Below are 57,671 nucleotides of genomic sequence, written 5' to 3' on the forward strand. Positions count from 1 at the left end.
CATCATGGCGCCGTGTCCGGTGAGGTGGTGGGCGATGGTTTGGCTGCGGAGGGTGATGATTTTGGCGGCGGTGGGGAGGGTGAGGTGTCCGGCGACGTGGGCGGCGGCGATTTCGCCTTGGGAGTGGCCGATGACGGCGTCGGGGTGGATGCCGTTGGCTTGCCAGAGTGTGGCGAGGGAGACCATGAGGGCGAAGGTGGTGGGCTGGAGGACATCGACACGGTCGAGCGAGGGCGCGCCGGGTGCGCCGGTGATGACGTCGATCAGCGACCAGTCGGTGTACGGGGCCAGGGCCTCGGCGCATTCGTGGAGCCGGGCCGCGAAGACCGGCGAAGTGTCGAGGAGTTGAGCTCCCATCCCGGCCCATTGGGCGCCTTGGCCGGGGAAGACGAAGACAGTCTTGCCGTGGGTGGTGGCGTGGCCGGTGGTGAGCCGGGGGTGTGGCTGCCCGCTCGCGAGGGCGGTGAGTGCGGCCGTGGTCTCAGTGCTTTCGGTGGTGGTGTCGGTGAGGATAACGGCGCGGTGGTCGTGAAGGGTGCGGGTGGTCGCCAGGGACCAGCCGATGTCCACGGGGTGTGCGTCGGCGCCGGATTCCAGGTGGTCCAGGAGGCGTTGGGCCTGTGCCCGCAGGGCGGCGGGGGACTTGGCCGACAGCGTCCACGGCACGAATCCGCCGGTCGCCACGAGCCCAGGGGTGTCCGTGCCGTCGTCCGCCCGCGACATGTCTTCGGACTCGGGCTGAGGCGCCTGCTCCAGGATGAGATGGGCGTTCGTACCGCTGATACCGAAGGAGGAGATCCCGGCGCGGCGCGGGTGTCCGTTCACCGGCCAGGGCCGCGCCTCGGTGAGCAGCGACACCGCGCCCTGGGACCAATCCACTTCGGGGGTGGGCTCGTTCGCGTGCAGGGAGCGCGGAAGCGTGTCGTGCCGCATCGCCAGCACCATCTTGATGACGCTGGACACACCCGCCGCGGCCAGCGTGTGCCCGGTGTTCGACTTCAGCGATCCCAGCCACACCGGCTCGTCACCCTGCCGCTCCTGGCCGTAGGTGGCCAGGAGTGCCTGTGCCTCGATGGGGTCGCCGAGTGCGGTTCCGGTGCCGTGGGCCTCGACGGCGTCCACATCGGCCGCCGTCAGTCCGGCGTTCGCCAGTGCCTGTCGTATCACCCGTTGCTGGGAGGGCCCGTTGGGCGCGGTGAGGCCGTTGCTCGCGCCGTCCTGGTTGACCGCCGTGCCACGGATCACGGCCAGTACCTCATGGCCGTTGCGGCGGGCGTCCGAGAGCCGTTCCAGCAGCAGTACCCCGACACCCTCACTGAACGTGGTGCCGTCCGCGCCCGCGCCGAACGCCTTGCACAGACCGTCCGGCGCCAGACCGCGCTGGCGCGAGAACTCCACGAACGCCGACGGCCGCCCCATCACCGTGGAGCCTCCGGCCAGCGCCATCGAGCACTCGCCTTGCCGCAACGCCTGTACGGCCCAGTGCATGGCCACCAGTGAGGAGGAGCACGCCGTGTCCACCGTGACCGCCGGGCCCTCCAGGCCCAGCACATACGCCACCCGGCCGGAGGCGACACTCGTCGCCGAGCCGGTGAGCAGGTAGCCCTCCAGGTCCTCGGGGGCGGGTCCGCTGCGCACGCCGTAGTCCTGGTTGATGACACCGGCGAACACGCCGATGTCCCGGCCTCCCACAGCGGTCGGGTCCATGCCCGCCCGCTCGAACGTCTCCCAGCAGGCTTCCAGGAACAGCCGCTGCTGCGGGTCCATCGCCAGCGCCTCGCGCGGCGAGATGCCGAAGAAGTCCGCGTCGAAACCGGCGGCGTCCTCGAGGAACCCGCCACGCAGCACATAGGAGGTGCCACTGTGGTCCGGGTCGGCGTCGTACAGCGCCTCCAGGTCCCAGCCCCGGTCGCGGGGGAAGTCGGTGATGCCGTCGCGCTCCCCGAGCAGCAGATCCCACAGCCCGTCCGGGTCGGTCACCCCGCCCGGCAGTCGGCAACTCATCGCCACCACGGCGATCGGCTCGTCCGCGGCGGTGCGCACGGGCACCGGGGCCGCCTTGGCGGGCGCCGGATCGCCACCCAGCTCGGCGCGGAACAGCTCGGCGAGGAGTGCCGGAGTCGGGTGGTCGAAGAGCAGCGTCGCGGGCAGCCGCAGCCCGGTGGCCGAGTTGAGCCGGTTGCGCAGTTCGACCGCCGTCAGCGAGTCGAAGCCCATCTCCTTGAACGCCACCGTCGGCTCGATCGCCTCCGGACCGGTGTGGCCGAGGACCACCGCGGCCTCCGCCCGCACCAGGTTGAGCAGGAACTCCCGCTGCCCGGTGGGGGACAGCCCGGCCAGCTGCCCCGACAGACCACCGGCGGTCGGAGCCGCGGCCCGCGCGGTGCGCCGCGCCGGGCGAGCCAGCCCACGCAGCAGCGGTGACAGCTCGGCGTCCGGTGCGCGGAGGGCGGTGACGTCGACCTTCGCGGCTACGAGTGCGGGCAGCCCGGACCGCAGCCCGGTGTCGAACACCCGCAGCGCCTCGGCGTTGTCCATGCCGAGCACACCCGCCCGCCGGGTGCGGCGTACGTCGGCGGCGTCCATCGTCGCGGTGAGCGTGCTGGTGTCGCTCCACAGCCCCCACGCCAGCGAGGTGGCGGGCAGATGGCGGGCGTGGCGCCACTGGGTGAAGGCGTCGAGGAACGCGTTGGCGGCGGCGTAGTTGGCCTGGCCCGCGTTGCCGAGCGTTCCGGCGGCGGAGGAGTAGACGACGAACGCCGCGAGGTCGTGGTCGTGGGTGAGGTCGTGGAGGTGGGTGATGGCGTCGATTTTGGGGCGGAAGACGGTGTCGAGTCGTTGGGGGGTGAGGGTGGTGAGGGTGCCGTCGTCGAGGGTTCCGGCGGTGTGGATGACGGCGGTGAGGGGGTGGTCGGGTGGGATGTTGGTGAGGGTGGTGGTGAGGTGGTGGCGGTCGGCGGTGTCGCAGGCGGTGATGTGGATGTGTGCGCCGAGTTCGGTGAGTTCGGTGCTGAGGTCGGCGGCGCCGGGGGCGTCGGGGCCTTGGCGGCTGATGAGGAGCAGGTGGCGTGCGCCGTGGTGGGTGATGAGGTGGCGGGCGATGGTGGCGCCGAGGGTGCCGGTGCCGCCGGTGATCAGGACGGTGCCGTCGGGGTCGAGGGTGCGGGGGATGGTGAGCACGATCTTGCCGGTGTGCCGGCCCTGGCTCATCCAGCGGAACGCCGCCGGCGCCTGCGAAACGTCCCAGTGCCGTACCGGCAGCGGCTTGATCGGGCCCCGCCGGAACAGCTCCACCAGCTCCGCGAGCAACTCCCGGATACGGTCAGGCCCCGCGTCGCCTCCCAGGTCGAACGCCTGGTAGCCCACGCCGGGATGCGCTTCGGCGACCGTGGCGGGGTCGCGGATGTCGTTCTTGCCCATCTCCACGAACCGGCCACCGGAGCTGAGCAGCCCCAGCGAGGCGTCCACATACTCGCCGGTGAGGGAGTTCAGCACTACGTCCAGCGCGGGAAACGCCGAGGCGAAACCGAGGTCGCGGCTGGACGCCAGATGCCCCTCCGGCACCCCCAACGCGGTCAGCACATGGTGCTTGGACGGATGCGCGGTGGCGTACACGGTGGCGCCGAAGTGCCGTGCCAGCTGGACGGCGGCCATGCCCACACCACCGGCGGCGGCGTGCACCAGCACCGTCTCACCCGGCTGGACGTCGCCCAGGTCCCGCAGCCCGTACAGCGCCGTGAGATAGGCCACCGGCACCCCGGCGGCCGTGGCGTACGACCAGCCCTCGGGGATGGGCGCGACGGTTCGCGCGTCCGCGGTGGCCAGCGGGCCGAACGAGCGGGGAAACAGGCCCATCACCCGGTCGCCCACGGCCAGGCCCTCGACCCCCGGGCCGACCTCGGTCACCACACCGGCACCCTCGCCGCCCAGACCCTCCTGCCCCGCCACACCGCCGAGCGCCACGAGCACGTCCCGGAAGTTCTGACCGGCGGCGCGGACTTCGATCCGGACCTGACCGGGGGCCAGGGGCGCGGTGGCCTCCGGATCGGGCCGCAGCACCAGGTTCTCCAGGCTGCCCTTCTCCGAGACGTCGAGGTACCAGTGTTCATGCGCGGGTACGGCGAGACCCTGCGGCGAGCGCACCAGACGCGGCACCCACAGCAGCCCACGGCGCAGCGCCGACTGCGGTTCGCCGGACGCCACCGCCACGGGCAGGGCCTCATGCGACACATTGTCGGTGTCCACCAGGGCGATCCGGCCGGGGTGTTCGGACTGGGCGGAGCGGACCAGGCCCCAGATCGCGGCGGCGGCCGGATCGGTGACCTCGGCGGTGTCATGTACGGACACCGCACCACGGGTGAGCAACACCAGCCGGACGTCGGCGAGTTCGGGCTGGCCGACCCACCGCTGCACCAGGTCCAGCGCACGGGCGGCCAGGTCCCGGGCGCGCGCGGGCAGGCCCGTGTGCTCGGTGGCCCAGGCCGTAGTGTCGGCGACCACGGCCTCGGGCCGGTCCGGCCGGTCCTCCGCCGCGATGAGCGCGTCCAGGTCGTCCGCGTGGCCGTCGCCGAGGGTGGCCCAGGAGACCTCGCTCCCCGGGGCAGCGGGGTGTTCGGTCCAGTCCAGCGTGAAGAGCGAATCGGCGGACCGATCGGCGCCGCTGGAGGCGGCGGCGAGTTGCTCGGGGCTGATCGCCCGGAGCACCAGGGAGTCCACCGAGGCGACGGGCGAGCCGGTGGTGTCGAACAGGCTGATGGTGAACGAGTCCGGGCCGGTGGCGCGGGCGCGCACACGGACGGCCGTGGCTCCCGCCGCCAGCAGCCGTACGTCGTTCCACACGAAGGGGAGCAGCGTCTGGCCCGGGGCCGGGGGAACACAGAAGTTGCTCGCGTGTAGTGCGGCGTCCAGCAGTGTCGGGTGGATGCCGAACCGGCCGGCGGTCTCCGTCGGCTCCTCCGGCAGCGCGGCCTCCGCGTACACCTCGCCGTCGCGCTTCCAGACCGCCTTCAGCCCGCGGAACGCGGGGCCGTACTCATATCCGGCCTCTGCGAGGTTGTCGTAGAAGTCATCCAGGGCGACGGGTTCGACGCCGGGCGGCGGCCACTCGGCCAGGCCGTCCTCGGCCGCGCCGTCCGGCTGGGTGGCGAGTGTGCCCGAGGCGTGCTCCAGCCACTCCTGGGCCGAGTCGGCGCGGGAGTAGATCCGCACTCCCCGGCGCCCGCCCTCCTCGCCGCCGACCAGTACCTGGACATGCAGCGCCCCGTCGTCGGGCAGTGTCATCGGCTGGCCGATGACCAGCTCTTCCAGGGTGGGGGTGGCGGTCTCGTCTCCGGCGCGAATGGCGAGTTCGGCCATCGCGGCGCCGGGCAGCAGCACCGTTCCCGAGACGGCGTGGTCCGCCAGCCATGGGTGGGTGGCCACCGACAGCTGTCCGGTGAGCAGCACACCGCCGGTGTCGGGGACGCTCACCACGGCCCCGGTCAGCGGATGGCCGGTGTCCTGGAGACCCACGGCACTCACATCGCCCGCGTTGGTGTTGCGGGGGAGCCAGTAGTGGTGGTGTTGGAAGGGGTAGGTGGGGAGGTGTGTGGGGTGGGGGTTGGTGTGGGTGTAGAGGGTGGTCCAGTTGGGTGTGTGGCCGTGGGTGGTGAGGTGGGCGAGGTGGGTGAGGAATCGGGTGGGGGTGTCGTCGTTGCGGCGGAGGGTGCCGGTGATGGTGGTGTTGGGGGTGTTGGTGGTTTCGAGGGTTTCTTGGATGGCGGTGGTGAGGACGGGGTGGGGGCTGATTTCGATGAAGGTGCGGTAGCCGTCGTCGGCGAGGGTGCGGATGGTGCTGTCGAACTGGACGGTTTGGCGGAGGTTGCGGAACCAGTAGCCGCCGTCAGCCGTGTTGGGTCCGATCCACTCGCCGGTGACGGTGGAGAGCCAGGGGATGGTGCCGGTGGAGGTGTTGACACCGTTGAGTACGTGGTCCAGCTGGTCTTCGATGGTGTCGACGTGTCCGGTGTGGGAGGCGTAGTCGACGGGGATGATGCGGGCTCGGATGCCTTGGCCGGTGTAGTGGGTGTGGAGTTCGTGGAGGGCGTCGGTGTCGCCTGCGATGACGGTGGCGTTGGGGCTGTTGTGTGCGGCGATCCAGAGTTTGCCGTGCCAGTGGGTGAGGTCGATGGTGTCGGCGGGGGCGGCGAGGGACATCATGCCGCCGTGTCCGGCGAGGTGGTGGGCGATGGTTTGGCTGCGGAGGGTGATGATTTTGGCGGCGGTGGGGAGGGTGAGGTGTCCGGCGACGCAGGCGGCGGCGATTTCGCCTTGGGAGTGGCCGATGACGGCGTCGGGGTGGATGCCGCAGGACTGCCACAGTGCGGCGAGGGAGACGACGACGGCGAAGGTGGCGGGTTGTACGACATCGACGCGGTCGAGCGAGGGCGCGTCGGGTGCGCCGGTGATGACGTCGATGAGCGACCAGTCGGTGTACGGGGCCAGGGCCGCGGCGCATTCGTGGAGGCGTTCGGCGAAGACGGGCGAGGTGTCGAGGAGCTGTGCCCCCATCCCGGCCCATTGGGCGCCTTGGCCGGGGAAGACGAACACGGTCTTGCCGTCCGCCGCGGTCTGTCCGGTGACCAGAAGCGGGTCAGGCCGTCCCTCCGCCAGGGCACGGGCGGTCGCCACGCCGCCTTCGGTGTCCGTAGCGAGGATGACCGCTCGGTGTTCCAGAGCCGCGCGGGTGGTGGCCAGGGACCAGCCCACATCCACCGCACGCGGGGCATCGCCCAACTCCAGGCGCTTGACGAGACGTTCGGCCTGAGCGCGCAGCGTCGAGGGGCTCTTGGCGGACAGCACCCACGGCACCACACCGCCGGTGGCCACTAAGCCAGGCGTACCCACGTCGTCCGCCTCTGCCGCGGGCACGACCGCTTCCGGTGCCTGCTCCAGGACCACATGTGCGTTCGTCCCACTGACGCCGAAGGACGAGACTCCGGCGCGGCGGGGGTGCCCCGTCTCCGGCCAGGGCCGGGCCTCGGAGAGCAGGGACACCGCGCCCGAAGCCCAGTCGACCTTGCTGGTGGGCTCTTCCACATGCAGCGTCTTCGGCAGCACGCCGCCCCGCATCGCCAGCACCATCTTGATCACACCGGCCACGCCCGCCGCCGCCTGCGCATGCCCGATGTTCGACTTCAACGAACCGAGCCACAGCGGCCGATCCTCCGACCGCTCCTGCCCGTACGTGGCCAGCAGGGCCTGGGCCTCGATCGGGTCGCCGAGGGCGGTGCCGGTGCCATGGGCCTCCACCGCGTCCACATCGGCCACTGTCAGTCCGGCGTTTGCCAATGCCTGTCGGATCACTCGTTCCTGGGAGGGGCCGTTGGGCGCGGTCAGGCCGTTGGAGGCGCCGTCCTGGTTGACGGCGGTGCCACGGATGACCGCGAGTACCTCGTGGCCGTTGCGGCGGGCGTCGGACAGCCGTTCCAGCAGCAAGAGCCCTACGCCCTCGGACCAGTTGGTGCCGTCGGCGCCCTCCGCGAAGGACTTGCAGCGCCCGTCCGGGGCGAGGCCGCGCTGGCGGGAGAACTCGATGAACGACGTCGGCCTGCTCATCACCGCGACACCCCCGGCGAGCGCCAACGAGCACTCGCCGGTACGCACCGCCTGAACCGCCAGGTGCAGCGCCACCAGTGAGGACGAGCAGGCGGTGTCCACGGTCACCGCTGGCCCGGTCAGTCCCAGCGCGTATGCCACGCGCCCGGAGACGACGCTCCCCGCGCTGCCCACACCGAGGTGGCCCTCCAAGCCCTCCGCCGCACTCCCCGCGTCGGCCCCGTAGTCGTGGTACATCACTCCGCTGAACACACCGACGTCGGTGCCGTGCAGCGAACTCGGGTCGATCCCGGCGTTCTCGAAGGTCTCCCACGCGGTCTCCAGCAGCAGCCGCTGCTGCGGGTCCATGGCCAGCGCCTCACGTGGCGAGATGCCGAAGAAGGCGGCGTCGAACCCGCCCGCGTCGGTGAGGAATCCGCCCTCGCGCACGTAGGACTTGCCCACGGCGTCCGGGTCGGGGTCGAACAGCCCGGCCAGGTCCCACCCCCGGTCCTCCGGGAATCCCCCGATCGCGTCGCGGCCGTCGGACACCAACCGCCACAGGTCCTCGGGCGTGCGGACCTCGCCCGGGAGGTGGCAGCCCATCGCCACGATCGCCACCGGCCCGTCGGACACCCCGCGCGCCCGCACCGGAGCGTGCTCGCTCCGCCTTCCGGTGATCTCGCGCACCAGATGCCGCGCCAGCGCGGTCGGGGTCGGATGGTCGAAGACCACCGTGGCGGCGAGCCGTGCCCCGGTGGCCGCGTTCAGCCGGTTCCGCAGCGCGACCGCGGTGAGTGAGGTGAAGCCGAACGCGCTGAACGCCTGGCCGGGCTCGACCGGGTCGGCCGAGGCCAGCCCCAGCGCCGCCGCGGCGTGCTCCCGCACCAGCGCCAGCGCCGTGCGCTGGCGGCCGGACTCGCTCTCGGCGGCCAACCGCCGCCGGAGCTCCGCGGCGGCGGGCTCGTCCGACGTCGGTACGGCGGACGGCGCGTCCACCAGGTGGCGCAGCACCGCGGGCACGGGCTCGCCGCCCGGCAGCCCCTGGGTGCTTGGCCTGAGCAGCACCAGCGGGCCCTGGTCGGCGGTCAGCGCCGCGTCGAACAGGGCCAGCGCCTCGGGCAGCGGTACGGCACCGGCCACCGGCGCCGTACCGTGCTCGCCCGGCAGCGGGCCCCAGGCCAGGGCCAGCCCGGCCAGGCCCAGCGCCCGGCGTCGCCGCACCAGGGCTTCGCCGAACTGGTCGGCGGCCGCGCGGTCCGGGCGGCCCGGTGAGCCGAGCACCCCGGCGGCGGAGGTGACGACGACGAACAGCGCCGGGTCGGCCCGCCGGGTCCGCTCCTCCAGATGCGTCATGCCACGCAGCGAAGTGTCGAACGACCGCTCCGGGCCCGGCTCTTCGATATGCACCGCGGCGGTCACCGGCCGGTCCTGTGCGTCCAGCACCGCATCCAGCGCCGCCCGGTCGGCCGGGTCGCACACGGCCATCGAGACCTGGGCACCGTCGTGCGCCAACTCACTCCGCAACGCGGCCGCCGCCTCCTCCGGCAGACCATTCGCACTGAGCAGCAGCAGGTTCCGGGCGCCGTACCCGGCCACCAGGTGGCGGGCCAGCGCGGTGCCGCGGGCGGTGTCGCCACCGGTGATCACGACCAGTCCGTCCGGGTCCAGGGCCGGGGCGGGGCCCGGCTCCGCGGGGACCGAGACGCGCGTCAGGCGCGGCACCAGCAGCACTCCGGTACGGACCGCCGCCTGGTCGTGGCCGTTCTCGACGGCGCGCCGCAGCGCGGCCCCTCGGCGGTCCCCGTCCCCTTCTCCCGCGCGGACCCTCTCCACGTCCGTGTCCAGGTCAAGGTCCACGTCCACGTCCACGTCTGCGTCAACATCCACCAGGGTCAGCCGACCGGGACAGGCGGCCTGGAGCGACCGCACCACACCCCACAGCGCGGCCGACAGCGGCTCCGGTGCGTCCGCCTCGGTGCCGGTGGCCACCGCGCTCGTGGTGGCCACCACGAACTTCGTTCCGGCCAGCCGGTCGTCGGCCAGCCAGCCGCCCAGCCGGGCCGCCAACCCGTCGACCAGGTCCTGCCCCGCCTCGGGGAGGCCCGCCACCGGAGGCGCCACCACGACCACATCCGGAGCCGGACGACCGCCACCTCCGGCGGCGTCGGTCACGAGGCCATCCATCGAGTCGGCTACGAGGCCATCCACCGAGTCGGTCACGAGGTCGGCAACCGAGTCGGTCACGAGGCCATCCACCGAGTCGGCCACCAGACCGGCCACGGAACCACCCGCACCCTCGGCCACCACCCGCGCGTCCACTCCCGCGGCCCGCAGCCCCTCCGCGAGGCCGAGTGTGTCGCCGTCCAGCAGCGCCCAGGTGACCGCCCCGGCCGGGGCGTCCGGCAGCGCGGGCTGCGGAACCCAATCCAGCCTCAGCAGCGAGTCGTACTGGCCGTCCCCGGCGGCCCGCAGCCGTGCGGGCAGCTCAAGCAGCACATGCCGGGTGATCTTCCCCGAGGCGGTGCGCGGCACCCGCGCGATCTCGTAGATCTCCTCCGGCACCTTGAAGTACGACAGCCGCTCGCGGCACGTGGCCAGCAGCGCCGACGGGTCGAAGCCGTCCGGGCCGGGCACCACGAAGGCCACCGGGACCTCGCCGAGTACCGCGTGCGGCTTGCCCACCACGGCCACGTCCGCCACCCCGGGCACGGTGCGCAACACGGCCTCGACCTCGCCCGGGTGGATGTTCTCCCCGGCGCGGATGACGAGTTCCTTGATCCGGCCGGTCACCGTGCAGAATCCGGCCTTGTCGCGGCGGCCGAGGTCCCCGGTGCGGTACCAGCCGTCGCGCAGCGCCGCGGCCGTCGCCTCCGGCTGGTTGTGGTACCCGGCCATGATGTTCGGCCCGGACACCCAGAACTCGCCCTCCTGCCCGGCCGGAACGTCGGCTCCGGTGTCCGGGTCCACCAGCCGCACCGTCAGCCCCGGCACCGGCAGCCCGCACGACCCCTCGACCCGGGGGCCGGTGGGCCAGTTCACCGCGATGGCGCCACAGGTCTCGGTGCTGCCGTACGCGTCCACGAGCGGCACTCCGAAGGTGGACTCGAACGACCTGACCAGGTCCGCCGTGGCCACCGCCCCGCCCACGAGCGCCACCCGCAGCTCGGGCGCGGCGAAGTCGCGCTCCCGCGCCGCCTCGATCAGATGGTGGTAGAGCGTCGGCACTCCGGCGACGAAGGTCGACCGCTCCTCGCGCAGCGCCTCCAGCACATCGGCCGTCGCCACCCCGTCCACGATCCGGGTACTGGCCCCGACGGCGGTCGCCGCCAGCAGACACACGATGTGCGACAGGCTGTGGAACAGCGGGAGCGGCCACAGCACCCGGTCCTCGGCGGTCAGCCCGGTCACGGGTACGTAGCAGGCGGCCAGGGACCACAGGCAGTTCCGTTGAGTGGACAGCACGCCTTTCGGCAGGCCCGTGGTGCCCGAGGTGTAGAGCATCCACGCGACCTCGTCCAGGCCCAGGTCGTCGCGGGCCGCCAGCTCCGGCTCGGTGTCCGGCAGTGGCTCGTACGCGATGAACCCCTTGGGCAGCGGTCCGTCGCCACTGACGACCACCCTCAGCTCCGGGATCTGCTCCCGCAGCCGGTCGAACTGGTCGGCGTGGGCGGCGTCGGTGAGCACCAGCCGGGCGCCGCTGTCGCCGAGCAGATAGGAGAGTTCCGCGTCGGTCGACCGCGGGTTGACCGGCACCGCGATGGCGTTCGCGCGCAACACGCCGAAGTAGCTCTCCAGCGTCTCCACGCGGTTGCCCAGGCAGATCATCGCGCGGTCGCCGGGGTGCAGCCGCAGCCCCGCGAGATGCCCGGCCAGCCGCCGGGTACGGCGCTCGAGTTCGGCATGGCTGACCGTGCGGTGGCCGTCGGAACAGGCCGGCTTGTCACCGAAGCGATCCGCGTTGGCCCGGAGCAGTTCGGGCACCGGCCGGATCAGGTCAGTCCGTAGCATGCCGCCACACCTCTCGGTTCGAAGCAGGGCGCGCGGGAGGAGCGACCGGCCCGCGTGGGATCGCTCCCCGCGCGGGACGGCCGCGCTCCGGTTGCGCGGCCCGAGGGAAAGAAGGCCCGGGAGAGAAAGCTCGAACGAGCTTGGGAAAGCTCGCCGTTGTAGTTGTGATTCTTGTTCCGGCGGCGAGCGGGCCGTCCCCTAAACAGCCCCCTCATTCCCCCTGACCGCGGTGGCGACAGCGGCTGTCAGGCGGAACGCGGGGGCCTCGACGCCTGTTCGGCGCGGCATCGGGATGTCGAAGCGCACAGTGGCGAAACCCGGTCAGCCCCGCGGCTCGGGCAGCCCCGGACCGGCGCAGTGCACATCGGCCGCCGGAAGGGCCCCGTCGACCAGATACGCGGCGGCGGCTCCGTCCACGCAGGGGTTGCCCCGGCTGGCGAACACGCCGTGGGAGTAGTCCTGGTGGAGCGTCACCAGCCGGGAACCGGGCAGCAGACGCCGGAGCCGGTGCGCGCCCTCGATGGGGGTGACCGGGTCGTGGGCGGAGGCGATCAGCAGGACGGGCGGGGCGCCGGGGCCGCCGAGCCGGGTGCGGTGGGCGGGCCGGTGGTGCCAGTAGGCGCAGCTGGACGCCTCGATGCCGGTGAGCACCGGCTGCGGATCCAGCCGCCGCAGGCGGCGTACGTCGGCCACCACCTGACGGGGCGTGGGGGCGTGGCCGTCCGCGCACTTCACGATGCGGTTGGCGGCTTCGTAGTTGCGCGACTCGGGGCCGTCGAAGGGGGCGGTGGGGCGCAGGGCGCCGATGTCGCCGTCGCTCAGATAGGCGTGCAGGCCGTCGGCGAGGCCCGTCCAGCGTTCGGTGCGGCCGAGCGCGCGGTAGACGGCGCGGTCGAAGGCGGCCGCGCCGAACCCGTCCACCGGGCGGGTGGCGAGCCCCGTGCGCACCCGCAGATACGCCGCGCGCACCGCCTCGGGGCTGTCGCCGAGCCGGAACCGGCCGGTGTGCTCCGCCGTCCAGCGGAAGAAGACATCGCGCTGGCGCAGCAGGGCCCGGGTCTGGCGCAGATCGAAGCCGTACCACTCCTCGGGGCCGACGACGCTGTCGAGCACCATGCGGGACACATGGCGGGGGAAGTGGGCGGCGTAGGCGGCGCCGAGGTAGCTGCCGTAGGAGACCCCGAGGAAGCTGGTGCGCCGCTCGCCGAGCGCCGCCCGGATGGCGTCCATGTCGTGCGCGGTCTGCTCCGTCGACAGGTACGGCAGGGCGCCGCCCGCCCCCGCCGCGCAGTCGTCCGCCATGCGCCGCAGGGAGCCGAGGTGTGCGCGTTCCGCCCTGGGGCCGACCGGTACGGGATCGGCGCCCGGACCGTCGAAGAGACCGCCCATACGGCCGCAGTCGGCGGGCGTGCTGTGGCCTACACCGCGCGGGTCGAAGCCGATGATGTCGTACGAGCGCCGGACGCTCTCGGGGAGTTTGGCCCGTTTGGTGACCGCGTACGGCAGCCCCGACCCGCCGGGCCCGCCCGGGTTCACCAGAAGGATGCCGCGCCGCTCTGCGGGGGACCCGGAGGCCCGTACGCGGGAGACGGCGATCCGGAGGTGTTCGCCCTCCGGGTGGTGCCGATCCAGCGGAACGGCGAGCGTCGCGCATGCGACGCGCTCCGGCGCGGGCGGGTCCGGTACGGAGTCCGGGCAGGCGCCGAAACGAAGGGTCGGGGCCGGGGCGTCGGCGTGGGCGTGGGCGGGCGCGCCGGTGAGGAGGGTCGCGGCACACGCCATGAGGGCGCAGGCCACCGAGGAGCGCCGGGCGGGGGGAGCCATGGGTCTCGCTATCTGGTGAGTGGCGGACGCGATCGGAGGAGGGGGCTGTGACCGCGCCCACCGAGAAGTTTTCGAACCATCAGATGACAATGAAAACGATTCTCGATTAATGTGCGGTGGGCGGTCAAGGCGAGGACACCCGACGCGCCCGGCGCCGGAACCGCCCTGCCCTCAGCCCGACGACGACGAACGTTGCCCCTCAACCTGACGACGACGAAGGAGAGTTGTGGCCCACCTGCTGATGGTCGAGAGCTGGGTCGGATCGATGAGCAGGCTGCTGCCACGGGCGATCCGGGAGAGTGGGCACGAGTTCACCTTCCTCACGCGCGATCTGCACCACTATCTGCGTTCGGCGCCCGAGGGCACCGCCCATCCGCTGCTCGCCGCCCGCCATGTGCTCACCGCCGACACCAACGACACCGACTCCCTGCTGTCGCTGGTGGAACGGCTGCACACCACGCTGGGCTTCGACGGCGTCATCACCTCCTGCGACTACTACCTGCCGACGGTCGCTCGCATCGCCGGTCGGCTGGGGTTGCCCGGACCCTCCGCGGAAGCGGTGGAGAGCGCCTGCCGCAAGGACGCCACCCGGCGGGTGCTCGAAGCCGCCGGAGTGGCCGGACCGCGCTACGCCGTCTGCGCCGACTGGGCGCGGACCGCCGAGGCGGCGCGGCACATCGGCTATCCGCTGGTGGTCAAGCCCGTGGACCTGTGCGCCGGAATGTACGTACGGCGGGTGGATGACGAAGGCGGGTTGCTGGACGCCTTTCGCGCGCTCGCCGGCTTCCCCGTCAACGCCCGTGGCCAGCGCCGTTCACCCGTCGTATTGCTCGAAGAGCTCCTCGACGGGCCGGAGTTCAGCGTTGAGACGGTGTCGTTCGGCGGTGCGGCCGAGGTGGTCGGGGTGACGGACAAGAGCGTCGGCGGGGCGCCCGCGTTCATCGAGACCGGGCATATGTTCCCGGCCGCGCTCGCTCCGGAGGACGCCGAAGCGGTGTGCGAGACCGCGCTGCTCGCGCTGAAGGCGCTCGGCCTGGACGGCGTCGTGGCCCACACCGAGATCAAGCTGACCACCGCCGGGCCACGGGTGGTCGAGGTCAACCCCCGCCCCGCGGGCAACCGCATCACCGAACTGGTCCGCCATGTCACCGGCGTCGACCTCGCCGCCGCCTTCGTGGACGTCGCGCTCGGCAAGCGGCCCGATCTGCGGCGGCGGGACACCGGGCTGCGCAGCGCCGCCATCGGCTTCCTGGTGCCGGACACCGCCGGAACGCTGGTCTCGATCGAGGGCGGCGACGCGGTATGGGAGGAGCCGGACGTCCTCGAGGTGCGGCTCGCCGAGCCCGGCGAACACGTCAAGGCGGCCGGCAGCAACAACGAATACCTCGGCCACATCATGGCGGCCGACACGGAAGGACCTGGGGCCCGCGACCGCGTCGAGGCCCTGCTGGCCGGGCTGCGCCCGCGTGTGGTGATCGCATGACGACGGACACCGGGCAGACCGCCGAACGCACCGCCCGCCCAGGGGAGTTGTCCTCCGGGGAACTGCTCGGCCGGGCGCTGGACGGGGCACTCGGGCCCGACCCGCGAACGCTGCGGATCGCCGTGGCCTTCACCACGCGCCAGGCCGTACGCCACGACGGGCGCAGCGGTGGCTACCGCAACGAGGTGCTCAGCCTGCGCCTCGCGGAGGCCGTCGGCTCCTGCGCGGTCGAACCCGGCGCGCTGCCCGACGGAGCGATCGACGACTGCGTGGGCGCGGACGTGGCCCGGCTGCTGCGCCACGACCTGACACCGGTCCGGATCGCTGCCCTCGACGCCTATCTGATGCATGTGCTGCCGCACACCCCCGGCCACGGGGCCCGGCCGGTGTCCCTCGCGGCGGGGGACTCCCTCCGCAAGTCCCGTGCGCGGGCCGAATCCGTCACCGGGCTGCTGGACCTGGCGCCGGGCCGGACCGTCCTCGTCGTGGGCGTGGTCAACTCCCTTCTGGAGGCGCTGCGTTCACGAGGACTGCGCTATCTGCCCTGCGACCTCAAGGGCGGCACCACGGAGTGGGGAGAGCCGATAGCCACCGACGCGCTCGCGCGGCTGGACCACTGCGACGCCGTGCTCGCCTCCGGTATGACGCTCGGCAACGGCACCTTCGAGCCACTGCGCGAACACGCCCTGCGCCACGGCAAGCAACTGGTGATGTTCGCCCAGACCGGCAGCGCGGTCCTGCCCCGTCTGATCGGCGCCGGGGTCAGCGCGGTGTGCGCCGAGCCCTACCCCTTCTTCTGGCTCGACGGCGGCCCCGGGACCATCCACTGTTACGGGGGCGCGCCATGACCACGGCCCTCCACCCCGCCCCTGCGGGCGGTGGCCTTCTCGCCCTGCTCGGCCGCACCCCGCTCGCCCGGATCACCACCGATCTGCCCTGCCCCCACCCCGGCTTCTGGGCCAAGCTGGAAGGGCTCGGCGCCGGTGGGATGAAGGCACGCGCCGCCGTGTCCATGCTGCTCGGCGCCCGGGAGCGCGGCGAACTGCGGTCCGGCGCCCCGGTGGTGGAATCCACCTCCGGCACGCTCGGCATCGGCCTCGCCTTCGCGGGCCAGGCGCTCGGCCACCCCATCGTGCTGGTCTGCGACACCGAGCTCGAACCGTCGATGCGGCAGCTGCTGCGCACCTACGGCGTCCGCCTGGAACTCGTGGACCGCCCGGCGGCCGAGGGCGGCTGGCAGGCCGCCCGGCTGGCGCGGCTGCGCGAACTGCTGGCGCTGCTGCCGGACGCGTACTGGCCCGATCAGTACAACAACCCCGACAACACCTCCGGTTACGCCTCGCTCGCCGCCGAACTGACCGGTCAGCTCGACCATCTCGACATCCTGGTGTGCAGCGTCGGCACCGGCGGCCACAGCGCCGGCCTCATCCGGCCACTGCGCGAACGCTGGCCCGCGCTGCGGCTCATCGGGGTCGATGCCACCGGATCCACCATCTTCGGCCAGCCCGCACGGCCCCGGCTGATGCGCGGGCTGGGCAGCAGCATCCACCCGCGCAACGTGGCCTACGACGCCTTCGACGAGGTCCACTGGGTGGGCCCGGCCGAGGCGGCGCACACCTGCCGGGCGCTGGCCAGGGGCAGCTTCATCAGCGGCGGCTGGAGCACCGGGGCCGTGGGGCTCGTCGCCGCCTGGGCCGCCCGCGTCCACCCCGGAGCCGTCGTCGCCACCGTCTTCCCCGACGGACCGCACCGCTATCTCGGCACCGTCTACGACGACGACTTCGCCACCGCACACGGCCTCGACCTGACCACCGCCGTCACCCGGCCCGTGCAGATCGCGCACCCGCGCGCCGCCGAGGCCACCGGCTGGGTGCGCTGCACCACCGTCACCGACCCGCTGAGCAGCGGGTCCCCGACCCTGGAAAGTACCTCGTGAAAGCCCGTCAGCGCACCGTACGCCTCGAACTCGCCGAGCCGCTGCGTATCTCCCGTTCCACCATGGCCGCCCGCGACGCCGTCTGGCTGACCGTCGAACATGCGGGGCAGTACGGCCACGGCGAGGCCGTCACCAGCGGCTACTACGGCCTCGACACCGCCACCCTCCAGCGGCTGCTGCACGAGGCGGGCCAGGACCTGGCGCGCTTCGCCGACCCGGAGAGCGCGCTGTCCGCCGTGTGCGAGGAGGAGTACGGCCGCAACCGCCCGGCGGCGGTGCGGGCCGCCGTCGAATCGGCACTCCTCGACCTCCGCGGCAAACGCGCGGGCCTGCCCCTCCACCGGCTTCTCGACGCCGCCACGACGCGGCAGTTCGCCGCCACCGCCCGCACCGTGGGAATCGTCCCGGTCGAGCGGGCGGCGGCGCAGGCCCGGTGCCTGGCCGACAGTGGATTCTCCATCATCAAGATCAAGGCAGGGGCCCAGGACCCCGAGGACGACGTGGAACGCGTACGGGCCGTGCGCGCCGCCGCGCCCACCGCCCGGCTGCTGCTCGACCCCAACGGCGCCTGGACCGTGGCCCAGGCGCGGGAACTGCTGCCGCGCTTCGCGGACCTCACCGTCGAGGCCGTCGAACAGCCCATCGCACCGGGTGACCCCGAGGCGCTGGCGCGGCTCGCCGAACGCTCACCGCTGCCGGTCATCGCGGACGAGGACGCCGTGGACCACGAGGACGTCCGCCGGCTCGCCGGGCGGGTGCGGGGCGTCAACGTCAAGCTGGCCAAGTGCGGCGGCGTCCACGCGGCGCTGCGGATCGCCTCGCTGATCGAGGGCAGCGGCACCGAGCTGATGCTCGGCTGTCTGACCGCCAGCACCCTCGGCCTCGCGCCCGCCGTCCACCTCGTGGGCCGCGCCCGCTGGATCGACCTCGACGGACATCTGCTGCTCGCCCATGACCCGTGGACCGGCATCGGGGGCACCGACGGGGTCGTACGGACCAGTGGCCGCCCCGGACTCGGCGTGCGACGACGGACCACGGCTGCGGCGGGCGCCGAGGGCGTCGAGGGAGCCGCAGGAGCCGGAGGGGACGACCGTGAAGACCTGGCATGAACTGCGGGGCTTCCCGCTCGCGATCCGTCTGCTGCTGATCAACCAACTCGGCGTCAACACCGGCTTCTACCTGCTCATCCCGTATCTCGCCACCCATCTGAGCGAGGATCTCGGCATGTCGGCGGCCGTCGTCGGCACGGTGCTGGGGGTACGCAACCTCAGCCAGCAGGGTCTGTTCATCATCGGCGGATCGGCCTCCGACCGGCTGGGCGCACGCGGGGTCATCATCACCGGCTGTGCGGTACGCACCCTCGGATTCGCGCTCTTCGCACTCGGCGACGGCCTGCCGGTGCTGCTCGCCGCCTCGGTGCTCAGCGGCCTGGCGGGCGCCCTGTTCAACCCTGCCGTACGGGCCTATCTGGCGCAGGAGGCGGGCGGGCGCCAAGCGGAGGCGTTCGCGCTGTTCAACGTCTTCGCGACCACCGGCGCCCTGATCGGGCCGCTGCTCGGCAGCGCCCTGCTGCTCGTGGACTTCCGTGCCTCCGCGCTCACCGCCGCCGCGATCTTCGCGCTGCTGACCGTCGCCCAGGCGTTGGTGCTCCCCGCCCGCACCGTCACACCGCCGCCCGGCGGCGTCCTCGCGGACTGGCGGGAAGTGGTCGGCAACCGCGCCTTTCTGGCCTTCGCGCTGGCCATGGTCGGCATGTTCACACTCGAGAATCAGCTGTATCTGCTGCTGCCCGCCGGGGCGCGCCAGGCCACCGGCTGGGATGGCGCGGCCGGGCTCGTCTTCCTCGTCGGCACGCTCACCAATCTCGCACTCCAGCTGCGGATCACCCGCGCCCTGAAGGCGCGCGGCAGCCGGGCACGGTGGATCTGCGTGGGCCTGGCGCTGATGGGTCTGGCCTTCCTGCCGCCCATGGTGGTCGCGGGCGCCTCGCCCGGCGGGCCGGGGACGAAGGCGCTGTACGCCCTGCCGGTACTGGCCGGTGCCCTCCTGCTCTACCTGGGCGTGATGGTCGCCCAGCCCTTTGTGATGGAGCTGATCCCCGGCTTCGGGCGAACCGAGCTCACCGGCACCTATTTCGGGCTCTTCTACGTGGTCTCCGGCATCGCCGCGGCCGTGGGCAACACGGCCGTCGGCTGGGCCATGGACGCCGGGGCGCACGGGGGCGCCGCCTGGCTGCCCTGGGCCTGCTGTCTGGCCTTCGGCCTCGCCTCGGCCGGTGGCGTCGCCCGGCTGCACCGCACCGGAACACTGCCCGCCCCGCGCCCGGCCGTCCCCGTGGCCGCCTGAGAGAGAACGGCACGAGATGCGACACGAACCACAGCGCAACACGCCCCGGGGCAATCTGCTCACCGACAGCCCCGAACTGTACGAGGCCAGATTCCCCGACCCCGAACGGATCGCGGGCCGCTGGACCGAGGACGTCCTGCGGCGGTACGGCGCCGGTCCGCGGGTCCTGGACATCGGCTGCGGCACCGGGCGCGACGCCGCGTATCTGCACGGCGCGGGCCGCACGGTCGTCGGGGCCGACCTCTCGACGGCGATGCTGGAGTACGCCCGCGAGCACCACCCGGGACCGGAGTACCGCCACGCCGATCTGCGCGGCTTCGACCTCGGCACCTTCGACGCCGTGGTGTGCCTGGACAGCGCCCTGCTGTACTGCCACACCAACGACGAGCTCGACGGCTTCCTCACCTCCTGCCGCGCCGGGCTGGCGCCCGGCGGCCTCCTCGTCACGGAGCTGCGCAACGGTGCCTTCTTCCTGGGCCGTACCGAACTCCTCGACACGCCCACCGTCGACGCCTTCAGCCGCCACGGCACCGTCCACCGGTCCACCACCACCCTGTCCCTCGACCGCGCGGCGCAGCTGTTGCGCCGGAGGCGCGTATGGACCGCCGACGACGGGTCCCCGCCGGTCGAGCAGCACTCGGCCTGGCGACTGCTCTTCCCGCAGGAGCTACGGCACTTCCTGACCGGCCACGGCTTCACCGTCCTCGGCCTGTACGACCGGCCGGGGCCGCGCACCGAGCCACCGTGGCGCGAGGGCGACGACGCGGCCACCACGGTCGACGCCGACCGGCTGCATCTCGTCGCCCGGCTGACCGGCTGACCGGCTGAGCGAACCAGGCCCATGCGGGCCGTTATCCAGGCTGACCGCCACCGGGCCGCCACCGCCGACGACCGCCCCCGACACCTTCGAGGAACACCGCCATGCACGATGAACCCGCTCCCCGCCGCCTCCCGAGCCCGCACCGGCGCGGCTTCCTCGCCACGGCCTCGGGCCTGGCCGGGCTCGGCGCACTCACCCTCGCCGGATGCGGCGGCGGCACCTCCGGCCGGGACGATGCGAAGGGCGACGGAAAGCCACGGCGCGGCGGACGGCTGCGCGCCGCCTTCGCGGGCGGCGGTGCGAGCGAAACGCTCGATCCGCATCTGGGCAATCTGTTCGCCGATGTCGCCCGCGCCAAGGCGCTCTTCGACAAGCTCGCCGACTACGGCGCCGACCTCTCCGCCCGGCCGCGCCTGGCCCGGTCGTGGGAGCCGAACGCGGGCCTGGACCGCTGGCAGGTCGCCCTGCGGGACGCCGCCTTCCACAACGGCAAGCCGGTGACCGCGCGGGACGTCCTCTACAGCTACCGCCGTATCGCCGACCCGAAGCGGGCGTTCCGCGCCAAGGCGTCCCTCGAACCCATCGATCTCACGGCGAGCCGGGCCGTGGACCGGCGGACCGTCGAGTTCGTCCTCAAGCGCCCGACCGCCGAATTCCCCAATATCCTCGCCGCGTTCGGCGCGTACATCGTCCCCGACGGCGCCGAGGATTTCGATCGCAAGCCGGTCGGCAGCGGGCCCTTCCGGCTCGTCTCCTTCGCCCCGGGACGCTCCACCGTGCTGCGGCGCAACGACGCCTACTGGGACGGCGCCCCCTACCTCGACGAGCTCGAATTCATCGTGGCGAACGAGGAGTCCGCCCGCGTCAACGCGCTCCTCGGCGGCCAGGTCGAGTACGCCCATGAGCTGAACCCCACCACCGCCCGCGCCCATGAGCGCGGCGGCCGGATGGAGATCGTCCGGCTGCCGGGCAGCACCATGCAGGCGTTCGCGATGAAAACCGACCGCCCGCCCTTCGATGACAAGCGCGTCCGTGAGGCGTTCTTCCTCATCGCCGACCGGAAGGAGCTGATCGACGGCGCCCTGTCCGGCGCGGGCCAACTCGGCAACGACCTGTTCGGCAAGGGGTATGAGTACTACCCGGCCGGGCTCCCGCAGCGCGAACAGGACCTCGCCCGCGCGCGCAAGCTGCTGAAGCAGGCAGGTGCGGACGGCCTCAGGGTCACCCTCGACACCTCGTCCGTCGCCGCCGGATTCACCGAGGCCGCCGCCATCTTCCGCGACCAGGCCGCCAAGGCCGGAGTCAAGATCACGGTGCGGAACGGCAGCAAGGACTCCTACTGGAGCGACATCCTCGACTCCGGCACCCTGTGCAGCTACCGCTCCGGCGCCATGCCCATCGAGTCCCATATCTCCCAGCGGCTGCTCACCGACTCCACCACCAACGCCACCAAATGGCATCACCGGGACTTCGACTCCCTCTACCAGCAGGCCCAGTCCACCAAGGACGACAAGGCCCGCGCCGCCGTCTACGAGCGCATGCAGCGCCGTCTGTACGCCGAAGGGGGCTTCCTGGTCTGGGGGTTCGCCGACTGGATCATCGGCACCGCGCCCGCCGTGGGCGGCGTCGACCGCGAGGCCCCGGCCAACACCCTGGGCTGGGCCCGCTTCGACAAGGTCTGGCTCCGTTGACGCCCGTGCGCCCCTGGCTCGTCCGGCGGCTGCTGCTCGGCGCCGCCCAGACCGTGGCCGTGGTGCTGCTGGTCTTCGCGCTCACCGAGGCGCTGCCGGGGGACGCCGCCGTGGTACTCGCCGGGGACCAGCCCGACCCGGCGCGGATCGCCGCCATCCGCGACACCATGGAGCTGGACCGGCCCGCCGCCGTCCGCCTGCTGGACTGGGCGGCCGGGCTGGCGCACGGCGACCTCGGCACCTCGCTGGTCTCGGGACGGCCCGTGAACTCGTATGTGACCGACGGCTTCGGCCCCACCCTGCTCCTCGCCTCCCTCGCGGTGTTGCTCCTGGTGCCGGCCGGGGTGGGGCTGGGCGTGCTCGCCGCCCGCCACCAGGGGCGGCTCGTGGACCGGGCCATCTCGACGGTGACCCTCGGCGTCTACGCCGTCCCCGAATTCGCCCTCGGTGTGCTGCTGGTGACCGTCTTCGCGCTGCGGCTGGGCTGGCTGCCGCCGACGGCCGTGGGCTACGGCACCGATCTGCTCGCCCACCCCGCCGCGCTGGTGCTTCCCGTGCTCGTCCTGCTGTCCCGGCCGGTGTGTTCGCTGGCCCGCATGGTGCGCGCCGGAATGATCGAGGCGCTCGCCTCGCCGTACGTCGCCCAGGCGCGCCGGTACGGCATCCATGGCGCCCGGGTCCGCTACGCACACGCCCTGCCCAATGCCATGGCCCCGGCCGCCCAGCACCTCGCCCGCACGGTGGACTGGCTGCTGTGCGGGGTCATCGTCGTGGAGGCGCTGTTCGTGATCCCCGGTCTGGGAACCGTGCTGATGAACGCGGTCGCCGAACGCGATGTGCCCGTGGTCCAAGGGCTCGCGGTGGTCTTCGGCGTCGTCACCGTCGTCCTGAACATCGGCGCCGATCTGGTCACCCGCCGATTCGCACCCCGTGGCGAGGTGACGGCGTGAGCGCGTACGCCGACGAGCGGCCGGAAAGGGGTCACCGGGCCCGGCCGGGGCGGGGGCGCTGGGCGCTCGCCGTCGTGATCGTGGCCGTGCCCCTCGTCCTCGCCCTGCTCGGGCCGCTGTTCGCCGGTGCGCCCGGACCGCGCGCCACCTCCTTCACACTCGGTGGCGGCCACTGGCTCGGTACCGACTTCGTGGGCCGCGACGTCTGGCGGCAGATCCTGCTCGGCGGGCGGCCGGTGGTGCTCACCGCGCTGGCGGCGACCGCGCTCGGGTATCTGGTGGCGCTGCCGATCGGGCTCATCGCCGCGCTCACCCACCGCGGCTGGCTGGAGGAGCTGCTCATGCGCCCCCTGGACATCCTGCTCGCCGTACCGTCGCTGCTGCTGATCCTGCTGGTCGCCACCGTCTTCACCCCGGGCGCGGCGGGTCTGGCGCTGCTGGTGGCGCTCGCCAACATCCCGGACGCGGCCCGGCTGGTGCGCGCCGCGGCCGCCGAGGCCGCCTCGCGCCCGGCGGTCGAGGCGATGCGCATGCAGGGCGAGACATGGTGGCGCATGGGGGTCGGCTACGTCGGGCGGTCGATCCTGCGCACGCTGGCCGCCGACGCCGGAATCCGGCTCACCGGAGTGCTCTATCTGGTGGCCACGGCGGCCTTCCTGGGTGTCGGCGTGGCACCGGACGCCGCGGACTGGGCGGTGATGGTGGACCGCAACCGCACCGGGCTGTTCGTCCAGCCTTGGGCGGTCGTGGTGCCCGCGCTGCTGATCGTCGCCCTGACCACGGGCGGCAACCTGCTGTTCGACGCCGCACTGGACCACGCCCGGCGCCCGGAGACGAAGGGCGCGCGTCCGGAGAAGAAGATGGGGAAACGCACGTGAACGCGGTCGCCGAGATCAAGGATCTGCGCGTCGAGATCGACGGCCGGGCCGTCGTCGACCGGATGAGCCTGCGGGTGCCGCCCGGAAAGGTCACCGCGCTGGTGGGCCCGTCCGGCAGCGGCAAGACGACCACGGGGCTTGCGCTGCTCGGCGAGTACCCGCCGGGGGCCCAGGTGACGGGCGAAGTACAGGTGGCCGAGGGGCTGGTCGGCTATGTCCCCCAGCATCCGGCCACGGTCCTCAACCCCGCCCGCCGGATCGGCGCGCTCCTCCATGACATCGCCCGCACGCAGGTGCGCCATCTGCCGCGTTCCGAGCGCCGAGCCGAGGTCCGAGAGCGGGTGCTCGCCGCCCTGGCCCAGGCCCAACTGCCGGATGGGGACGTGCTGTTGCGGCGCTATCCGCATCAGCTGTCCGGCGGTCAGCAGCAGCGGGTCGTCCTCGCACAGGCGCTGCTCCTCGGCGCGCGGGTCGTGGTCGCGGACGAACCGACCACGGGCCAGGACGCGCTGACCAAACGCCGCGTTGTCGAGCGGCTGTCCGCGGTCGCCGAGCGCGGTATCGCCGTCGTACTCCTCAGCCACGATCTGGATGTGGTGCGGGCGCTCGCCGACGAGGTGGTGATCGTGCGCACCGGCCGGGTGGTGGAGTCGGGCCCCGCCGAGCGGCTGTGGACGGCGCCCGCGCACCCCTGGACCCGTACGCTCCTCGCGGCACGGCCGACACCGCCCACGGCCCCGGAGAGCGCCCCGCCGGGCGGCGTACCACGCGAGATACGGCAGCCGGGGGAGGCGGCCCCCGGGCTGCGGGTGCGCGGGCTGACCGCACGGCACGGCGCCACCACCGTGCTGCGCCCCTCCGATCTCACCGTCCGGTCCGGCACTTGCCTGGCCGTCGTCGGCCGCTCGGGCAGCGGCAAGACCACGCTCGCCCGGTGCCTGGCCGGACTCCACCGCGACCATGACGGACATGTACTGCTCGACGGCGCCCCGCTGCCCCGGAGCCTGCGCGCCCGTACCCGGGAGCAACTCGCCGCGGTCCAGTACGTCTTCCAGGACGCACGGGCCGCCTTCGACGAACACCGGCCGGTCCTGGACCAGGTGGCGCGCACGGCGACACGGCTGCGAGGGGCCGCCCCGGCCGAGGCGCGCGCCGAGGCGGACGCCACGCTGGGCGGTCTCGGGCTCGCCCCCGACCTGGTACGACGCCTCCCCGGGCAGCTGTCCGGCGGCGAGTCGCAGCGTGCCGCGCTCGCCCGTGCCCTGCTCGCCCGGCCCCGGGTGCTCATATGCGACGAGGTCACCTCCGGACTCGACCCCATCACCCGGCGCGACATCCTCGACCGGCTCATCGCCCTGCCCCGCGACCGCGACGAGCTGGCCCTGATCCTCATCACCCACGACCTGGACGTGGCGGCCCTGGCCACGCGCATCGCCGTCCTGGAGGCGGGCGAGGTGATCGAGCAGGGCCCGGCACACCAGGTGCTCACCGCACCGGGCCACGCGTTCACGGCCTCGCTGGTCCGTGCGTCGTCGGCCCTCTCCCCGGGACCGGGCCGACCGGCAGGTGAATGAGTCTGGAGCGGATGTTCCGTCGTCTGTTTGTATGTCCTCCGGACCAAGCGATTCAGGGGGTGGCGGACACATGGTGTCCACGGAAAGTGTTCTCACGTTCGCGGCGATGTCGCTGTTGGTGATCGTGATCCCGGGGCCGAGCGTGCTGTTCGTGGTCGGCCGGGCTCTCGCCCACGGCCGCCGTACGGCGCTCGCGACGGTCCTCGGCAATGTGATCGGCTGCTACGCCTTGGTGGTCGCCGTGGCGTGGGGCCTCGGCGCGCTGGTGGAGAGCTCGGTCGCCGTGTTCACGGGTGTGAAGCTGGCGGGAGCGGCGTATCTCATCTTCCTGGGTGTGCAGGCATTCCGGCACCGCGGGGAGATGCGGGTGGCGAACCTGCGCGCCCCGGCCGGTGAGCGGCGCGGCGATCTGCGTACGGTTCTGGACGGCATCTTCGTGGGGGTCACCAACCCGAAGGGCATCGTCTTCTTCGCGGCGGTCCTACCGCAGTTCGTGAATCACTCGGCGGGCCATGTCTCCGTCCAGATGCTGCTGTTGGGCCTGGTCCCGGTGACCATCGGCATGGTCACGGACACCCTGTGGGGCCTGGGCGCCTCGGCGGCGCGTTCCTGGTTCGCCCGCTCGGACCGCCGCCTGTCGATGGTCGGCGGGGCGGGCGGGCTCGCGATGATCGGCCTCGGTGTGACGGTGGCGGCGACCGGCCGCGCCGACTGACCGGCCCCGGCGGTGCGGCGGCCCCGGCGACGGTGCGGTCGCCGGGGCCGGGACGGATGGCCCGCCGGGTTTCTCTCGTCGGTCACATGGCGGATACGGTCAGTGGTCGTCCCAGTGACCCTGGTGGCTGGCATGGCGATGTCCGTCGTGGACATAGTCCACATGGTCCCCGTGCGGCACGGCGACATGGCCGCAGCCGTCCTGGTGCTGGTGGTCGTGGCCTTCATGGACGGTGTGACCGGCCGGTTCGCATTCGTCGATGTGGTCGTTGTGCGTGCGGTGCAGGTGGCCGTTGTGGACGTAGTCGATGTGGTCCCGGTGCGGCACGGCGACGTGGCCGCACTCCTTGCCGTGCTCATGGGCGTGGTCGCTGTGCGGCGTATGCGTGGAGGTGGTCATGAGGGCCTTCTTTCTCCCCCCTCGGCCTCCTCGGCTCCCTCTCGATTCTGCATCCGGGCCACCTCCCCTGTCATTTCCCGGTCACCGAGAGTCGATCGTCGCGTTACGCGGAGCTATCGGATGGCCACGGCGACGTGGCCGGGGAACGTGGCCGGGGGCCGGTCACAGGGTGAGCAGTTCCTCGTAGAACCCGCCGAACCCCCGCTCCTGGGCCGTACCGATTGCCCGGTCCGGCGGATTCTCCCGGTACGGCATGAGCGTGTTCGGCCCCGAACGCACGATGCGCTTGTGCCAGTGCCGGGTCGTACCGAACATCTCGTTCGCCAGGTCCCGGACCCGGTCGCTGACCGCCCGCTCTTCCTCCCCGGGCGCGACCAGCCCGCGCGCCTCGATCTCCGCGAAGAGCCGCGCGGCCTTCGCCTGGGCGGCCACCAGTCGTGCCGCGCGTGTGCGTTCGTCATCCGCCATGCGGCCAAACGTAACTATCCGGGATCACTCCCGACAACGCGATTCGATGCGGGTGGGGTCCCGGCGAACTCGCCGTCCCCGTGAGCCGGCGAACGCGGCCTCACACCGGAGGCCCCTCGGCCGGTGCCGTGGCGTCGGCGACGATTGCTCGCAGCGCCGCGATGTGGCCGTTGAAGGCGTCCCGGCCGGTGCTGGTGAGCCGGGCGCGCACCTTCCGGCGGCTGCCGCTGAGGCGGCGTTCCGTCGCCACGTACCCGGCTTCTTCGAGCGTCGTGAGCTGCTTGGACAGCGCCGAGTCGGACAGCTGGAGCCGGTCCTTGAGGAAGGCGAACTCCGCCCAGTCGGCGGCCGCCAGCGTCGCCACCAGCGACAGCCGGGTGCTGGGATGGATCAACTCGTCGAATCGCGCCTCCGTCATGCCCGCGCCCACCGCCGCAGAACGCGCAGGATCTCCGGTCCGCCGAACCCGACGACACCCGCGACCAGCGCCGCCGCCCAGATGCCGGCATGGTCGGCGCCATCGGCGTCGAGCGCGAGCGCCGCGAGGACCGTGACCGCGATGAGCCCGAAGAGCATGCCGACCACGACGAGCGGGATACGGCGACCGGCGACCGACGCGCTCACCCGCAGCCGATCCGTGCGTCGGCGCCCGTCGAGCAGGCGCGAGGCGAACACCCCGTGTCCCACACCGAAGGCCACGGTCGCGATCCCGGCCACCCAGGGCGACAGCACATTGCCGAGCACGGCCAGCAGGAGCCAGCCCGCCGCCATCGCCCACCAGTAACCGCGGGGCAGGCCGACTTCCTCGGCCACCTGACGCCGGGCGCGGTCGGCCGCGTCGAGGGCGCCGCGGGCCTGCTCCGGAGCGATGTCGTCCATGGCGGGACCTCACTTTCCTATCGGGAAAGTAAGAGTCCCGCTTTCCTGTCAGGAAAGTCAAGAGCCGGGCCCCGGCCGGGCGGTCAGCGGGTGCGTCCGCGCGGCTTCAGCGGCGCCGGGGGGAGTTCGGGGGCGCGCAGCGGGGCGCCGTCGTAACCGTGGACCTCACCGAAGCGCGTGCCCGCCGCCCAGTCCGTGCGGGCCTGCGTGATCTCCTCATGGGACCGCCCGATGAAGTTCCACCACATCACGATCTTCTCTTCGAAGGGCTCGCCGCCCAGCAGCATGAACGCGCTGTCCACATCCGCCCGCAGCGCAGCTCGGCGCGTCCGCAGCCGAGGTAGAGGAGCGAGCCGGGCGCGAGGCGCACCCCGTCCACCTCGGCCTCGCCGGACATGGTGAGCGCCGCGTACTCGAAGTCGGGCCGCACCGGCAGCCGGGCGTCGGTCCCGGCCGCGAGGGCGATGTCCGCGCCCATCAGCGGGGTGAAGGCGGTGCCGGGGGAGACCGCGCCGTCCAGTTCGCCGAGGATCACCGTCGCCCGCAGCCCTCCGCCGCCGGTCACCCGGGGCAGCTCGGCGTGGTGCTCCCACGCGGGGGCGATATGGCGGTCGCCGTCGGGCAGCGCGACCCACAGCTGGGCCCCGTGCAGCAGCCTGGCGTGCTCGCGCGGGGACTCCTCGGAGTGGGCGATGGCCCGGCCCGAGGTCATCAGCCCCAACTCGCCGGGGCGCACCGTCTGAAGGCTGCCCACGCTGTCGCGGTGCAGCACCTCGCCGTCGTGCAGCCAGCTGACCGTCTGAAGACCCATATGCGGATGCGGAGGGACCTGCATGCCCGGCTCCTGGGCGATGTCGTCCGGGCCGTAGTGGTCGATGAAGCACCAGGCCCCCACCATGCGCCGCCCGAGGTTCGGCAGCAGCCGGCGCACCATCGTGGATTCGCCAAGCGCGACTTCCTTGGCGGTCAGCAGTTCGCGGACCGGCCGGGCGGTGACGTCCTCGCGGCCGCCGCATACGGTGGCCGCGGGCCTGAGATCGAGATTGCTCATGACCGCACTCTCCTGTCGGGGACGACTCGCCCTCGTTCGTACGGCTCCGAGCGTAGCCGTACGAGGCGATCACCCCTGCTCGGGACGGCCGGGCCCCCGCGGCGGCGCTTCATCCGCCCTCGGCGACGGCCACTGTCAGGGGGAGCCAGGGGGATCTTTAGGGGGCGGCCGGGACGCCGCCGGAAGAAGAATCTATCCGGTGACCGTGTCGACCCTGAAGGAGATCGCATGCCGTCCACACTGCACACCGAGCCCGTGGCGACCGTCCTGGACGGACTGCTGGAGGCCGAGCGCGAAGGCGACGAGCGCGCGTTCGCCGAGACCGGTGTGACCGACCCGAAGGCGGCCTGGGCCGAGCTGGATGCCGGCCAGATGGCCGAGACGTTCAAGGACGCCTCCATGTCGGTGTCCAAGGAGGGCGGTGAGCTGCTCTATCTGCTCACCCGCGCGACCGGCGCCAGGACCGTCGTCGAGTACGGGACCTCTTTCGGCGTGTCCACCCTCTACCTGGCCAGCGCGGTACGGGACAACGGCGGCGGGCAGGTGATCGGCACGGAGCTCCAGGCGGACAAGGTGGCCAGGGCCACGGAGGCCATCGCCGCCGCCGGCCTCTCCGACATCGCGACCGTCCGGGTCGGCGACGCACGGGAGACCCTGCGGGAGCTGCCCGAGTCGGTGGACCTCCTGCTGATGGACGGCTGGCCCAACCTCAACCGCGCGGTGCTCGAGGTGGTGGAACCCCGGCTGCGCCGGGGCGCGCTGGTGCTCGTGGACGACATGGACATGGACTTCGGCTTCGATATGCACCGTGAGATGCGGGACTACCTCGCCGACCCCTCCAGCGGCTATCTCGCACTGCGCCTGCCCGTCGCACACGGGATCCTGGCGGGTGTGCGGCTCGGCTGAGCGCTCCGCTGGACGGCGCTGTTCCCGTGGGCGGCCGATGGCGATACAGGGGTCGCGGGCAGGCCGCGGCGTACGGCGGGAGGAACCGGGGACGGCACGATGGCGGACGTCCTCCCGCCGTGGCCGTGCGCCAGGCGCCGCCGGGAACGTCGGCGAGGGCGGGGCCGCGGATGACAGCTCCTCGCCGATCACCTCTCGGCCGCTTCCGCCGCGGCGGACCGCGGCTCGGGCACGACCGGCATCGGCAGGCGGGTGAGCGCGTCCCGGTACTCGGCGACGATGCGTTCCACGACGGTGGCCGCGGGGAGCACCGCGTCGATGAGTCCCGCGGACTGGCCCGCCTCCACCTTGCCCTCCCGGACCCGGCCGTACAGGGCGGCGTCCCTGAGGGTCGCGGCGTGGAACTCCTCGCGCCGCACGTCGAGTTCGGCGCCGGACTCCTCCAGGCGGCGCATGCGCTCGGTGAACTCGTTCTCCACCGCGCGGATGACACAGAGGCCGTGTCCGACGGTGCGGGTGCCGTCGACACCGGCGGCCAGGACGGCGGCCTGGTAGTCGGGGTGCACGGTGGCTTCCCGGGTGGCCAGGAAACGGGTGCCGAACTGGGCGGCGCCCGCGCCCAGGGCGAGCATCGCGGCCAGTCCGGAGCCGTCCGCGATCCCACCGGAGGCGATCACCGGTGTTTCGGGGACGGCCGAGACCACGGCCCGGACGAGGACCTGCGTGGTGACCATCGCGGGCGGCGGGTGCCCGCCGGCCTCCGCGCCGACGACGACAAGCCCGTCGACGCCCGCGTCGGCGGCCTTGCGGGCGTGCTCGACACCGGCGACGACATGCAGGCAGACGGTGCCGATGGCACGGAAACGCTCCAGGTAGCGGCGTGGCCCGCCCTGCGAGGCGATCAGTACGGGCGGCCGGCGGGCGAGGAGCAGATCGATGACGTCGTCGGCCCCCGCCCGGTGGAGCGGCAGATTGACCGCCCAGGGACGGCCGGTGCCGGCGGCCATCTCATCGAGGGTACGGGCCAGGTCGTCCAGGCGCATGGGCCCCGCGGCGACGACTCCGAGGCCACCGGCCCCGCTGACCGCCAGCGGCAGGGCCGAACACGAGGAGGCCCAGGACATACCGGCCTGGATGACGGGCAGGTCGATACCGAGCAGACGGGTGACGGGGGTGGGGATACGGATCACGCCGGTCATGCCGGTACCTCGTCGTCACGCTGTGCGAGCAGGCCGCGGGCGTGGGCGGCGAGCCGGTTCTTCCGCACCTTCGAGCTGGCGGTCATGCCGATCTCCTCGAACCCTTCGACGATGCGCAGATGGCGGGGCACCTTGAACCCGGCCATACGGGTGCGCGCCCAGGCGATCAGTTCGTCCTCGGTGGTGCCCGGTTCGGTGAGGACGACGAACGCGAACACCACTTCGACCAGTCGCTCGTCGGGGACGCCGACCACGACGGCCTGCCGCACCCGCGGATGGCGGTGCAAGGTGTTCTCCACGTCGGCCGGTGCGACGTTCTCGCCGCCGACCCGGATGATGTCCTTGGTGCGGCCCACGAAGTGCAGCCGGCCCGTGGCATCGAGCGTGCCGACGTCACCGGTGGCCAGCCAGCCGGCGGGGTCGATGGCGGCGGCGGTCGCCTCCGGCGCGTCCAGATAGCCCCGCATGACGTTCCAGCCGCGCACCAGGATCGAACCCGGCTCGCCGGGACCGCAGTCGCGGGTGTCGTCCGCGGCGCGGATGCGCACCTCGACGCCGGGCTCCGGCAGCATCGCACCGGACGCCCTGACCTGGTCGCCCTCCCACCAGCAGGACTGGGCGACATTGGGCGAGGCTTCGGACAGACCGTATCCGGCGACGCACTCGGTGGCACCCAGCTCGTCGATCACCCGGCGGATGACGGTGGGGGAGGCCGCCACCCACGCACCCCGCAGATGCAGTGTGCGGTGTGCGCGGTCGGGGTGGTTGAGCAGCATCAGCGCGATGGTGTCGTTGCCGGAGAAGTGGGTGCAGCGTTCGCTCTCCAACAGCCGCAGCGCCTCGGCCGGTTCGAACTTCGGCATGGTCACCAGCGTCGTGGCGTGCTGGATGGACGCCAGTACGGACAGGGTGCTGCCGGCGACGTGGAAGAAGGGCCGGGCGCTGTGGAAGCGGTCGCCGGGACGCAGGCCGAGGCGCGCACCGGAGAAGAACGCGTCGGCGCACATGCCGCGCTGGGTGAGCAGTACGCCCTTGGGACGGGAGGTGGTGCCGGAGGTGTACTGGACCAGCAGGATGTCGTCGGGGGCGCCGGTCGCGGGGGCGTCGCCGGTGGCCCCGGCCAGGAACCGCGGCCACGCCGTCGCCCACTCGGGTACCTCCTGCCCGCACACCACGACTCGCTCCAGGTCGGGCAGGCCGCGGCAGGTGGCCGTGGAGTCCTCGCCGAGGCCGAGTTCGCGCAGCATGGCGCAGAAGTCGACACGCAGGACGCGGTCGGCGACGAACAGCGTGGAGACCCTGGCATGGGCGAGCGTGTGCCGCACCTCGTCGGCGGTGTACCGGGTGTTGACGGGTACGGTCACCGCGCCGACCGAGCCCAGGGCGACGAACAGGGCGACCCAGCGCGGCCCGTTGCCGAGGCACAGGCCGATCCGGTCGCCGTGGCCGATGCCGGCGGCGGTCAGGGCGGCCCGGATCCGGGCGACCTCGGTGGCGAGTTCACCGTAGGTGATCCGCTCCTCGGCGGTGACCACGGCCTCCACGTCGGGGGCGAGCAGCGCGGCCCGCTCCAGCGCCTCGTGGGCGGTCAGGGGACATGCCGTCCTGAGGTTCATCGCTTCTCCTCGTCGGTGCCGGGCGCGTCGCCGGAGCCGCGGCGGGTGAACCGGTCGACGCCGTCGCGCCAGCCGTCGTCGGCGAGGCACTGCTCGATCGCCGCCATCTCGATCCTGATACCGCGATCGAGGTCCGTCTCGCCGCCCAGGTCGACGGCCCGTTTCGTCAACGCGATCGCCAGGGGCGGGGCCTTGGCGACGGTGCCGGCGATCTCCGCGCCGGTTCGCGTCAACTGCTCCTCGGGCACCACCCGGCAGACGACGCCCAGGTCGAGGGCTTCGGCGGCGGGCATGGAGCGGCCCGTGAACAGGAGTTCCTTCGCGCGGCGCCTGCCGATGACGCGTTGCAGCCGCTGGGTGGCGCCCACCGTGCCCCAGTGCGGCTCCGGGAAGCGGAACGTGGTGCCCTCGGCGGCGACGGCGAAGTCCGCGGCCAGGGCGATCTCCCCGCCGGATCCCACGACCGCGCCGTGCACGAGCGCGACGACGGGGCGGCGGCACCGTTCGATCGCGTCGTAGGCGGCGAACGAGGCGATACGCCTGCGGCGGACCCAGGCGGCGTCCCGGCCGGCCCGCTCCTTGAGGTCCGCCCCGGCGCAGAACGCGGGGCCCTGCGCGGACAACAGCACCACGCGGACGGAGTCGTCGGCGTCGAGTTCCTCGAAGACCGACCGCAGTTGTCGGCACATCGGCAGATCGACGGCGTTACGGGCGCGGGGCCGGGCCAGTTCGACACGGGCGATCCCGTCGGTCACCCCACAGATCACCCGCGGCTCCACGGGGGCCGGCTCGTCGGTCCCGGTCATCTCAGATCACCCCCGAGGCCCGCAGGCCGTCGATCTCGCCGCGGTCGAGCCCGGCGAGCTCCGTGAGCACCGCGTCGGTGTCGGCGCCCAGCAGCGGTGGGGCGGCGGCGGGCGGCGGTGCGCCGGTGGTCTCCCGCAGCGGGGTGCGCAGGGCGCGGAAGGTGCCCTCGGTGGGGTGCTCGAATTCCGCGACGACGTCCCGTGCCCGCGTGTGCGGGTCGGCCAGGGCCTCACGGACGCCGCGCACCTCGCCGGCCGGGATGTCGGCGGCGCGCAACTCCTTGAGCAGCGGATCGCGGTCCCGTCCCGCGATGGCCGTCCGCAGGGCGGTCATGACGCGGTCGCGCTCGGCGACGCGCCCCGCGTTGTGCCGCAGACCGGGATCGGCGGCGAGGTCGGCGAGACCGAGGACGGCGCACAGCGGTGCCCAGTGCTGGTCGCTGCCGCTGATGTGCAGCCAGCCGCGGTCTGCCGTCCGGAACGCGGCGGACGGGACCCGGCCGGGGTGCTGGGTGCCGGTGCGCACCGGATCCTCGTCCAGGGCGAACAGCCGCGCCGCGTTGAGGGCCTGAAGGCTGAGCTGGACGTCCATCATGGAGACGTCGTAGTGGCGGCCGCGGCCGTAGGCGGCACGCCCGGCCAGACCGGTGAGCGCGGCGATGGCGACCCACAGTCCGGAGGTCATGTCCGCCACCGGGATCCCGGCCTTGCTGGGCGGCCCGTCCGGTTCCCCGGTCATCGCCATGACGCCGGACAGCGCCTGGAAGACGGTGTCGTAGCCCTTGCGGGCGCGGTCGGGGCCGCTCTGCCCGAAACCGGTGGCGGACACGTACACCAGCGCCGGGTTGTCCGCGGCGAGCCGGTCGTATCCCAGTCCCAGCCGCTCCATGGCGCCGGGCAGGAAGTTCTCGACGACGACGTCGGCGCGGGTGGCGAGGCGGCGGGCGAGGTCCTGGCCCCGGGGGTCCTTGAGGTCGAGGGTGATCGAGCGTTTGCCGCGGTTGAACGCGAAGAAGTAGGCGCTCTCGCCGTGTGGCAGACAAGGCTCGAAGCCACGGGTCTCGTCGCCGCCGCCGGGACGTTCGACCTTGATGACGGTGGCTCCCAGCTCGGCGAGGATCTGGGTGGCCAGCGGGGCGGCCAGGACCCGCGAGAAGTCGAGGACGGTGATGCCGTCGAGCGGGCCGGGCGTGGGGTGCGCGCTCACCGGCGGAACCCCCGCATCAGTGCGTTGACGTCCTGTCCGGCCCGCATCGCGGCCTCGGTCGGCAGATCGGCGACGCGGTAGAAGAGGTCCTTGGCCGCGTGGATGGCGCGGGGCTCCACGGCGGCCCACCGCTCGGCTGTGCCGAGCGCGGCCTCGACCACCTGGTCCGGTTCGACGACGCGGTTCACCAGACCGTGCGCCGCGGCCTCGGAGGCCGAGAGCAGCCGGCCCGTGCTGATCAGTTCGAAGGCGAGCTTGCGGCCCAGGTGACGCTGGAGCCCGGTCATGACCAGGGCGGGCACGATCGAGTGCCGCAATTCGGGGTAGCCGAACTTCAGGTCCGTGCCGGCTATGGCCATATCGGCGCCGACGGCGAGCCCGGCGCCACCGCCCACCGCGGCGCCGCGCACCGCGGAGACGACCGGTGTGCCCATCCGCTGCATCTGCGTCTGAAGGCGCGCGGTGAGCGCCGCCCGCTCCAGGACGGCGTCCGGTTCGTCCGGAGTGAGGGTGGAGAACTCCGACAGGTCGGCGCCCGCGCAAAAACCGCGGCCGGCGCCGGTGAGGACGACGGCACGGACCTCACCGTCGTCCTCGGCCGCGGTGAGCGCGGTGCTCAGGGCCCGGGTGAGCGCGGTGTTCAGCGCGTTGAGCTTGTCGGGGCGGTTGAGGGTGAGGACGCGGACCGGGCCGCGGTCCTCGACGAGCAGCACATCGGCGGCCGCTTCGTCCGTGTCGGCCGGCTGCCCGCTGGTCGTGACGGTCACGGAAGATTCTCCTCGGGGATGCGTGGGGGGTGGGGCGGGTCAGGCGGCGGCCGCGGAGCGGGCGAAGCCGGCGCGGGCCACCATGCTGTGCAGGGGACGGCCCAGCGCCTCTTCGCAGGCCCGGGAGGCGGCGGCGAGCGCGTCGAGGTCGATACCGGTGTCGGCCCCCATCGCCTCGAACAGGCTCACCAGGTCCTCGGTGCAGACGTTTCCGGTGAGGCCGGCTCCGTAGCCGATCCGCGACGGATGGCCGCCGACGCCGCCCAGGGCGCTGTCGAAGTGGCGGCAGCCCGCGTCCAGGGCGGCGACCGCGTTGGCGATGGCCGTGCCGCGGGTGTTGTGGAAGTGGGCGACGACCGGCAGTCCGGGGTGGGCCCGGTCCAGCCGGGCGAAGAGGCCGGTGACGGCCGCGGGGGTGGCGACGCCGGTGGTGTCGCCCAGGGTGACGGCGTCCGCGCCGAGGTCGACGAGACGGGCGACGTCCTCGGCGACCCGGCCCGGGTCGACGGGGCCTTCGAAGGGGCAGCCGAACGCCACGGACACCACCCCGATCAGCCGGAACCGGCCGCCGGCCAGCGCGACCATCTCGGCGACACGCTCCCACTGCCGCTCCCGCGTGGTGCGCAGGTTCTTCCGCGTATGGCTCTCGCTGGCCGACACCAGCAGGCTCAACTCCTCGGCGCCCGCTCCGCGTTCGAGGTCGGCCAGGGCGCGCTCGACGGCCCGCGGGTTGGGACACGTCGCCTTGAACGCCACACCGGGGCGGTGGGTGACGCCCGCCAGCACATCGCTCGCGTCGGCGAAGGCGGGAACCCACCGCGGATGGCTATAGCCGGTCGCCTCGATGCGGCGGAAGCCGGCGTCGGCGAATGCCTCCAGCAGGGCAATCTTGGTTTCGGTGGGCACGAACGCGGGTTCGTGCTGGAGCCCGTCCCGGGCGAAGCATTCGCAGATCGTGACCGCGTCGGTCATCGAGCCACCTCCTCATGGATGACCTCACCACAACTACCCCTCCTTTGTTGATAAAGTCAACACTTAAGCGTCGTCGAGCTGATCCCGCTCCCGTCGTTCCAGAGACAGCGCGAGATCGGTGAGCTTGTCCAGGGCGCGCCCCAGCGCCCGTGCCTCCTCGTCGGAGAGGACCTCCGCGAAGGCCGCGTCCCGCTCGTTCGCCGCCGTGATCAGGCCCCGGTACACCGTCAGCCCGGCCTCGGTGAGGGCGAGTTGGCGGCTGCGTCCCGGGCCTGCGGTCCGGCTGACCAGACCCCGCTCCACCAATCCTCGTACCACCCGGCTAACCTGCGCTTTATCCAGCCCCGCCCGCCGGGCCAGGCGGTTGAGGGTCAGAGTCGGGTCGGCCGCGATCAATGCGATCGAGCGCCACTCGCCGAGGCTCACGTCGAACTCGCGGCGGTACCTCAGGGCCGCGCTGCGCGACAGTGCCGACGATGTGCGCGACAGCCGGTAGGACAGCAGCTCGGAGATCGGTACCAGGTCTCCGCCACCCTCACGTTTCACCATGGGCGGCATGGTATCTCCGTAGGAAGTGTTGACTTTATCAACGGAAGCGGCGGAAACTCGCACCGCTCGCCGCCCCGGTGACGCAGCCGCTCATCGCAAAGGAGTCGTACGTCGTGGCCGACCCTTCAACCCTCACCGGATCCCAGGACACCGACGCCGCCGAAGCATCCTCGGTCGACCGCACCGCGACCTACCGCACGATCGCCTGGCGCCTCATGCCGCTCCTGGTCATCTGCTACGTCGTGAGCTTCATCGACCGCACCAACATCGGCATCGCCCAGCAGGGCCTCGAACGCGACCTCGGCTTCGGCTCCGCCGTCTACGGCCTGGGCGTGACCCTCTTCTTCGTCGGCTTCATCCTCTTCGAGGTGCCCAGCAGCGCCCTGCTCGCCCGGATCGGCGCCCGTAAGACGCTCGTGCGCATCATGGCGTCCTGGGGCGCCGTCACCGTCGCCACATCACTCGTCCAGAACGAGATCACCTTCTACATCGCCCGGTTCCTCCTCGGGGTCGCCGAGGCCGGTTTCTTCCCCGGGGCGCTCTACTTCCTGTCCCGCTGGTTCCCCTCCGACCGGCGCACCCGCATGACCGCGGTGTTCTTCGCGGGCGTGCCCATCTCCGGCGTCGTGGGCTCCCTGATGTCCGGTGGCATCATGCACACCTTCGGCGGCGTCGCCGGCCTCGCCGACTGGCAGTGGCTCTTCGTCATCGAGGGCATCCCCCCGATCGTGCTCGCCGGGGTCGTCCTCCTGTGGCTCGTCGACGAACCCGGACAGGCGCGGTGGCTGACCCCCGCGCAGCGGGCTGCCGTACGCGCGGACCTCGACGCGGACCAGCGGCGCAAGGGCGACGAGGAGGCGGCCGGCGGGCACGGCGGTCTGCGTATCGCGCTGCGGGACCCCAAGGTGTGGATCATCGGTCTGTGCGCCTGCGGCGCCTACACCCTGGCCAACGCCGTATCGTTCTGGACGCCGAGAATCATCGCCGAGGCGGGCGTCGGCGACGTCCTCGACCTCGGGCTCTTCTCCGCCCTGCCGCCCCTGCTCGGCATCGTGGTCATGCTGATCGTGGGACGGCACTCCGACCGCACCCTCGAACGCCGCTGGCACGCGGCCCTCAGCTGGACCGTGGCCGCCCTCGCGATGGTCGCGCTCTCGGTGTCCAGCGGCAGCGTCATCGTCGTCGTGGCGCTGCTGGCGGTCCTCGCCGCGGCCCACTACTCCGGCCTCACCGTGTTCTACTCGATCCCCTCCATCTACCTGGGAGAGCGCGCGGCAGCCACCGGCATCGCCCTCGTCACCTCGATGGGCTCGTTCGCCGCTGCCGCCTCCCCGTCCCTGCTCGGCTTCATCCAGGCCGGCACCGGCAGCCTCGCCCTCGGCCTTCAGATCAGCGCCGGCATCGTGCTGCTCGCCGTCGCCCTGCTGCTGCTCGGGGTCAAGGCAAGCGATCTGCGGGAACGACGATCCCCTTGAGGTGTGCGGCGGGCCGCCCGCGCGGCTCGTGGCCCCGGAGGCGTCGGCGGGAGGCGTGCCCCTCCCGCCGACGATCGCTCATGACCGCACTTTCCCCTCGGGGGACGCCCGGCGCTCGTTCGTACGGCTCCGGACGCAGCCGTACGAGGCGATCGCCGCGTACACCAGCGCCGCGCCCAGCAGCCAGCCGGCCAGGACGTCGCTGGGCCAGTGGACGCCCAGATAGAGGCGGGTGAAGCCGACCCCCAGCACGGACACGGCGGCCACGACGGCCAGGAGCCGCAGCCACTTCGTGGGCGCCCCGTGCAGCGTCAGCAGCCACAGCAGCAGCCCGAAGGTGACGGTGGTGGTCAGGGCGTGGCCGGACGGGAAGGCCGCGTAGTGCGCCGAGTCCACCGGATCCGGCCACTGGGGACGTGCCCGGTCGACGCCGGCCTTGATCGCCTGTTGCAGCGCCGTGCCCGCCGCCGCCGTGACGGCGACCCAGAGGGCGAGAAGCCACTCCCGGCGCCACAGCAGCCATCCCACGGCCACGGCCAGCAGCGCACGCATCGTCCAGGGGTCCCAGACCCAGTCCGTGAGCACTCTGTTGGCCTTGGTCCAGCCGTGGTGCTCCACGGCGGAGCGGTGCAGGGCGACGACGATGTCCCGGTCGGTGCTTCCCAATGGCCCCCAATGGGTGGCCACCAGGGCGAGCAGCACCAGGAAAAGTGCGGTGAACACGGCCGCGGTGAGGGCGGCTCGGCGGTGGAGGGTTGCCGGCTGCATGGGTCGATGATCGCCGACGGGCGGGCCCCGGGGCCAGGAGGCCCTTATGGCGGGCTGGGAGTCCTGGGGTCCTTACGGTCGTCCGGGAGACCAGGGGTCCTTACCGTCATCCGGGAGACCACTGCCCTTACGGTCGTCCGGGATGCCGGGGGTCCTCACGGCGGTCGGGGAGGCCGGGAAGCCCCCGCGGCGGCCCCGGAGCCAGGGGGCCCTGGTAGGCCCGGCCGGGGACCCTTGTGATGGGCTGGTGATGGGCTGGGCGGCCACAGGCCGGGCGGCTTTGTGCGCCGCGGGCGGCTACCCCAGCACCCGCAGCGCCGGGACCAGGGTGACCAGGAGCGGGACGACAGGGACGAGCGCCGCGGTGGCCGTAAGGCGCCAGCGGCGCGCCACCGGAAGGCGGGAGGCCGGGGCCAGCAGCCGGTCCACCCGCTGTGGAACCTGGGCGAGCGCGCTGGGGCAGGGGCCGAACACCCCGCGGTCCTCGTTGAGTTCGACGAGCGCGAGCGCGGTGGTCGTCCGCCCGAAGCGCCGTGACGCGGAGTCGTCGGCGGCCAGTTCGACCAGCCGGTACACCTCGTCGCGGAACGCCGCGAACATGGTCACCTGCGGAAAGCCGGTGGCCAGCGCGCCCGAGCAGTGCAGCAGCCAGTGGTGGCGGGCGCGGGCGTGGCCCTGCTCATGGGCGATCACGGCGTCCAGCCGACGGCCCTTGAGGCGGCGCAGCGCCGCCGTGGTGATGACGAGCTGGGGCGTGGTGCCCGGCAGCCACCAGGCGTCCGGCTTCTCGCTCTCCAGGACGACCAGACGCTCCCCGCTGGGCTCCTCACCGGGCAGGACGGGGGAGCGGACGAGGAGTTCGGCGCGGTGCTGCTTGCGCCAGGCGCGGGCGCGGCCGATCTCGCGGGTGAGCATCACCGCGCTCCAGACGGCCCCGAAGGCGAGCACCAGGGCGATGGGCGCGGCCAGCGGCCCGTAGCCGGACAGCGCGTACGCCTCCACCACGCCCTTGGGCGCCGGGGCGAAGACATTGCCGCGTACGGCGTCCCAGGCGGCCGCCGCCGTGAGCGCCATGGTCAGCGCACAGCACAGGAGCACCCCGACGACCACGCACTGCCACACCCAGAGGGCGAGCACAGGTTCGCGGTCGATCCAGTCGGAGCGGGAGAGCAGGCGCGGCGCCATTGCCGCCGCCAGTGCGCCGAGGCCCATCAGCGCGAACGGGACCATCATGGCGGTCAGCCTATGATCGCGACGCCGGGGCCGGGTACGGTCACGACGGGGAAGTGACGCACACCACGGTGTGGCCACGACGCGGCCGCAGCGCCGGTCACAGCGTGACCAGCATCGCGAACATCCCTATCCCCATCGACAGCCTGCACGCATGCCGCAGCTCGGGCCGCCGCGACCAGTCGGCGCCGGACGGACCGGCCCCCGCGCCGTCCACGGCGCCGTCCGTCAGCGGTATGAGCCGCAGCCCGGACCGTACGACGTAGACCGCGAAGTACAGAAGCAGTACCCCGGTCAGGAGCGGCACCCCGCCCGCCATCCGGTCCGGGGCCATCGGACCGGTGTGATGGTGACCGCCCGTGCCGCCCACCATCATCGCGAGCGCCATATAGACCATCGCCAGCGCTCCGACGGCGTGGTGCAGACGGTGCCCCGGGAACCCCGCGCCCCGCTCCACGGGCAGCAGGGCCCTTACGGCGGCCACGGCGAAGACTCCCGCGAAGGCGAGCGGACCCCAGGGCCGTGGGTCCAGCGCGGTGGACGGCACCGCCATCGCCGCCATGCCCCACCCCATCAGCGCCTCGGCGGCCGCGATCCGCCGCACCGGACCGGGCGGCTCACCGCGCATCTGAAGCAGACAGTAGGCACCCGTGGCCGCGCACAGCGCGACCAGCAGCCAGCCGACGAGCGGACTTCCGTGCACGGCACACCTCCCGGAAGAGGGACGTATTACCAGGAGACATCCCCTGCGGCGCCACCACACACGGGAGCGCACGGGCGCAGTGGGGGAGCGCGAGGCGTGCGGAGTGGCGCGGAGTGATAGGGAGCGCGGGGCGCGGTGTGGCACCGTGAGACATGCGGCCGTGGATCATGCAGGCCCCAGCCGCACCACGGGTCGTGAACGCCCATTCCAAGAGAACGTCTGTTCCAAGAGGAGGAGAGCCCGTGTCGAACCCACCGCTTCCCGAGGCCGCGGTCGCCATGCTCGAGAAGCCCAATCCGGCCGTGATCGCGACGATCCGCTCCGACGGCCAGCCGGTGTCCACCGCCACCTGGTACCTCTGGGACGACGGCCGGGTCCTGGTCAACATGGACGAGGGCCGCAAGCGGCTCAGCCATATCCGCAACGACCCCAGGGTCACGCTCACCGTCATCGACGAGGCGAACTGGTACAACCACATCAGCCTCATCGGCCGGGTCGTCGAGATCGAGGACGACAAGGATCTGACCGGTATCGACCGGCTGTCCCGGCAGTACCTCGGCCGGGAGTACCCGCGGCGGGACCGCGGCAGGGTCAGCGCCTGGATCGAGATCGACCGCTGGCACGGCTGGGGCGAGCACAAGGAGAACAGCCAGCCCGGCTGATCCCCCTCCCCGACACCGCCCGCCGTCCGCCCCACCACCCCCGGCCTCCCCGAGCCGTGGCGGGCGGACGGCACCCGGGCGAGCCGCGTCACGCAAGCTCCGGCACGGCGAGGCACGGCGTCGCGCACATCCGGACCGTGAACCCCAGGAGGACTCAGGGCCGGTAGCGCAGCGGATGGTCCTCGGGGACCTCCACGACCGCGATACGAACGCCGTCCGGATCCGCGATCCACATCTCCACCAGCCCCCACGGCTCCTTCTTCGGTGGCCGCAGCACCTCCACCCGCCGCGCGGTGAGCTCCTTGTGCGCCGCCGCCGCGTCCGCCACCTGGAGCCACAGCTGGAGGCCCGGGGCGGGTGGGGTTTCGGAGCGGCCCGAGACCTCGAGGAAGCCCCCGCCGAGGAAGTAGACCGTGCCGCGCTCGGGGCCCGTCCCGAACTCCCGGTAGATCTCCAGGCCCAGGGCCTCGCCGTAGAACGCCCGCGAGCGCTCGGGGTCCATCGGCCGCAGCAGGACGCGGCTGCTCAGTACGTGAACCATGTCCGCGACCATACGCAACCCGGCCCGTTCGGAGCGGGTTAAGGTCTATTTGCCGCCACCGATCGCCGAAGGGACCCTGTCGACACCATGGACACCGCGGACGCCACCGTACGAGCCACCGCCCCGCTCACCTTCCGCCCGGCCACCGAAGCCGATGTGGCGGGGCTGGTGGAGCTGATCGAGTCGGCCTATCGAGGGGACGCCAGCCGCGCCGGATGGACCACGGAGGCGGACATCCTGGACGGGCAGCGCACCGACCCGGAGGGTGTCGCGGCCGTGGTGCGGGGCGAGGGCAGCCGGATGATGATCGTCGAGCGGGACGGTGAGCTGGTCGCCTGCTGCCAGCTCGAGCACCGCGACGACCACGCCTACTTCGGCATGTTCGCGGTCCGGCCCGCGCTCCAGGGCGGGGGCCTGGGCAAGGTGATCCTCTCCGAGGCCGAGCGGTTCGCGCGGGCGGAGTGGGGGGTGACGGAGATGCGTATGACGGTGATCTCCGCCCGTGAAGAGCTGATCGCCTGGTACGAGCGGCGCGGCTACGCCCGTACCGGCCGGATGACCCCGTTCCCGTACGGCGATGAGCGCTTCGGCGTGCCGCGCCGCGCCGACCTCGAGTTCGAGCTGCTGATCAAGCCCCTCGGCTGAGGGCCTCCGGGTACCCGGCTGAGCGCCTCCGGGCACCCCGCTGAGCGCCTCCGAGCGCCGCCGCGCCGCCTGCGCCGTACGGGTGAAGGCGGCCCGCACGGGCACCACGCCGTGGACCTGCGCGGGCGTCATGCCGTGAAGCGTGCCGCCCGCCGGATCTCCGGGAAGTCGGTGGTGGCGCCGTCCAGGCGGAGGCCCCGGACCAGCTTCAGATGGTCGGGGGTGTTCACGGTCCAGCCGATGACCCTGAGGTCGGCGGCGTGCGCCCGTTCCACCAGCTCCAGGGTGAGCCTGCGGACATTGAGCACCAGCATCCCGGCGCTGACGGCGTGCGCCCGGTCGATCACATCGAGCCCGTAGCGGCTGGCCACGAGCGCGGTGCGGGCGGTCGGGAGCAGAGTGCGGATCTCGGCGAGCGCCTCGTCGTGGAAGGACAGGATGTCCACCCGGTCCAGCAGATCGCGGCGGTCCAGCACCCCGGCCAGCGCGCGGGCGGCCGCCGTGTCCTTGATCTCGGCCTGAAGGGGCGCCTTCACGGCGTCCACGACCTCCTCGAAGACCGGGATCCGCTCACCCTGCCCGGCGTCCAGCTCACGCAGCTCGGCGAGGGTGAAGTCGCTGATCGGGCCCTTGCCGTCGGTGGTGCGGTCGACATCCGCGTCGTGCATCACCACGAGCGCGCCGTCCTTGCTCAGGTGCAGGTCCAGTTCGATGACGTCCATGCCCTCGTGCTCGGCGCGGACAAAGGAGCGCAGAGTGTTCTCCGGCTCGACACCCATCACTCCGCGGTGTCCGATGGTGAGAAATGTCAACGCTGTCTCGCTCTTCTGACGGCCCTCGACGGCCTTCGCCGGGTCGTCTTCGTCGGGTCGGGGGAGGCAGTGGGAAGGCGGAATCATCGGCTCGCGGCGGACGGGCCGCCCGGACCGGCGCACACCATACCGGCCGATCATGACGGGAGAGTTCAAGCGGGGCCGTGGCATGAGCCGAGCCGATGGGGGCAGGAAAAACTGCGGTGGTGCGGGTGTGACGCAGGACGATTTCCCGTACCGTCGCTTGAGCGAGGGAGTGTCCATAGATACGGTGGTCATACGCGAGTTTCTTCGGTGAAGGAGTGGCCATGACGGAAATCTTTTCGTCCGTGATAGCTGAAGGTGGCGTTCTGTCCGCAGAGCGTGTGGTCGAACATCCGGCCTGGCCGATCCTCAAAGACGCTGTCGAAACGTTTCGCCCGTGGCAGTCCAAGGACGGTTCCATCGACTTCGACGCCGAGGGCGCACCCACCCGGGAGACCGCCGCGGCGACCGTTGCCCGGGTGATCGAGGCCGTCGAGGCGCTCGCCCCGCTGCTTCCGCACGACGCCGACTACCACCGGGCGGCCATCGCGGATCTGCGCCGCTGGACCGAGGAGGGCTTCGGCGTCCCCGACTTCCTCGACTCGCTGCTCGCCTTCCAGCCCGCCCGTATGCGCGCCGACGGCCTCCAGCACCTCGTGGTCTTCCCCATGTACACGCAGAACGGCAACCCGGACCGCAACCTGGAGGCCGTGGTGCTGAGCATGGTCTGGCCGGACTGGCTGGCCGAGCTGGAGCGCGCCCGCTATGACAATCCGCTCTACTGCGGCCTGGCCTTCGAGGACTTCACCTCCGGCTACGACACCAACTCCGCGGTGCTCTTCCCGGAGACCATCGCCGTCCGCGAGGCCCCCGAGCGGTTCACCTGGGGCGGTATCTTCTGCGACCGCGAGGCGGCCCGCTTCCGCCGGGTCAGCGAGGCCGCCGTCCGGGCCCTGGGGCTGGAACTCCCCGACGACATCCGGGACATGCTGGCCGACCAGCGCCGCTGCCAGGAGGCGTTCGCCCTGTGGGACATGGTCCACGACCGCACCCACAGCCATGGCGACCTGCCGTTCGACCCCTTCATGATCAAGCAGCGGCAGCCGTTCTGGATGTACGGGCTGGAGGAGCTGCGCTGCGACCTCACCGCATTCAAGGAGGCCGTGCGGCTGGAGGGCGAGGGCGTGGCGCAGGGCCGTGACGTCCAGTACGCGGTGATCTTCGACCGGATGTTCCGGTTCCCCGTCACCGGCGCCCGGGTCCGTAACTACGACGGGCTCGGCGGCCAGTTGCTCTTCGCCTACCTCCACCAGCACGACGTCGTACGCTGGACGGACAACACCCTGCACATCGACTGGTCCCGCGCCTCGCAGGCCACCAACCAGCTGTGCGGCGAGATCGAGAAGCTGTACCGCGACGGTATCGACCGGCCCAAGCTGGTCCACTGGTTCAAGGCGTACGAGCTGGTGTCGACCTACCTCGCACCGCACCCCGGCTCGGTCTGGGCCAAGGGCCCCGAAGCCCTCGACCTGACCCAGCCGCCGCGCAAGCTCGTCGACGACGTGCTCCCCGACGAGTTTCCGCTGAGCATGTTCTACGAGGCGCTTGCGAAGAAGCTGCGTGACGTGGTCGCCTCCACCAAGGGGATCACGGCCGGCAGCGACCTACCGGCGGCGGCATGAGCCCCGCGGCGGCGCACGGCGCCCGGGCGGGGAAGGACGAGGAGGCAGCGAGCATGACCACACCGACATCGAGCCCCAGCCCGAACGAGCCGGGCGAGCGGCCGCTGGACGGTGCGGTGGTGGCGGTGGCCGGCGCGGCCGGCCCCGCGGGCCGGGCCACGCTGCTCCGCCTCGCCGAGGCCGGCGCCACCGTCGTGGCCTCCGACTACGACCCGGCGCGGCTGGCCGAGGCCGTGGACGCGGCGCGCTACGCCCACGGCGGCGCCAGCGTCACCGGTGAGACGGTCGACCTGCTCGACCTCGACGCCGCCCGCTCCTGGGCCGACCGCACCGAGAAGGAGTTCGGCCGGGTCGACGGGCTGATCCACCTGGTCGGCGGCTGGCGCGGCAGCAAGACCTTCGCCGACGCCCCGCTCGCCGACTGGGACACCCTGCACAATCTGCTGATCCGGACCGCCCAGCACACCTCCCTCGCCTTCCACGACGCTCTGCTGCGCAGCGGCAAGGGCCGCTATGTGCTGATCAGCGCGGCGGGCGCGTCCCGGCCCACCGCGGGCAACGCCGCGTACGCCGCCGCCAAGGCCGCCGCCGAGGCATGGACGCTCGCGCTCGCCGACTCCTTCCGCAAACTGGGGGGCGAAGGCGGACCGTCGGCGGCCGCTGCCATCCTGGTGGTGAAGGCGCTGGTGCACGACGCCATGCGGGCGGAGCGCCCCAACGCGAAGTTCGCGGGCTTCACGGATGTCAAGGAGCTGGCCGAGGCCATCACCGGACTCTGGGACCGGCCCGCCCGGGAAGTGAACGGAACCCGCCAGTGGCTGACCCCCAAGCCGTGAGGACCGACGCCCGCCGCCACCACGATCCCGAGGTACGCGGCTTCGCCAGCGACAACTACGCCGGCGTCCACCCGGAGATCCTCGCCGCGCTCGCCCTCGCCAACGAAGGCCATCAGGTCTCCTACGGCGAGGACGACTACACCGCGCATCTCCAGTTCGTCATGCGCAGCCACTTCGGCCCGCACGCGCAGGCGTTCCCGGTCTTCAACGGAACCGGGTCCAACGTCGTCGCGCTCCAGGCCCTCACCGACCGCTGGGGCGCGGTCATCTGCGCCGAGAGCGCCCATATCAACGTCGACGAGTGCGGGGCGCCCGAGCGCGTCGGCGGGCTGAAGCTGCTCACCGTCCCCACCGAGGACGGCAAGCTCACCCCCGAGCTCATCGACCGCCAGGCGTGGGGCTGGGACGATGAGCACCGGGCGATGCCGCAGGTCGTCTCGATCGCCCAGAACACCGAGCTCGGCACCGTCTACACGGTGGACGAGATCCGCGCCATCTGTGACCACGCCCATGAGCGCGGGATGAAGGTCCACCTCGACGGCGCCCGGATAGCCAACGCGGCCGCGGCGCTGGACGTGCCGATGCGCGCGTTCACCAACGCGGCGGGCGTCGACATCGTGTCCTTCGGCGGCACCAAGAACGGAATGCTCTTCGGCGAGGCCGTCGTCGTCCTCGATCCGGACGCGGTGCGCGCCATGAAGCATCTGCGCAAGCTGTCCATGCAGCTGGCGTCCAAGATGCGGTTCATCTCCGTCCAGCTGGAGGCGCTGCTCGCCCGCGACCTGTGGCTGCGCAGCGCCCGCCACGCCAACACCATGGCCCGGCGGCTGGCCGACGGCGTGCGCTCGGTGGACGGAGTGAAGATCCTCCACCCGGTCCAGGCCAACGCGGTCTTCGCCCGCCTCCCGCACGAGGTGAGCGAGCGCCTCCAGAAGCGCTACCGCTTCTACTTCTGGGACGAGACCGCGGGCGATGTGCGCTGGATGTGCTCCTTCGACACCACGGAGGAGGACGTGGACGGCTTCATCACCGCCCTCAAGGAGGAGATGGGCCGCTAGCCGGCGCCTGTCCGGACATACGCGCGCCGGGCGGGCCGCCGGGCCCGCCCGTGAGTCTCCGCGTCACCGGCGTATCGGCCGTGAGTTTGCGTCACCGGCGGATCGGGCGCCGGTGAGGCCACCGGCCTACCGGCGCCGGTCCAGGGCCACGGCCTCGGCCGGAGTGGGGGCGGTGCCGCCCAGATGGGCCGGGACCCACCAGGTGTCCTCCGGGCCCTTGGGCCGCACCGGATACGCCCGCTGCGCCGCTTCCAGCAGATCCTGCACCCGGGTGCGCAGCCGCTCGGTCAGGGTGTCCGAGGGCTCGGTCGGGTCGGCCTCCATCGGCTCGCCGACCCGCATCGTGATCGGGAAGTGATGGCGGCCCAGCGCCCGCTTGTGGCCCTTGGTCCACAGCCGCTGTGTGCCCCACAGAGCCATCGGCAGCAGCGGGACCCCCGCCTCCTGCGCCAGCCGGGCCGCGCCCGACTTGAAGTTCTTGAGGGTGAAGGACTGCGAGATCGTCGCCTCCGGGAAGACGCCGACGATCTCGCCGGAGCGCAGCGACTTCAGGGCGTGCTTGTACGCGTCCATGCCCGCCGCGCGGTCCACCGGAATGTGCTTCATCGCGCGCATCAGCGGCCCGGAGACCTTGTGCCGGAAGACCGACTCCTTCGCCATGAACCGCACCAGCCGCTTCGCCGGACGGGTGGTCAGCCCGCAGAAGACGAAGTCGAGATAGCCGATGTGGTTGCTCACCAGAACCGCGCCGCCCCGCTCCGGGACGTTCTCGGTGCCCTTGATGTCGAAGCGCAGATCGAGCGCCTTGAACATGGTGCGGGCGACGCCGATCACCGGGGGGTAGACGAGCTCTGCCATTGAGGACCCTTCATCCGTATGCCCTTGGGAGGGTTCTCCCGGCGGAAGTTACGCGGCCGTAGGTTTCCGGCTTCTGGCAGATGGTGCCCGATGTCATCCCTTTGTGCTACCGGGCGGCGCCTCCCGGCCGGGAGATCCTCATCACGTCGGAGAGCCGCCGGGGAATCTCCGGGCCGCCCAGGACGCTGCACGAGGGAGGCCCGACCGGAAGGGGACAGGTGCGAGACGGCGACGGGAGCCGGCGGCTGGGCGCCGCCGAGCTGGACGCGGAGCTGGGCGAGCGGGCGACGCTGGTCCAGTTCTCCAGCGCATTCTGCCAGCCCTGCCGGGCCACCCGGCGGACGCTGTCCGAAGTGGCCGCGATGGTGGCCGGCGTGGCGCATATCGAGATCGACGCCGAGTCGCGGCTGGAGCTCGTCAGGGCGCTGGGCATCGCCCGTACCCCCACCGTGCTGGTGCTCGACGCCGCCGGGCGGATCGTACGGCGGGCCTCCGGGCAGCCGCGCCGAGCCGATGTGATCGCCGCTCTGGGTGAAGCCGTGTGAGCTACCGAGCCCGGCCCCACTTGACGGTCCGCACCCGGCGTGGCCAGGGTGAACGTCATGCTGCCTGGACTGCTTCCCTACGGATGCGCGCACGTGGACCTGGTGCGGGTCGCGGGTGCGCGGTGTCCGGGCGGGTGAGCGACCGACGACAAGCACCGCCCCCGCCCGTATCCTCCGGCAGAAGGATGACCCCATGACGGCAACGCATGACCTCGGCACGTCCCCGATCGCGACGACCGACATCTTCCGCTCCGTCTTCCGCTGGCACGCCTCCGGCGTGGCTGTGATCACCGCCCGGGGCAGCCGCCCCGTCGGCTTCACCGCCACCTCCCTCTCCTCCGTCGCCGCCGAGCCGCCGCTGCTCTCCTTCGGAGTGGGCACCGGCTCCTCGAGCTGGCCGGTGCTCTCCGAGGCCGAGTACGTCGGCGTCCACATCCTGGGCGAGCACCAGCGGGAGCTGGCCGCGACCTTCGCGCGCAGCGGTGCCGACCGCTTCGGACCGGCCACCCGCTGGCGCTCGGGACCGGAGGGCGTACCGGTGCTCGACGGGGTGCTGGCGTGGCTGGTGTGCCGGGTGGTGGCCCGGATACCGGCCGGGGACCACCGGGTGCTGATCGGCGAGGTGACCACCGGTACCGCGGCCGGGGCGGGCCGTCCGCTGCTCTACCACCAGGGCCGCTTCAACGCGCTCCGGGACTGAGCCGCCCGCCGGCGCGCACTCCCGCCGCTGATCGGCCGTACTCCCGCGGCTGATCGCGGCCGTTGGCAAGGTCACAGTTCAAGCGGCTTGCATCCGGGGAATGAGCTGGGTGTACTGACGAGTAATATTTTGCTGCGGTGCATGGGCCGCCCCGGCAGGAAACCGCCCGCGGTACCGCCCGGGTCCCGCCCCCGAAGGCGCCTATGCTGCCAGCAACAAGGCAGCTCGGTAGAGACGATGCAGTAGGAGAGCCGGCGTGAGCTTGAGGATCGTTGTCTGTGTTAAGTACGTGCCCGACGCCACCGGCGACCGGCACTTCGCCGAAGACCTGACCGTCGATCGCGACGATGTGGACGGCCTGCTCTCGGAGCTGGACGAGTACGCGGTCGAGCAGGCTCTCCAGATCGCCGATGAGGCCGACGACGCCGAGATCACCGTGCTGACCGTCGGTCCGGAGGACGCCAAGGACGCGCTGCGCAAGGCGCTGTCGATGGGTGCGGACAAGGCCGTGCACGTCGAGGACGACGATCTGCACGGCACCGATGCGCTGGGCACCTCGCTGGTGCTGGCCAAGGCCATCGAGAAGACCGGCTATGACCTGGTGGTCTGCGGGATGGCCTCCACCGACGGCACCATGGGCGTGCTCCCGGCGATGCTGGCGGAGCGCCTGGGCGTCCCGCAGGTGTCGCTGCTGGCGGAGGTGTCGGTCGAGGACGGCACCGTGAAGGGGCGCCGTGACGGGGACACCGCGACCGAGCAGCTGGAGGCGCGGCTTCCGGCGGTGGTGTCGGTGACCGACCAGTCCGGTGAGGCCCGTTACCCGTCGTTCAAGGGCATCATGGCGGCGAAGAAGAAGCCGGTGGCGTCCTGGGACCTCGAGGACCTGGAGATCGAGTCGGACGAGGTCGGTCTCGAGGGCGCCTGGACCGCCGTGGACGGCGCCACCGAGCGTCCGGCCCGCACCGCCGGCACGATCGTCAAGGACGAGGGCGAGGGCGGCAAGCAGCTCGCCGAATTCCTCGCGGGTCAGAAGTTCATCTGAGCCGCGCCGCCCCTACCCCCCAGATCTTTCGCATGTCGCAGGAGAGCGATTCCCATGGCTGAAGTCCTTGTTTACGTCGACCACGTGGACGGCGCCGTCCGCAAGCCCACCCTGGAGCTGCTGACCCTGGCCCGCCGCGTCGGCGAGCCCGTCGCCGTCGCCCTCGGCTCCGGTGCCGCCGACACCGCCGCGGCCCTCGCCGAGCACGGCGCGGTGAAGGTCCTGACCCATGACGCGTCCGAGTACGCCGACTACCTGGTGGTCCCGAAGGTGGACGCGCTCCAGGCCGCGTACGAGGCCGTGTCCCCGGCCGCCGTGCTGTTCCCGTCCTCCGCGGAGGGCAAGGAGATCGCGGCCCGGCTCGCGGTCCGCATCGGCTCGGGCATCATCACCGACGCCGTGGACCTGGAGGCCGGCGACGAGGGCCCGGTGGCCACGCAGGCGGTGTTCGCCGCCGCCTTCACCACCAAGTCCCGGGTCTCCAAGGGCACTCCGGTGATCACGGTCAAGCCGAACTCGGCCGCCGTGGAGGCCGCTCCGGCCGCGGGCGCGGTCGAGGCGCTGAGCGTGTCCTTCTCCGACAAGGCGACCGGTACGAAGGTCGTCTCCCGTGCGGCGCGCGAGTCGACGGGCCGCCCGGAGCTGACCGAGGCCGCGATCGTGGTCTCCGGCGGCCGTGGGGTGGGCGGCGCGGAGAACTTCCCCGTCGTCGAGGCTCTCGCCGACTCCCTCGGCGCGGCTGTCGGTGCCTCGCGTGCCGCGGTGGACGCGGGCTGGTACCCGCACACCAACCAGGTCGGCCAGACCGGCAAGACCGTCTCGCCGCAGCTCTACATCGCGGCGGGCATCTCGGGCGCGATCCAGCACCGGGCCGGTATGCAGACCTCCAAGACCATCGTGGCCGTCAACAAGGACGCCGAGGCCCCGATCTTCGACCTGGTCGACTACGGCGTGGTGGGCGACCTCTTCGAGGTCGTCCCGCAGCTCACCGAGGAGGTCAAGACCCGCAAGGGCTGATCCCCCGCGGTCCCCGCAAGGCGTTTCCACGAGGCCCCGTACGCGATGCGCGTACGGGGCCCCGCGTCTGCCGAGGGGGTGTTGACCTGCCGTTGAGCGTCCGGATAACTTCGCGTTCCGGATTGTCGTTTCCATCACGCGGAATGTGGCGGGGATGGCGGAAGGGCGGAGGAGCGGACATGGAACCTGAGCCCCAGGAGACGGTGCGGACCAGCCTGCCCGGTGCCGTACGGGCGTCCATCGCCGACTCCCTCGCCGCCGTCGACGCCGAGCTCGCCCGCCGCTACCCCGGCGACCCGGGCACCCGTCAGCCCGTCCACACCGTCTACGTCCCCGCCGACCTCCTCACCGCCGGTACGGTGCGCGACTGGGGCGACCAGGCGCTGGCGGCCCTCGACCGGCACGCCCCCGACGCCGCCTCCTTCGCCGCCGTCCTCGGCCTCCCCGACGACCTCGCCGGACCCGTCCACACCCGGGTGCGGGCCAAGCTGGAGCGCGAGCCCGTGGAGGACCTGCGCATCGACTTCGAGGACGGCTACGGCCCCCGCCCCGACGCCGAGGAGGACGCCGCGGCCGCCCGCGCCGCCTCGCTCGTCGCGGCCGCCTCCGCGGCGGGCACCGCGCCGCCCTATGCGGGCATCCGCATGAAGTGCATGGAGGCCGCCGTACGCGACCGCGGCATCCGCACCCTCGACATCTTCCTCACCGGACTGATGGCCGCCGGAGGACTGCCGGACGGTCTGGTGCTCACCCTCCCCAAGGTGACGTACGCCGAGCAGGTCACCGCGATGGCCCGGCTGTGCGAGGAGTTCGAGAAGGCCCACGGGCTCGCCCCGGGCCGCATCGGCTTCGAGATCCAGATCGAGACCACCCAGTCCATCCTCGGCCCCGACGGCCGCGCCACCGTCGCCCGGATGATCGACGCGGCCGAGGGGCGCGCCACCGGGCTGCACTACGGCACCTTCGACTACAGCGCCGCCTGTGGGGTCGGCGCCGCCCACCAGTCCATGGACCACCCCGCCGCCGACCACGCCAAGGCGGTGATGCAGGTCGCCGCCGCCGGCACCGGCGTACGGCTCTCGGACGGCTCGACCAACGTCCTGCCGGTCGGCCCCACCGAGCGGGTGCACGACGCCTGGCGGCTCCACCACCGCCTGGTCCGGCGGTCGTTGGCGCGCGCGTACTACCAGGGCTGGGACATGCACCCGGGCCATCTCCCCACCCGCTACGCCGCCGTCTACGCGTTCTACCGCGAGGGCCTGGAGGCCGCGGCGGAGCGGCTCGCCGCGTATGCGGCCCGTACGGCCGGCGGCACCGGCATCGCCGACGAACCGGCCACCGCCAAGGCGCTCAGCGGCCATCTGGTGCGCGGGCTGGACTGCGGGGCCCTCGACGGCGCCGAGGTCGAGCGGCTGACGGGCCTGGGCCGCGCGGAACTCGACGCGCTGGCGGGGCGGGCTCCGGCCGCGTCCTGACGGAGGAGGCGGCCGGGGCGCCGGAATCCATGGTTCGGCGGGAGCCCGCCGAACCGTGAGCGCCCGCCGGTTTCGCGTGGATCCGTTTCGCGTGGATCCGTGCGAACCGGTGATCCGCGGAATCGGTGATCCGTAGGAGCCCGTGGATCCGCCGGGGACCACGGATCCGCCCGGTGGTCCGCCGGGGCGGCCGATCCGCCGAGGTCCACTCCTCCGCCCGGTCCGCCGGGCCCGCTGATCCGCTTGGCCATATCCGCTCACCCGCATGTGTCACCCGGGATGCGGCCCCGCCGGGGAAGGCGGGAGATGGGTGTCATGGCCAGAAGCGCCGTGTCGGCCCTGCTGATCCTGCTCGGTTGTCTCCTCGTACCGGTGTCCGTGCTGACGGTGTGGGTCCATGACATCGTCCTGGACACCGACCGCTACGTGGCGACGGTCGCGCCGCTCGCGAAGGACCCGGCGATCCAGAACACCGCCGTGGAACAGGTCAGCCAGGCCGTCGACATCCGCCACAACAGCCGGGAGGTCACCGCCGACATCGCCTCCTGGCTGCGCGCCCATGGCCTTCCGGAACGGGCCGCCGAGACCATCGAGGGGCTGGCCCCGCAGCTGGACTCGGCCCTGGACCAGGCGGTGCGGAAGGTGGCCGCCCACATCGTGCGCAGTGAGCAGTTCCCCGCCGTGTGGACCGGCGCCAACCGGGCCGCCCACACCGCCGTCGTGGGCGCCCTCACCGGCAAGGGCGGCGGGCCGGTCGGCGTCGAGGGCCACGCCGTCACCCTCAACGTCGGCGCCGCCGTGGAGCGGGTCAGACAGCAGCTGGTGGACGCCGGGCTGCCCGCGGTGACCGGGATCCCGGACATCCACCAGCGGCTCGTCCTCTTCCACTCCGACCGGCTCGACACCATCAGACGCTCGGCCCGCCTCCTCGATCTGGCCGGCAACTGGCTGCCCGCGCTGACGGTGACCCTCGGCGGCACCGGAGTGCTGCTCGCGCACCGGCGCCGCCGGGCGCTCGCCCGCGCGGCCCTGGGCACGGCGCTCGCCTCCCTCGCCCTGGCGGCGGCCCTCGTGGTGGGCCGCCGCTACTACCTCGACCATGTGCCGACGGGCGTGCTGTCCAGGGAGGCCGCCTCGGTCCTCTTCGACACGGTGGTGCGCTTCCTGCGGGTCACCGTGCTCACCGTTCTGGTGCTCGGCGTCGTGGTCGCGCTGGGCGCCTATCTGGTCGGCCCGGGGCGGCTGCCGAGCACGGTACGCGGCCGGGCCGAGATCCTCGCCGACGGCGCGGCCCGCTGGGGTGTGGCCCATGGGATGAGCACCGGCCGGGCGGGCACCTGGACCGCCGACCACCGGCGGGGACTGACGACGGGGGTCCTGCTGGTGCCGGTCGCGGTGTTCGCCCTGTGGAACCACCCCACCGTACTGACGGTGCTCTTCCTGGTGCTGATCCTGCTGGCCGCCCTCGCGGTGATCGCCCTCCTGGCCGCCACGGGCCGCTCCGGGGCGCCGGGCAGGGGCGGTTAGGGCCGGTAGTCGGCCGACCCGGCCGTCAGGGGGCCGTCCATGGGTCGTCAGGGCCGGCTCGCAGGACGTCAGGGGGCCAGGATGAGCGCGATGAAGATCAGGCACGCGGCGGCGTTGACCACCCAGCTATGGGTGGTGAGCCACTGCCGGACCCGGGGCATCGCGCGCTGCGCCCGGCCGCCGAGGAGGAGATAGACCAGCAGCGGCAGTGCCGCGATCAGCACGGTGGCGGCGATGAACGGCAGCGCCGCGGTCCACTCCGCCCCGTGCTGCTCCAGATTCGCCCCCACGGTCAGCATGACCGCGATGTCGGACGGCATGAACAGGATGATCAGAAAGCCGGTCGTGAGCGCCTTACGGGGACCGGCTTCCAGGAGCGAGCCCAGCCACTTCGGCGGTTCGACCGTGCGGCGCTTCACCACGTTCTTCACGGCCACCAGCGCCAGCAGCCCCACCAGCACCAGCTGCACGATGGTCGCGGCCGCACCTCGATCGGACGGGCTGCCCGGTGCGACCGACTGCCCCAGCAGCGCGAAGATCCACCGGGCGAGGGCGACTCCCACCGCCGTGGCGACCGCCACCCCCAGCAGAAACGCCAGGCACACCCGTACCGGCCGGGCCGTGGTCACCAGGATGACGGCGGCCACGATCTGCGGCCCCGCCATCATGGTGACGGCCAGGGGAAGAACCTGGAGCTCCATGGCTCGCCCGCCCTTCCGGCCTTCGCCGACCGACGACGCTCCCGCACCTCAAGTCCTATCCACCCGCCGCCGCCACCGCATCCGGCGCTGCGCCGGATGCGGCGCCGTAAGCTGAAGAGGTGGGGCCCGGCGGGGCGCTCACGGTCGCGCCGGGCGTGGCCGATGGGAGGCGGACGATGAACTACCCGCTGCTGAATATTTTTCTGACCACGATGTGGGTCTTTCTGTGGGTCCTGTGGCTGTTTCTGCTGTTCCGCGTGCTCGCCGATCTCTTCCGCGATGACTCGCTCGGCGGATGGGCCAAGGCGGGCTGGACCGTCTTCGTCCTGGTGCTGCCCTTCCTCGGCGTCTTCGTGTACCTGGTGGCACGTGGCCGGGAGATGGGCGTGCGCGAGATGAAGCGGGCCGAGAAGGCGGAGGCGGACTTCCGGGAGGTCATGCGGACGACCGCCACCACGGGCCGGGCCGAGGAGCTCGCGCACCTCGTGGAGCTCAAGAACCACGGCGATCTCACGCCCGAGGAGTACGAGCGCGCCAAGGCCAAGGTGCTCGCCGCCTGAGCGGCCGCGGACCGACCGGCACGGCGGTGTGCGCGTGGTTCAGCGTGCGGGCACACGGGTGCCGAGGAACTCGCGGATCATGGGGGCCACCTCGTCCAGGGCGGTTTCGAGGAGGAAGTGACCGCCGTCCAGAAGGCGCACCTCGGCCTTCGGATTGTCGCGTACGAAGGCACGGGCGCCGGCGGGGCCGAAGATGGGGTCGTTCCGGCCCCATACGGCGAGCAGGGGCGGCTGGTGGGCGCGCAAGTACTCATGCACCCGGGGGTACATGGGGCTGTTGGTGGCGTAGTCCCGGAAGAGCTTGAGCTGGACGAGATCGTTGCCGGGCCGGGACACCTGCTGGAAGTCGTGGTGCCAGGTGTCGGGGCTGACCAGGCTCTCGTCGGGGACTCCGGTGACGTACTGCCACTTGATCAGGTCCAGGGAGAGGGCCTGGCGGATGGCCTGTTCGTTCTCCGGGCCCTGATCCCGCTGATAGGCCCACACCGGTCGCCAGAAGTCCTCCACGAAACCCTCGTCGTAGGCGTTGCCGTTCTGCGTCACGATCGCGGTGACCGCTTCCGGGGCGCGCAGGGCCAGGCGCCAGCCGATGGGCGCGCCGTAGTCCTGGACGTAGAGGGCATAGCGGTCGAGGCCGAGATGGCCGAGGAGACCGGCGGTGAGGTCGGTGAGGGCGTCGAAGGTGTAGTCGAAGTCATCGACGCCCGGGGCGTCGGAGAAGCCGAAGCCCAGGTGGTCGGGGGCGATGAGGTGATAGCCGTCCGCCAGCCGCGGCATGAGGTGGCGGAACATGAACGAGCTGGTGGGGAAGCCGTGCAGGAGGACGAGCGCGGGGGCGTCCGCGGGACCGGCCTCGCGGTAGAACAGCCGGTGACCCTGGATGTCCGCGAACCGATGATGCACCTGTGCCATGGCCTGAGCGCCTTTCGGGTCTGTTCCTCTCGGTGTCTTCTCGCCCGGTGCGCCGGATCGGCGCACCGGGAGCCCCGGTGGGCCGGGCGGCCCCGGCGGTCAGTACCGCACCGCCGTGCCCACCTGTGCCGTGATGCGGCCGGTGAGCCTGCGGTGGCTGCGGGCGGTGGCCCTGGTGGGCTTGTTCGGGGGCACCTTGGTGAGGCGCAGGAGGACGGCGTCGACCAAGTCCCCGCTCGCATTGCGGAAGTTGACCTCAACGGCGTAGCCGGCCGTGTGCCTGCCCCCGTTGGTCACGGTCAGCGGTGCCAGGGCCCGTCCCGCGCTGTCGTGGGTCACCCGGCCGGCCTTCACCTCGCGCCTGGCCTGGGAGCCGCCCTTGATCTTGTCCAGCTGGGCCTGGGCCGACGCCCTGGCGGAGGCGATGGCGGCGGAGGCCCGGGACACCTCGGACGACGGGGTGCCCCCGTCGTCCGAACAGCCGGCGGCGGCCGGCGCCAGCACGGCCATGAGGCTCACCGCGCAGATCGTCCGCGTTCGGCGCCCGCTCATCGCGTCTCCCTCGTCTCCCCGGCCGGGCCCCGGGCCCTCCGCATCCACCCTCGGGGCGGTGGGGGACCGGGGCAACCGGAGCGGGGCCGTTCAGGCGTTCGGAACCAGATGTTCGGAAGAGGGGAGCGGGGAGTCGGGTCGTTGACGGAAGGCGGTCAGGCCGTGGACGTCGCGGGCGGGGGCAGTTCGCCCGAGCCGCGCGGGATCAGCCGGGTCGGCAGGACGAGCTGCCGGGGGTCCCCGCCCGCCCCGTCGAGGCGGCGGAAGAGCAGATCGGCGGCGGTGCGGCCGAGCTGGGCCGAGTCCTGGGCTATGACGGTGATCCCGGGGGAGAGCAGATCGGCGAGCTCGAAGTCGTCGAAGCCGACGAGGGCCACCGGCGCGGCGGGCGCCGGGCGCTCGGCCAGGACCCGTACGACCGTGACCGTGACCCGGTTGTTGCCCGCGAAGAGCGCGGTGACCGGCTCGGCGGCGGTCAGCATGGCGGTGGCCGCGGCCCGGACCCGCTCGGGGTCGGTGGGGCCGGTCGAGACCCAGGTGGCATGGACCGGCAGCCCGGCCTCGTTCATCGCCGCGTGATAGCCGCGCAGCCGCTCGGCGGCGGTGTGGATGCCCGGCAGGTCGCCGAGGAAGCCGATCCGGCGGTGGCCGTGGGCGATCAGATGGGCGACGGCGTCGCGCGAGCCGCCGAAGCTGTCGGCGAGGACGGCGTCGGCGTCGATAC

Annotated in this window: 47 protein-coding genes and 2 pseudogenes (1 of these 49 running past the window's edge); 25 read left to right on the forward strand and 24 right to left on the reverse strand. The window is 72.5% G+C overall.

Annotated elements, in window-relative coordinates; translation table 11 throughout:
• Together AB0E24_RS32655 and AB0E24_RS32660 are read right to left on the reverse strand one after the other, a co-directional pair.
• On the reverse strand, positions 1–11,586 hold an 11,586-nt coding region (locus AB0E24_RS32655), incomplete at its 3' end, for an SDR family NAD(P)-dependent oxidoreductase (protein WP_359382426.1).
• A gap of 321 nt (positions 11,587–11,907) precedes the next feature.
• Positions 11,908–13,410: an alpha/beta hydrolase gene (locus AB0E24_RS32660; RefSeq protein WP_359382429.1), complete on the reverse strand. Its 1,503-nt coding sequence runs from the start codon at positions 13,408–13,410 to the stop codon at positions 11,908–11,910.
• 226 nt (positions 13,411–13,636) lie between these two features.
• Between AB0E24_RS32660 and AB0E24_RS32665 the strand changes: the two genes are divergently transcribed.
• The 11 genes from AB0E24_RS32665 to AB0E24_RS32715 all read left to right on the forward strand — a co-directional run bounded on the left by AB0E24_RS32665 (position 13,637) and on the right by AB0E24_RS32715 (position 25,803).
• Entirely contained in the window at positions 13,637–14,893 is a 1,257-nt protein-coding gene (locus tag AB0E24_RS32665; protein ID WP_359382433.1) for an ATP-grasp domain-containing protein, read from the forward strand.
• Positions 14,890–15,741, forward strand: coding sequence for a Rossmann-like domain-containing protein (locus AB0E24_RS32670; protein WP_359382435.1), 852 nt, complete (start codon positions 14,890–14,892; stop codon positions 15,739–15,741). Before AB0E24_RS32665 ends, AB0E24_RS32670 begins: the two co-directional genes overlap by 4 nt.
• Positions 15,738–16,829: a PLP-dependent cysteine synthase family protein gene (locus AB0E24_RS32675; RefSeq protein WP_347231761.1), complete on the forward strand. Its 1,092-nt coding sequence runs from the start codon at positions 15,738–15,740 to the stop codon at positions 16,827–16,829. Before AB0E24_RS32670 ends, AB0E24_RS32675 begins: the two co-directional genes overlap by 4 nt.
• Positions 16,826–17,938: a dipeptide epimerase gene (locus AB0E24_RS32680; RefSeq protein ID WP_359382439.1), complete on the forward strand. Its 1,113-nt coding sequence runs from the start codon at positions 16,826–16,828 to the stop codon at positions 17,936–17,938. The genes AB0E24_RS32675 and AB0E24_RS32680 overlap by 4 nt, the downstream gene beginning before the upstream one ends.
• The gene (locus AB0E24_RS32685) at positions 17,922–19,175 is read left to right on the forward strand and encodes an MFS transporter (RefSeq protein WP_347214607.1); all 1,254 of its coding nucleotides are present in this window, start codon (positions 17,922–17,924) and stop codon (positions 19,173–19,175) included. The genes AB0E24_RS32680 and AB0E24_RS32685 overlap by 17 nt, the downstream gene beginning before the upstream one ends.
• A gap of 16 nt (positions 19,176–19,191) precedes the next feature.
• Positions 19,192–19,995: a class I SAM-dependent methyltransferase gene (locus AB0E24_RS32690; protein ID WP_359382443.1), complete on the forward strand. Its 804-nt coding sequence runs from the start codon at positions 19,192–19,194 to the stop codon at positions 19,993–19,995.
• Between the two features lie 101 nt (positions 19,996–20,096).
• Positions 20,097–21,686 (forward strand): ABC transporter substrate-binding protein, encoded by a 1,590-nt coding sequence (locus AB0E24_RS32695; RefSeq protein ID WP_359382445.1) that lies wholly within the window; start codon positions 20,097–20,099, stop codon positions 21,684–21,686.
• Positions 21,683–22,636 carry an ABC transporter permease gene (locus AB0E24_RS32700; protein WP_359382447.1) on the forward strand — a complete coding sequence of 318 codons (954 nt, stop codon included), beginning with the start codon at positions 21,683–21,685 and terminating at the stop codon, positions 22,634–22,636. Before AB0E24_RS32695 ends, AB0E24_RS32700 begins: the two co-directional genes overlap by 4 nt.
• Positions 22,637–22,710: 74 nt before the next feature.
• A complete protein-coding gene (locus AB0E24_RS32705) occupies positions 22,711–23,514 on the forward strand; it encodes an ABC transporter permease (RefSeq protein WP_435865353.1) in 804 nt (267 codons plus the stop codon).
• Entirely contained in the window at positions 23,511–25,088 is a 1,578-nt protein-coding gene (locus AB0E24_RS32710) for an ABC transporter ATP-binding protein (RefSeq protein ID WP_359382451.1), read from the forward strand. The genes AB0E24_RS32705 and AB0E24_RS32710 overlap by 4 nt, the downstream gene beginning before the upstream one ends.
• Positions 25,089–25,158: 70 nt before the next feature.
• Positions 25,159–25,803 carry a LysE family translocator gene (locus AB0E24_RS32715; RefSeq protein WP_069871189.1) on the forward strand — a complete coding sequence of 215 codons (645 nt, stop codon included), beginning with the start codon at positions 25,159–25,161 and terminating at the stop codon, positions 25,801–25,803.
• A gap of 99 nt (positions 25,804–25,902) precedes the next feature.
• On the opposite strand, the gene AB0E24_RS32720 is transcribed toward AB0E24_RS32715, so the two are convergent.
• The 5 genes and pseudogenes from AB0E24_RS32720 to AB0E24_RS32740 all read right to left on the reverse strand — a co-directional run bounded on the left by AB0E24_RS32720 (position 25,903) and on the right by AB0E24_RS32740 (position 28,600).
• Complete coding sequence (locus AB0E24_RS32720) at positions 25,903–26,202, reverse strand: hypothetical protein (RefSeq protein WP_079256621.1); 300 nt, start codon at positions 26,200–26,202, stop codon at positions 25,903–25,905.
• A gap of 177 nt (positions 26,203–26,379) precedes the next feature.
• Positions 26,380–26,670: pseudogene (locus AB0E24_RS32725) on the reverse strand (M24 family metallopeptidase); the annotation flags it as partial.
• Positions 26,671–26,770: 100 nt separating this feature from the next.
• Positions 26,771–27,088, reverse strand: coding sequence for a winged helix-turn-helix domain-containing protein (locus AB0E24_RS32730; RefSeq protein ID WP_174886379.1), 318 nt, complete (start codon positions 27,086–27,088; stop codon positions 26,771–26,773).
• Positions 27,085–27,549 (reverse strand): hypothetical protein, encoded by a 465-nt coding sequence (locus AB0E24_RS32735; RefSeq protein WP_069871193.1) that lies wholly within the window; start codon positions 27,547–27,549, stop codon positions 27,085–27,087. Before AB0E24_RS32735 ends, AB0E24_RS32730 begins: the two co-directional genes overlap by 4 nt.
• A gap of 83 nt (positions 27,550–27,632) precedes the next feature.
• Positions 27,633–28,600, reverse strand: a pseudogene (locus AB0E24_RS32740) (pirin family protein).
• 228 nt (positions 28,601–28,828) lie between these two features.
• Here AB0E24_RS32740 and AB0E24_RS32745 point away from each other — a divergent pair.
• A complete protein-coding gene (locus AB0E24_RS32745; RefSeq protein ID WP_147966861.1) occupies positions 28,829–29,506 on the forward strand; it encodes a class I SAM-dependent methyltransferase in 678 nt (225 codons plus the stop codon).
• Positions 29,507–29,694: 188 nt separating this feature from the next.
• Here AB0E24_RS32745 and AB0E24_RS32750 read toward each other — a convergent pair whose 3' ends face one another.
• The 7 genes from AB0E24_RS32750 to AB0E24_RS32780 all read right to left on the reverse strand — a co-directional run bounded on the left by AB0E24_RS32750 (position 29,695) and on the right by AB0E24_RS32780 (position 36,622).
• Positions 29,695–30,705 (reverse strand): nitronate monooxygenase, encoded by a 1,011-nt coding sequence (locus AB0E24_RS32750; protein ID WP_147966862.1) that lies wholly within the window; start codon positions 30,703–30,705, stop codon positions 29,695–29,697.
• Complete coding sequence (locus AB0E24_RS32755) at positions 30,702–32,321, reverse strand: AMP-binding protein (protein ID WP_359382456.1); 1,620 nt, start codon at positions 32,319–32,321, stop codon at positions 30,702–30,704. The genes AB0E24_RS32750 and AB0E24_RS32755 overlap by 4 nt, the downstream gene beginning before the upstream one ends.
• On the reverse strand, positions 32,318–33,127 hold the full coding sequence (locus AB0E24_RS32760; RefSeq protein WP_359382459.1) for an enoyl-CoA hydratase/isomerase family protein: 810 nt from the start codon (positions 33,125–33,127) through the stop codon (positions 32,318–32,320). Before AB0E24_RS32760 ends, AB0E24_RS32755 begins: the two co-directional genes overlap by 4 nt.
• A gap of 1 nt (position 33,128) precedes the next feature.
• Positions 33,129–34,334, reverse strand: coding sequence for a CaiB/BaiF CoA transferase family protein (locus AB0E24_RS32765; RefSeq protein ID WP_359382461.1), 1,206 nt, complete (start codon positions 34,332–34,334; stop codon positions 33,129–33,131).
• Positions 34,331–35,101: an enoyl-CoA hydratase/isomerase family protein gene (locus tag AB0E24_RS32770; protein WP_206331640.1), complete on the reverse strand. Its 771-nt coding sequence runs from the start codon at positions 35,099–35,101 to the stop codon at positions 34,331–34,333. The genes AB0E24_RS32765 and AB0E24_RS32770 overlap by 4 nt, the downstream gene beginning before the upstream one ends.
• 39 nt (positions 35,102–35,140) lie before the next feature.
• A complete protein-coding gene (locus tag AB0E24_RS32775) occupies positions 35,141–36,073 on the reverse strand; it encodes a hydroxymethylglutaryl-CoA lyase (protein ID WP_100808060.1) in 933 nt (310 codons plus the stop codon).
• A gap of 63 nt (positions 36,074–36,136) precedes the next feature.
• On the reverse strand, positions 36,137–36,622 hold the full coding sequence (locus tag AB0E24_RS32780) for a MarR family winged helix-turn-helix transcriptional regulator (RefSeq protein ID WP_069871494.1): 486 nt from the start codon (positions 36,620–36,622) through the stop codon (positions 36,137–36,139).
• 113 nt (positions 36,623–36,735) lie between these two features.
• On the opposite strand from AB0E24_RS32780, the gene AB0E24_RS32785 reads away from it, so the two are divergent.
• The gene (locus AB0E24_RS32785) at positions 36,736–38,097 is read left to right on the forward strand and encodes an MFS transporter (RefSeq protein WP_069871497.1); all 1,362 of its coding nucleotides are present in this window, start codon (positions 36,736–36,738) and stop codon (positions 38,095–38,097) included.
• A 78-nt stretch (positions 38,098–38,175) separates the two neighbouring features.
• Here the strand turns inward: AB0E24_RS32785 and AB0E24_RS32790 are convergent, their stop codons facing one another.
• From AB0E24_RS32790 to AB0E24_RS32800, 3 genes are all read right to left on the reverse strand, one after another.
• The gene (locus AB0E24_RS32790) at positions 38,176–38,865 is read right to left on the reverse strand and encodes a phosphatase PAP2 family protein (protein ID WP_359382466.1); all 690 of its coding nucleotides are present in this window, start codon (positions 38,863–38,865) and stop codon (positions 38,176–38,178) included.
• 297 nt (positions 38,866–39,162) lie between these two features.
• Positions 39,163–40,098 (reverse strand): M56 family metallopeptidase, encoded by a 936-nt coding sequence (locus tag AB0E24_RS32795; RefSeq protein WP_069871215.1) that lies wholly within the window; start codon positions 40,096–40,098, stop codon positions 39,163–39,165.
• Positions 40,099–40,195: 97 nt separating this feature from the next.
• Entirely contained in the window at positions 40,196–40,798 is a 603-nt protein-coding gene (locus AB0E24_RS32800; protein WP_206331636.1) for a DUF5134 domain-containing protein, read from the reverse strand.
• 242 nt (positions 40,799–41,040) lie between these two features.
• Between AB0E24_RS32800 and AB0E24_RS32805 the strand changes: the two genes are divergently transcribed.
• Positions 41,041–41,460, forward strand: coding sequence for a PPOX class F420-dependent oxidoreductase (locus AB0E24_RS32805; RefSeq protein ID WP_079256611.1), 420 nt, complete (start codon positions 41,041–41,043; stop codon positions 41,458–41,460).
• Between the two features lie 154 nt (positions 41,461–41,614).
• Here AB0E24_RS32805 and AB0E24_RS32810 read toward each other — a convergent pair whose 3' ends face one another.
• Positions 41,615–42,001 (reverse strand): VOC family protein, encoded by a 387-nt coding sequence (locus tag AB0E24_RS32810; protein WP_359382472.1) that lies wholly within the window; start codon positions 41,999–42,001, stop codon positions 41,615–41,617.
• A gap of 87 nt (positions 42,002–42,088) precedes the next feature.
• Between AB0E24_RS32810 and AB0E24_RS32815 the strand changes: the two genes are divergently transcribed.
• A complete protein-coding gene (locus AB0E24_RS32815) occupies positions 42,089–42,646 on the forward strand; it encodes a GNAT family N-acetyltransferase (protein ID WP_347237139.1) in 558 nt (185 codons plus the stop codon).
• Between the two features lie 128 nt (positions 42,647–42,774).
• On the opposite strand, the gene AB0E24_RS32820 is transcribed toward AB0E24_RS32815, so the two are convergent.
• Positions 42,775–43,458, reverse strand: coding sequence for a glycerophosphodiester phosphodiesterase (locus AB0E24_RS32820; RefSeq protein ID WP_069871505.1), 684 nt, complete (start codon positions 43,456–43,458; stop codon positions 42,775–42,777).
• Positions 43,459–43,766: 308 nt separating this feature from the next.
• On the opposite strand from AB0E24_RS32820, the gene AB0E24_RS32825 reads away from it, so the two are divergent.
• Genes AB0E24_RS32825 through AB0E24_RS32835 form a run of 3 tightly spaced genes read left to right on the forward strand, consistent with a single transcriptional unit; the run spans position 43,767 to position 47,058 of the window.
• Entirely contained in the window at positions 43,767–45,164 is a 1,398-nt protein-coding gene (locus tag AB0E24_RS32825) for a DUF6421 family protein (RefSeq protein ID WP_359382476.1), read from the forward strand.
• Positions 45,165–45,217: 53 nt separating this feature from the next.
• A complete protein-coding gene (locus tag AB0E24_RS32830; RefSeq protein ID WP_087684161.1) occupies positions 45,218–46,000 on the forward strand; it encodes an SDR family NAD(P)-dependent oxidoreductase in 783 nt (260 codons plus the stop codon).
• Positions 45,997–47,058: a threonine aldolase family protein gene (locus tag AB0E24_RS32835; protein WP_069871241.1), complete on the forward strand. Its 1,062-nt coding sequence runs from the start codon at positions 45,997–45,999 to the stop codon at positions 47,056–47,058. The genes AB0E24_RS32830 and AB0E24_RS32835 overlap by 4 nt, the downstream gene beginning before the upstream one ends.
• A gap of 126 nt (positions 47,059–47,184) precedes the next feature.
• Here AB0E24_RS32835 and AB0E24_RS32840 read toward each other — a convergent pair whose 3' ends face one another.
• Positions 47,185–47,916 (reverse strand): lysophospholipid acyltransferase family protein, encoded by a 732-nt coding sequence (locus tag AB0E24_RS32840; RefSeq protein ID WP_069871243.1) that lies wholly within the window; start codon positions 47,914–47,916, stop codon positions 47,185–47,187.
• 185 nt (positions 47,917–48,101) lie between these two features.
• On the opposite strand from AB0E24_RS32840, the gene AB0E24_RS32845 reads away from it, so the two are divergent.
• The 6 genes from AB0E24_RS32845 to AB0E24_RS32870 all read left to right on the forward strand — a co-directional run bounded on the left by AB0E24_RS32845 (position 48,102) and on the right by AB0E24_RS32870 (position 54,222).
• Positions 48,102–48,461, forward strand: a complete 360-nt coding sequence (locus AB0E24_RS32845; protein WP_359382635.1) for a TlpA family protein disulfide reductase — start codon at positions 48,102–48,104, stop codon at positions 48,459–48,461.
• A gap of 193 nt (positions 48,462–48,654) precedes the next feature.
• Positions 48,655–49,161 carry a flavin reductase family protein gene (locus tag AB0E24_RS32850; RefSeq protein WP_359382480.1) on the forward strand — a complete coding sequence of 169 codons (507 nt, stop codon included), beginning with the start codon at positions 48,655–48,657 and terminating at the stop codon, positions 49,159–49,161.
• 256 nt (positions 49,162–49,417) lie between these two features.
• Complete coding sequence (locus tag AB0E24_RS32855) at positions 49,418–50,203, forward strand: electron transfer flavoprotein subunit beta/FixA family protein (protein ID WP_069871251.1); 786 nt, start codon at positions 49,418–49,420, stop codon at positions 50,201–50,203.
• A 54-nt stretch (positions 50,204–50,257) separates the two neighbouring features.
• The gene (locus AB0E24_RS32860; RefSeq protein ID WP_079256600.1) at positions 50,258–51,220 is read left to right on the forward strand and encodes an electron transfer flavoprotein subunit alpha/FixB family protein; all 963 of its coding nucleotides are present in this window, start codon (positions 50,258–50,260) and stop codon (positions 51,218–51,220) included.
• Positions 51,221–51,399: 179 nt separating this feature from the next.
• Positions 51,400–52,695: a DUF6986 family protein gene (locus AB0E24_RS32865; RefSeq protein WP_359382483.1), complete on the forward strand. Its 1,296-nt coding sequence runs from the start codon at positions 51,400–51,402 to the stop codon at positions 52,693–52,695.
• 315 nt (positions 52,696–53,010) lie between these two features.
• The gene (locus tag AB0E24_RS32870) at positions 53,011–54,222 is read left to right on the forward strand and encodes a hypothetical protein (protein ID WP_069871508.1); all 1,212 of its coding nucleotides are present in this window, start codon (positions 53,011–53,013) and stop codon (positions 54,220–54,222) included.
• Positions 54,223–54,290: 68 nt separating this feature from the next.
• Here the strand turns inward: AB0E24_RS32870 and AB0E24_RS32875 are convergent, their stop codons facing one another.
• A complete protein-coding gene (locus AB0E24_RS32875; RefSeq protein ID WP_100808066.1) occupies positions 54,291–54,923 on the reverse strand; it encodes a GAP family protein in 633 nt (210 codons plus the stop codon).
• Between the two features lie 176 nt (positions 54,924–55,099).
• Between AB0E24_RS32875 and AB0E24_RS32880 the strand changes: the two genes are divergently transcribed.
• Positions 55,100–55,483 (forward strand): SHOCT domain-containing protein, encoded by a 384-nt coding sequence (locus AB0E24_RS32880; protein WP_099012767.1) that lies wholly within the window; start codon positions 55,100–55,102, stop codon positions 55,481–55,483.
• Positions 55,484–55,522: 39 nt separating this feature from the next.
• Here the strand turns inward: AB0E24_RS32880 and AB0E24_RS32885 are convergent, their stop codons facing one another.
• The 3 genes from AB0E24_RS32885 to AB0E24_RS32895 form a co-directional block, all read right to left on the reverse strand.
• Positions 55,523–56,395 (reverse strand): alpha/beta fold hydrolase, encoded by an 873-nt coding sequence (locus AB0E24_RS32885; protein ID WP_147966301.1) that lies wholly within the window; start codon positions 56,393–56,395, stop codon positions 55,523–55,525.
• Positions 56,396–56,494: 99 nt separating this feature from the next.
• The gene (locus AB0E24_RS32890) at positions 56,495–56,947 is read right to left on the reverse strand and encodes a hypothetical protein (protein WP_079153616.1); all 453 of its coding nucleotides are present in this window, start codon (positions 56,945–56,947) and stop codon (positions 56,495–56,497) included.
• A gap of 155 nt (positions 56,948–57,102) precedes the next feature.
• Positions 57,103–57,671 carry the 3' portion of a LacI family DNA-binding transcriptional regulator gene (locus tag AB0E24_RS32895; RefSeq protein WP_359382490.1) on the reverse strand. Its footprint extends 505 nt past the window's final position, so only the last 569 of its 1,074 coding nucleotides appear in the window; its start codon lies off the right edge, out of view; the stop codon is at positions 57,103–57,105.

Source organism: Streptomyces malaysiensis subsp. malaysiensis, assembly GCF_040653035.1.
In the GTDB taxonomy this organism is placed as follows: Bacteria; Actinomycetota; Actinomycetes; order Streptomycetales; family Streptomycetaceae; genus Streptomyces; species Streptomyces malaysiensis.

Coding starts and splice junctions, on each gene's coding strand:
- AB0E24_RS32760 (WP_359382459.1), bottom strand. CDS start 33,127: ATGACCGGGACCGACGAGCCGGCCCCCGTGGAGCCGCGGGTGATCTGT.
- AB0E24_RS32865 (WP_359382483.1), top strand. CDS start 51,400: ATGGAACCTGAGCCCCAGGAGACGGTGCGGACCAGCCTGCCCGGTGCC.
- AB0E24_RS32690 (WP_359382443.1), top strand. CDS start 19,192: ATGCGACACGAACCACAGCGCAACACGCCCCGGGGCAATCTGCTCACC.
- AB0E24_RS32880 (WP_099012767.1), top strand. CDS start 55,100: ATGAACTACCCGCTGCTGAATATTTTTCTGACCACGATGTGGGTCTTT.
- AB0E24_RS32890 (WP_079153616.1), bottom strand. CDS start 56,947: ATGAGCGGGCGCCGAACGCGGACGATCTGCGCGGTGAGCCTCATGGCC.
- AB0E24_RS32670 (WP_359382435.1), top strand. CDS start 14,890: ATGACGACGGACACCGGGCAGACCGCCGAACGCACCGCCCGCCCAGGG.
- AB0E24_RS32730 (WP_174886379.1), bottom strand. CDS start 27,088: ATGACGGAGGCGCGATTCGACGAGTTGATCCATCCCAGCACCCGGCTG.
- AB0E24_RS32795 (WP_069871215.1), bottom strand. CDS start 40,098: ATGATGGTCCCGTTCGCGCTGATGGGCCTCGGCGCACTGGCGGCGGCA.
- AB0E24_RS32755 (WP_359382456.1), bottom strand. CDS start 32,321: ATGAACCTCAGGACGGCATGTCCCCTGACCGCCCACGAGGCGCTGGAG.
- AB0E24_RS32745 (WP_147966861.1), top strand. CDS start 28,829: ATGCCGTCCACACTGCACACCGAGCCCGTGGCGACCGTCCTGGACGGA.
- AB0E24_RS32840 (WP_069871243.1), bottom strand. CDS start 47,916: ATGGCAGAGCTCGTCTACCCCCCGGTGATCGGCGTCGCCCGCACCATG.
- AB0E24_RS32715 (WP_069871189.1), top strand. CDS start 25,159: ATGGTGTCCACGGAAAGTGTTCTCACGTTCGCGGCGATGTCGCTGTTG.
- AB0E24_RS32775 (WP_100808060.1), bottom strand. CDS start 36,073: ATGACCGACGCGGTCACGATCTGCGAATGCTTCGCCCGGGACGGGCTC.
- AB0E24_RS32720 (WP_079256621.1), bottom strand. CDS start 26,202: ATGACCACCTCCACGCATACGCCGCACAGCGACCACGCCCATGAGCAC.
- AB0E24_RS32830 (WP_087684161.1), top strand. CDS start 45,218: ATGACCACACCGACATCGAGCCCCAGCCCGAACGAGCCGGGCGAGCGG.
- AB0E24_RS32825 (WP_359382476.1), top strand. CDS start 43,767: ATGACGGAAATCTTTTCGTCCGTGATAGCTGAAGGTGGCGTTCTGTCC.
- AB0E24_RS32810 (WP_359382472.1), bottom strand. CDS start 42,001: ATGGTTCACGTACTGAGCAGCCGCGTCCTGCTGCGGCCGATGGACCCC.
- AB0E24_RS32750 (WP_147966862.1), bottom strand. CDS start 30,705: ATGACCGGCGTGATCCGTATCCCCACCCCCGTCACCCGTCTGCTCGGT.
- AB0E24_RS32875 (WP_100808066.1), bottom strand. CDS start 54,923: ATGGAGCTCCAGGTTCTTCCCCTGGCCGTCACCATGATGGCGGGGCCG.
- AB0E24_RS32850 (WP_359382480.1), top strand. CDS start 48,655: ATGACGGCAACGCATGACCTCGGCACGTCCCCGATCGCGACGACCGAC.
- AB0E24_RS32870 (WP_069871508.1), top strand. CDS start 53,011: ATGGCCAGAAGCGCCGTGTCGGCCCTGCTGATCCTGCTCGGTTGTCTC.
- AB0E24_RS32860 (WP_079256600.1), top strand. CDS start 50,258: ATGGCTGAAGTCCTTGTTTACGTCGACCACGTGGACGGCGCCGTCCGC.
- AB0E24_RS32885 (WP_147966301.1), bottom strand. CDS start 56,395: ATGGCACAGGTGCATCATCGGTTCGCGGACATCCAGGGTCACCGGCTG.
- AB0E24_RS32815 (WP_347237139.1), top strand. CDS start 42,089: ATGGACACCGCGGACGCCACCGTACGAGCCACCGCCCCGCTCACCTTC.
- AB0E24_RS32675 (WP_347231761.1), top strand. CDS start 15,738: ATGACCACGGCCCTCCACCCCGCCCCTGCGGGCGGTGGCCTTCTCGCC.
- AB0E24_RS32660 (WP_359382429.1), bottom strand. CDS start 13,410: ATGGCTCCCCCCGCCCGGCGCTCCTCGGTGGCCTGCGCCCTCATGGCG.
- AB0E24_RS32790 (WP_359382466.1), bottom strand. CDS start 38,865: ATGCAGCCGGCAACCCTCCACCGCCGAGCCGCCCTCACCGCGGCCGTG.
- AB0E24_RS32735 (WP_069871193.1), bottom strand. CDS start 27,549: ATGGACGACATCGCTCCGGAGCAGGCCCGCGGCGCCCTCGACGCGGCC.
- AB0E24_RS32780 (WP_069871494.1), bottom strand. CDS start 36,622: ATGGTGAAACGTGAGGGTGGCGGAGACCTGGTACCGATCTCCGAGCTG.
- AB0E24_RS32695 (WP_359382445.1), top strand. CDS start 20,097: ATGCACGATGAACCCGCTCCCCGCCGCCTCCCGAGCCCGCACCGGCGC.